General features: G+C 52.8%; 56 protein-coding genes, 2 tRNA genes, 2 pseudogenes and 1 riboswitch (1 of these 61 only partly in view). Of the genes and pseudogenes, 39 read left to right on the forward strand and 21 right to left on the reverse strand.

Going from position 1 to position 56,028, the window contains the following annotated elements; all coding sequences use genetic code 11:
- The first annotated feature begins 115 nt into the window (after window positions 1-115).
- The 6 genes from AB9F27_RS19020 (at window position 116) to AB9F27_RS19045 (ending at window position 3,591) form a co-directional block, all read left to right on the forward strand.
- Window positions 116-241: an ABC-three component system protein gene (locus tag AB9F27_RS19020; RefSeq protein ID WP_369758021.1), complete on the forward strand. Its 126-nt coding sequence runs from the start codon at window positions 116-118 to the stop codon at window positions 239-241.
- The gene (locus AB9F27_RS19025) at window positions 238-462 is read left to right on the forward strand and encodes an ABC-three component system middle component 7 (protein WP_335586115.1); all 225 of its coding nucleotides are present in this window, start codon (window positions 238-240) and stop codon (window positions 460-462) included. Before AB9F27_RS19020 ends, AB9F27_RS19025 begins: the two co-directional genes overlap by 4 nt.
- Window positions 452-943, forward strand: a complete 492-nt coding sequence (locus tag AB9F27_RS19030; protein WP_335586116.1) for a hypothetical protein — start codon at window positions 452-454, stop codon at window positions 941-943. Before AB9F27_RS19025 ends, AB9F27_RS19030 begins: the two co-directional genes overlap by 11 nt.
- 434 nt (window positions 944-1,377) lie before the next feature.
- Entirely contained in the window at window positions 1,378-1,713 is a 336-nt protein-coding gene (locus AB9F27_RS19035; protein ID WP_335586117.1) for a cupin domain-containing protein, read from the forward strand.
- 110 nt (window positions 1,714-1,823) lie between these two features.
- Window positions 1,824-2,816: an aldo/keto reductase gene (locus AB9F27_RS19040; protein ID WP_335586118.1), complete on the forward strand. Its 993-nt coding sequence runs from the start codon at window positions 1,824-1,826 to the stop codon at window positions 2,814-2,816.
- 199 nt (window positions 2,817-3,015) lie between these two features.
- Window positions 3,016-3,591 (forward strand): hypothetical protein, encoded by a 576-nt coding sequence (locus AB9F27_RS19045; RefSeq protein WP_369758016.1) that lies wholly within the window; start codon window positions 3,016-3,018, stop codon window positions 3,589-3,591.
- Between the two features lie 211 nt (window positions 3,592-3,802).
- On the opposite strand, the gene AB9F27_RS19050 is transcribed toward AB9F27_RS19045, so the two are convergent.
- The 4 genes from AB9F27_RS19050 to AB9F27_RS19065 form a co-directional block, all read right to left on the reverse strand.
- Window positions 3,803-4,318: a helix-turn-helix transcriptional regulator gene (locus tag AB9F27_RS19050; RefSeq protein WP_335586120.1), complete on the reverse strand. Its 516-nt coding sequence runs from the start codon at window positions 4,316-4,318 to the stop codon at window positions 3,803-3,805.
- Window positions 4,319-4,351: 33 nt separating this feature from the next.
- Entirely contained in the window at window positions 4,352-4,801 is a 450-nt protein-coding gene (locus AB9F27_RS19055; RefSeq protein WP_369758017.1) for a hypothetical protein, read from the reverse strand.
- Between the two features lie 689 nt (window positions 4,802-5,490).
- Entirely contained in the window at window positions 5,491-5,943 is a 453-nt protein-coding gene (locus tag AB9F27_RS19060; protein ID WP_335586122.1) for a hypothetical protein, read from the reverse strand.
- Between the two features lie 354 nt (window positions 5,944-6,297).
- Window positions 6,298-6,383: transfer RNA gene (locus AB9F27_RS19065), tRNA-Leu, on the reverse strand.
- A gap of 157 nt (window positions 6,384-6,540) precedes the next feature.
- Here AB9F27_RS19065 and AB9F27_RS19070 point away from each other — a divergent pair.
- On the forward strand, window positions 6,541-7,521 hold the full coding sequence (locus AB9F27_RS19070) for a complex I NDUFA9 subunit family protein (RefSeq protein ID WP_335586123.1): 981 nt from the start codon (window positions 6,541-6,543) through the stop codon (window positions 7,519-7,521).
- Here AB9F27_RS19070 and AB9F27_RS19075 read toward each other — a convergent pair.
- A complete protein-coding gene (locus AB9F27_RS19075) occupies window positions 7,518-8,321 on the reverse strand; it encodes an undecaprenyl-diphosphate phosphatase (protein WP_335586124.1) in 804 nt (267 codons plus the stop codon). The two genes, AB9F27_RS19070 and AB9F27_RS19075, sit on opposite strands and share 4 nt — an antisense overlap.
- 219 nt (window positions 8,322-8,540) lie before the next feature.
- Here AB9F27_RS19075 and AB9F27_RS19080 point away from each other — a divergent pair, with 219 nt between their 5' ends.
- The 8 genes from AB9F27_RS19080 to AB9F27_RS19115 all read left to right on the forward strand — a co-directional run bounded on the left by AB9F27_RS19080 (window position 8,541) and on the right by AB9F27_RS19115 (window position 20,239).
- Entirely contained in the window at window positions 8,541-9,974 is a 1,434-nt protein-coding gene (locus AB9F27_RS19080; RefSeq protein WP_335586125.1) for an NAD(P)-dependent oxidoreductase, read from the forward strand.
- A 176-nt stretch (window positions 9,975-10,150) separates the two neighbouring features.
- Entirely contained in the window at window positions 10,151-14,686 is a 4,536-nt protein-coding gene (gene gltB / locus AB9F27_RS19085) for a glutamate synthase large subunit (protein ID WP_369758018.1), read from the forward strand.
- A 175-nt stretch (window positions 14,687-14,861) separates the two neighbouring features.
- A complete protein-coding gene (mtgA, locus tag AB9F27_RS19090; RefSeq protein WP_335586127.1) occupies window positions 14,862-15,557 on the forward strand; it encodes a monofunctional biosynthetic peptidoglycan transglycosylase in 696 nt (231 codons plus the stop codon).
- A 53-nt stretch (window positions 15,558-15,610) separates the two neighbouring features.
- Entirely contained in the window at window positions 15,611-16,276 is a 666-nt protein-coding gene (locus AB9F27_RS19095) for a glutathione S-transferase family protein (protein ID WP_039003248.1), read from the forward strand.
- Window positions 16,273-17,316 (forward strand): tRNA epoxyqueuosine(34) reductase QueG, encoded by a 1,044-nt coding sequence (gene queG, locus AB9F27_RS19100; protein ID WP_335586128.1) that lies wholly within the window; start codon window positions 16,273-16,275, stop codon window positions 17,314-17,316. Before AB9F27_RS19095 ends, queG begins: the two co-directional genes overlap by 4 nt.
- A gap of 18 nt (window positions 17,317-17,334) precedes the next feature.
- Window positions 17,335-18,252 carry an EamA family transporter gene (locus AB9F27_RS19105; protein WP_052274947.1) on the forward strand — a complete coding sequence of 306 codons (918 nt, stop codon included), beginning with the start codon at window positions 17,335-17,337 and terminating at the stop codon, window positions 18,250-18,252.
- 183 nt (window positions 18,253-18,435) lie between these two features.
- A complete protein-coding gene (locus AB9F27_RS19110; protein WP_335586129.1) occupies window positions 18,436-18,843 on the forward strand; it encodes a glyoxalase superfamily protein in 408 nt (135 codons plus the stop codon).
- 22 nt (window positions 18,844-18,865) lie between these two features.
- Window positions 18,866-20,239: an MATE family efflux transporter gene (locus AB9F27_RS19115; RefSeq protein ID WP_335586130.1), complete on the forward strand. Its 1,374-nt coding sequence runs from the start codon at window positions 18,866-18,868 to the stop codon at window positions 20,237-20,239.
- A 53-nt stretch (window positions 20,240-20,292) separates the two neighbouring features.
- Here the strand turns inward: AB9F27_RS19115 and AB9F27_RS19120 are convergent, their stop codons facing one another.
- Window positions 20,293-21,162, reverse strand: coding sequence for a branched-chain amino acid aminotransferase (locus AB9F27_RS19120; RefSeq protein WP_335586131.1), 870 nt, complete (start codon window positions 21,160-21,162; stop codon window positions 20,293-20,295).
- A 176-nt stretch (window positions 21,163-21,338) separates the two neighbouring features.
- On the opposite strand from AB9F27_RS19120, the gene AB9F27_RS19125 reads away from it, so the two are divergent.
- Genes AB9F27_RS19125 through dxs form a run of 6 tightly spaced genes read left to right on the forward strand, consistent with a single transcriptional unit; the run spans window position 21,339 to window position 26,562 of the window.
- The gene (locus AB9F27_RS19125) at window positions 21,339-21,845 is read left to right on the forward strand and encodes a MarR family winged helix-turn-helix transcriptional regulator (protein WP_039003244.1); all 507 of its coding nucleotides are present in this window, start codon (window positions 21,339-21,341) and stop codon (window positions 21,843-21,845) included.
- Window positions 21,842-22,546, forward strand: a complete 705-nt coding sequence (locus AB9F27_RS19130; protein ID WP_335586133.1) for a response regulator — start codon at window positions 21,842-21,844, stop codon at window positions 22,544-22,546. Before AB9F27_RS19125 ends, AB9F27_RS19130 begins: the two co-directional genes overlap by 4 nt.
- 22 nt (window positions 22,547-22,568) lie before the next feature.
- Window positions 22,569-23,504 carry a histone deacetylase family protein gene (locus AB9F27_RS19135; RefSeq protein ID WP_335586134.1) on the forward strand — a complete coding sequence of 312 codons (936 nt, stop codon included), beginning with the start codon at window positions 22,569-22,571 and terminating at the stop codon, window positions 23,502-23,504.
- The gene (locus AB9F27_RS19140; protein ID WP_335586135.1) at window positions 23,501-23,743 is read left to right on the forward strand and encodes an exodeoxyribonuclease VII small subunit; all 243 of its coding nucleotides are present in this window, start codon (window positions 23,501-23,503) and stop codon (window positions 23,741-23,743) included. The genes AB9F27_RS19135 and AB9F27_RS19140 overlap by 4 nt, the downstream gene beginning before the upstream one ends.
- 3 nt (window positions 23,744-23,746) lie before the next feature.
- Window positions 23,747-24,616, forward strand: a complete 870-nt coding sequence (locus AB9F27_RS19145; RefSeq protein WP_335586136.1) for a polyprenyl synthetase family protein — start codon at window positions 23,747-23,749, stop codon at window positions 24,614-24,616.
- Window positions 24,617-24,633: 17 nt separating this feature from the next.
- A complete protein-coding gene (gene dxs / locus AB9F27_RS19150; RefSeq protein WP_335586137.1) occupies window positions 24,634-26,562 on the forward strand; it encodes a 1-deoxy-D-xylulose-5-phosphate synthase in 1,929 nt (642 codons plus the stop codon).
- On the opposite strand, the gene AB9F27_RS19155 is transcribed toward dxs, so the two are convergent.
- On the reverse strand, window positions 26,559-27,392 hold the full coding sequence (locus AB9F27_RS19155) for an SDR family oxidoreductase (protein WP_335586157.1): 834 nt from the start codon (window positions 27,390-27,392) through the stop codon (window positions 26,559-26,561). The genes dxs and AB9F27_RS19155 overlap by 4 nt on opposite strands.
- Before the next feature lie 100 nt (window positions 27,393-27,492).
- Here AB9F27_RS19155 and ade point away from each other — a divergent pair, with 100 nt between their 5' ends.
- The 6 genes from ade to AB9F27_RS19185 all read left to right on the forward strand — a co-directional run bounded on the left by ade (window position 27,493) and on the right by AB9F27_RS19185 (window position 33,392).
- Complete coding sequence (gene ade, locus AB9F27_RS19160; RefSeq protein ID WP_335586138.1) at window positions 27,493-29,301, forward strand: adenine deaminase; 1,809 nt, start codon at window positions 27,493-27,495, stop codon at window positions 29,299-29,301.
- Window positions 29,298-30,782 carry an AMP nucleosidase gene (locus AB9F27_RS19165; RefSeq protein WP_039003237.1) on the forward strand — a complete coding sequence of 495 codons (1,485 nt, stop codon included), beginning with the start codon at window positions 29,298-29,300 and terminating at the stop codon, window positions 30,780-30,782. The genes ade and AB9F27_RS19165 overlap by 4 nt, the downstream gene beginning before the upstream one ends.
- Window positions 30,783-30,917: 135 nt before the next feature.
- Complete coding sequence (locus tag AB9F27_RS19170; RefSeq protein ID WP_039003236.1) at window positions 30,918-31,205, forward strand: HU family DNA-binding protein; 288 nt, start codon at window positions 30,918-30,920, stop codon at window positions 31,203-31,205.
- A 111-nt stretch (window positions 31,206-31,316) separates the two neighbouring features.
- Window positions 31,317-32,189, forward strand: coding sequence for a DMT family transporter (locus AB9F27_RS19175; protein ID WP_335586139.1), 873 nt, complete (start codon window positions 31,317-31,319; stop codon window positions 32,187-32,189).
- A 72-nt stretch (window positions 32,190-32,261) separates the two neighbouring features.
- Window positions 32,262-32,975 (forward strand): cytochrome c biogenesis CcdA family protein, encoded by a 714-nt coding sequence (locus AB9F27_RS19180; protein WP_335586140.1) that lies wholly within the window; start codon window positions 32,262-32,264, stop codon window positions 32,973-32,975.
- Between the two features lie 9 nt (window positions 32,976-32,984).
- Window positions 32,985-33,392, forward strand: a complete 408-nt coding sequence (locus AB9F27_RS19185; RefSeq protein ID WP_335586141.1) for a thioredoxin family protein — start codon at window positions 32,985-32,987, stop codon at window positions 33,390-33,392.
- Here the strand turns inward: AB9F27_RS19185 and aroC are convergent.
- Complete coding sequence (gene aroC, locus AB9F27_RS19190) at window positions 33,389-34,489, reverse strand: chorismate synthase (protein ID WP_335586142.1); 1,101 nt, start codon at window positions 34,487-34,489, stop codon at window positions 33,389-33,391. The genes AB9F27_RS19185 and aroC overlap by 4 nt on opposite strands.
- A 90-nt stretch (window positions 34,490-34,579) precedes the next feature.
- A riboswitch (TPP riboswitch) is annotated at window positions 34,580-34,677 on the forward strand.
- A gap of 34 nt (window positions 34,678-34,711) precedes the next feature.
- On the opposite strand from aroC, the gene thiB reads away from it, so the two are divergent.
- From thiB to AB9F27_RS19205, 3 genes are read left to right on the forward strand one after another with little or no spacing between them, the layout of a single operon-like run.
- Entirely contained in the window at window positions 34,712-35,698 is a 987-nt protein-coding gene (gene thiB, locus AB9F27_RS19195) for a thiamine ABC transporter substrate binding subunit (RefSeq protein WP_335586143.1), read from the forward strand.
- Window positions 35,674-37,251: a thiamine/thiamine pyrophosphate ABC transporter permease ThiP gene (locus AB9F27_RS19200; RefSeq protein WP_335586144.1), complete on the forward strand. Its 1,578-nt coding sequence runs from the start codon at window positions 35,674-35,676 to the stop codon at window positions 37,249-37,251. Before thiB ends, AB9F27_RS19200 begins: the two co-directional genes overlap by 25 nt.
- Window positions 37,238-37,933: an ATP-binding cassette domain-containing protein gene (locus AB9F27_RS19205; RefSeq protein ID WP_335586145.1), complete on the forward strand. Its 696-nt coding sequence runs from the start codon at window positions 37,238-37,240 to the stop codon at window positions 37,931-37,933. Before AB9F27_RS19200 ends, AB9F27_RS19205 begins: the two co-directional genes overlap by 14 nt.
- Before the next feature lie 61 nt (window positions 37,934-37,994).
- Here the strand turns inward: AB9F27_RS19205 and AB9F27_RS19210 are convergent, their stop codons facing one another.
- The 8 genes from AB9F27_RS19210 to dapF form a co-directional block, all read right to left on the reverse strand.
- Entirely contained in the window at window positions 37,995-38,777 is a 783-nt protein-coding gene (locus AB9F27_RS19210) for a cytochrome c1 (RefSeq protein WP_335586146.1), read from the reverse strand.
- A 17-nt stretch (window positions 38,778-38,794) separates the two neighbouring features.
- On the reverse strand, window positions 38,795-40,126 hold the full coding sequence (gene petB, locus AB9F27_RS19215) for a cytochrome b (RefSeq protein ID WP_335586147.1): 1,332 nt from the start codon (window positions 40,124-40,126) through the stop codon (window positions 38,795-38,797).
- A 10-nt stretch (window positions 40,127-40,136) separates the two neighbouring features.
- Window positions 40,137-40,718 (reverse strand): ubiquinol-cytochrome c reductase iron-sulfur subunit, encoded by a 582-nt coding sequence (petA, locus tag AB9F27_RS19220; protein ID WP_335586148.1) that lies wholly within the window; start codon window positions 40,716-40,718, stop codon window positions 40,137-40,139.
- A 170-nt stretch (window positions 40,719-40,888) separates the two neighbouring features.
- A complete protein-coding gene (locus AB9F27_RS19225; protein ID WP_335586149.1) occupies window positions 40,889-41,497 on the reverse strand; it encodes a glutathione S-transferase in 609 nt (202 codons plus the stop codon).
- A gap of 18 nt (window positions 41,498-41,515) precedes the next feature.
- Window positions 41,516-42,136, reverse strand: coding sequence for an FMN-binding negative transcriptional regulator (locus tag AB9F27_RS19230; RefSeq protein ID WP_335586150.1), 621 nt, complete (start codon window positions 42,134-42,136; stop codon window positions 41,516-41,518).
- A 78-nt stretch (window positions 42,137-42,214) separates the two neighbouring features.
- Entirely contained in the window at window positions 42,215-42,841 is a 627-nt protein-coding gene (locus AB9F27_RS19235; RefSeq protein WP_335586151.1) for a glutathione S-transferase, read from the reverse strand.
- Window positions 42,838-44,106 carry a tRNA (N(6)-L-threonylcarbamoyladenosine(37)-C(2))-methylthiotransferase MtaB gene (mtaB, locus tag AB9F27_RS19240; protein WP_335586152.1) on the reverse strand — a complete coding sequence of 423 codons (1,269 nt, stop codon included), beginning with the start codon at window positions 44,104-44,106 and terminating at the stop codon, window positions 42,838-42,840. Before mtaB ends, AB9F27_RS19235 begins: the two co-directional genes overlap by 4 nt.
- Window positions 44,103-44,924: a diaminopimelate epimerase gene (dapF, locus tag AB9F27_RS19245; protein WP_369758019.1), complete on the reverse strand. Its 822-nt coding sequence runs from the start codon at window positions 44,922-44,924 to the stop codon at window positions 44,103-44,105. Before dapF ends, mtaB begins: the two co-directional genes overlap by 4 nt.
- A gap of 126 nt (window positions 44,925-45,050) precedes the next feature.
- Between dapF and AB9F27_RS19250 the strand changes: the two genes are divergently transcribed.
- The 8 genes and pseudogenes from AB9F27_RS19250 to AB9F27_RS19280 all read left to right on the forward strand — a co-directional run bounded on the left by AB9F27_RS19250 (window position 45,051) and on the right by AB9F27_RS19280 (window position 50,868).
- Window positions 45,051-45,126, forward strand: a tRNA-Lys gene (locus AB9F27_RS19250).
- Between the two features lie 452 nt (window positions 45,127-45,578).
- The gene (locus tag AB9F27_RS19255; RefSeq protein WP_335586154.1) at window positions 45,579-45,884 is read left to right on the forward strand and encodes a hypothetical protein; all 306 of its coding nucleotides are present in this window, start codon (window positions 45,579-45,581) and stop codon (window positions 45,882-45,884) included.
- A gap of 8 nt (window positions 45,885-45,892) precedes the next feature.
- Window positions 45,893-46,594: a YafY family protein gene (locus AB9F27_RS19260; protein WP_335586155.1), complete on the forward strand. Its 702-nt coding sequence runs from the start codon at window positions 45,893-45,895 to the stop codon at window positions 46,592-46,594.
- A gap of 208 nt (window positions 46,595-46,802) precedes the next feature.
- The gene (locus AB9F27_RS19265) at window positions 46,803-47,141 is read left to right on the forward strand and encodes a GFA family protein (RefSeq protein WP_335586158.1); all 339 of its coding nucleotides are present in this window, start codon (window positions 46,803-46,805) and stop codon (window positions 47,139-47,141) included.
- A 72-nt stretch (window positions 47,142-47,213) separates the two neighbouring features.
- Window positions 47,214-47,330, forward strand: coding sequence for a DUF6500 family protein (locus AB9F27_RS19270; protein ID WP_335586159.1), 117 nt, complete (start codon window positions 47,214-47,216; stop codon window positions 47,328-47,330).
- A 1,013-nt stretch (window positions 47,331-48,343) separates the two neighbouring features.
- Complete coding sequence (locus AB9F27_RS19275) at window positions 48,344-48,538, forward strand: hypothetical protein (RefSeq protein WP_335586156.1); 195 nt, start codon at window positions 48,344-48,346, stop codon at window positions 48,536-48,538.
- A 190-nt stretch (window positions 48,539-48,728) separates the two neighbouring features.
- Window positions 48,729-49,245: pseudogene (locus AB9F27_RS22240) on the forward strand (hypothetical protein); the annotation flags it as partial.
- A 405-nt stretch (window positions 49,246-49,650) separates the two neighbouring features.
- Window positions 49,651-50,868: an MFS transporter gene (locus AB9F27_RS19280; protein WP_335586850.1), complete on the forward strand. Its 1,218-nt coding sequence runs from the start codon at window positions 49,651-49,653 to the stop codon at window positions 50,866-50,868.
- Window positions 50,869-50,949: 81 nt separating this feature from the next.
- Here AB9F27_RS19280 and AB9F27_RS19285 read toward each other — a convergent pair.
- Window positions 50,950-51,145, reverse strand: a pseudogene (locus tag AB9F27_RS19285) (transposase); the annotation flags it as partial.
- Between the two features lie 600 nt (window positions 51,146-51,745).
- Here AB9F27_RS19285 and AB9F27_RS19290 point away from each other — a divergent pair.
- Window positions 51,746-52,321, forward strand: coding sequence for a hypothetical protein (locus AB9F27_RS19290; protein WP_369758020.1), 576 nt, complete (start codon window positions 51,746-51,748; stop codon window positions 52,319-52,321).
- Window positions 52,322-52,811: 490 nt separating this feature from the next.
- Here the strand turns inward: AB9F27_RS19290 and AB9F27_RS19295 are convergent, their stop codons facing one another.
- The 4 genes from AB9F27_RS19295 to AB9F27_RS19310 all read right to left on the reverse strand — a co-directional run.
- Complete coding sequence (locus AB9F27_RS19295) at window positions 52,812-53,831, reverse strand: IS110 family transposase (RefSeq protein ID WP_335586848.1); 1,020 nt, start codon at window positions 53,829-53,831, stop codon at window positions 52,812-52,814.
- A gap of 807 nt (window positions 53,832-54,638) precedes the next feature.
- Window positions 54,639-55,379 (reverse strand): flagellar type III secretion system pore protein FliP, encoded by a 741-nt coding sequence (gene fliP / locus AB9F27_RS19300; protein ID WP_369756758.1) that lies wholly within the window; start codon window positions 55,377-55,379, stop codon window positions 54,639-54,641.
- A 4-nt stretch (window positions 55,380-55,383) separates the two neighbouring features.
- Window positions 55,384-55,665 (reverse strand): FliM/FliN family flagellar motor switch protein, encoded by a 282-nt coding sequence (locus tag AB9F27_RS19305; protein WP_082802213.1) that lies wholly within the window; start codon window positions 55,663-55,665, stop codon window positions 55,384-55,386.
- On the reverse strand, window positions 55,658-56,028 hold the 3' portion of the coding sequence (locus AB9F27_RS19310; protein WP_335586847.1) for a flagellar biosynthesis protein. It continues 232 nt past the right edge of the window; the window shows 371 of its 603 coding nt (coding positions 233-603); its start codon lies off the right edge, out of view; its stop codon occupies window positions 55,658-55,660. Before AB9F27_RS19310 ends, AB9F27_RS19305 begins: the two co-directional genes overlap by 8 nt.

Below are 56,028 nucleotides of genomic sequence, written 5' to 3' on the forward strand. Positions count from 1 at the left end.
TGGCGTAGGATCGCAAGAATTTGGGGTTCACTATATCTCGTCATCTTCATCAAAAATCTCCTCAGATATCTTGCCGAGAAAATTCTACTTTTGAACACCACTAATTTTAGGGGGGATTACCCAGCAAGTCGCATTTGACAATATTGTCAAATGGCTCAATGCCAAAACAAAGGCTGAGAGCAATGATGCTGCGGAAGTTATTACCTCATTCTTCGTCCAAAATTGCGAGGTTTTTGAATGATCTGCCCTGACAAATTTACATCCATCGACAACTCCATTGTAGGTCAATCTACCAAATTGCTGATGGAGGTTGGAGCCCAAGTAACAGTTGGCCAACTGCGCTCAGAAACAGTCAAGCAGTTTCCTGACGTGGCAGACTTTATCTTAGCCTTGGACACACTCTTTGCACTCGGCAAAATCGACTTCAACGAAAGTACGGGAATAATTACTTATGTTGACTGAGATTCACTGTAAGAAATTTAAAACCAAAACGATCAAGTTCCACATTGGTTTAAATGTAGTGCTCGGCGATCACGCCGCAACCAATTCTATCGGGAAGTCCAATCTTTTGATGGTTATCGACTTCGCTTTTGGCGGGGACAGCTTTCTTCAACACAACAGCGATGTGCCTAAAGCACTAGGCCACCATGACTATCAGTTCCGTTTCAAGTTCGGTGATAAGCATTTTCGCTTTGTCCGAAACACTGACACACCCGATCTAGTTCTCCAAATAGCCGAGGGTTCGGAGGAAGAAACCCCCATTTCAATCGAGGACTACAGAGCCCTCTTAAAGGCTGCCTACTCTTTGGGTGAAGTAGGGTTAACCTTTCGGGCCATTACTTCTCTCTTTTCCCGAATATGGGGCAAAGACAATCTAGATGTGAAGCAATGTCAATCGCAGAGTAAAAAGGGTCCAGATCGCGGCGTAAAACTGGTCCACTGATCTTAAGAGTCGGCCAATAAATTCCTGTTTCAACTGATCCGCATGAATGAGGTCAGGGTGCCAGCGTGGCGCGATGCGCATATCTGCAAGTGACTGTGAATAGAATTGCGGTCCGAACCTCTTCTCAATCCACTTTCGGAACTCAGTTGGATCAACTCCTTCAGCCAGTATTTGCCGCTGGATTAAGGAAGCTTGAGCAAATGAAGCGAGTTCCGGTTTTCGCCTTTCAAGACGAAATGGGCATGGTTCAGAAATTGGGCCAAACTACTCGCTCATCAATGTCGCGAACGGCCCAACGCCGACATTTATGCTTTGCTCTAGGGAGGTCCGCTTTGAGTTCAATGTGACTTCAGATTGCAAAATCGGGGTTGGGCTGGCACAGTGATTTTGACCAACAGCGATCTTAGTCAAGCCGCCAGTTAAAGGATCTCTTCATGCCGTACCCAGAGTTTATTACCGCGTTTCCCAGCATTGATGTGCCTTTCCCCGAGGATGTCGTACAGACAGCCGTTGTGAAATCCGAATCTGGCCTCGTGGCCTTTTTCACTTTCCTCAAGGATATGGAACTTCCCTTACATTCGCATGGGGCGCAATGGGGCACTGTCGTCGAAGGTGAAATCGAATTCACCATCGGTGGAGAGAGCAAGCGTTACGGAGCCGGTGATAGCTATTCTATTCCTGCGGGCGTTGAGCATGGGGCGATGATCAAAGCCGGAACTCGAGTTATCGACGTTTTTGAAGAAGCAGATCGATACGCAATAAAGGACTAACGAACAGCGTTTTTCGGGCAGCAGATATTTGGATTAAACTGTGGTCGCGTTCAAGGATAGAAAGGTCTCCTGTTCGACAGCGAGGCGTAATAAATGTAGGATAAACTTGAATGAAAAGAACAAACTTAGGTGAGAATGGCCCTGAAATTTCACAATTCGGAATAGGGGCCATGTCCTTCGCTGGCATCTATGGTGGCGCGACAATGGAAGAAAGTCACGCCGTTTTAAACACGTGTCGAACTGCTGGGGTGACCCATATAGATACTGCGAATGTCTATGGTAAAGGCCGCTCAGAAGAGATCATAGGGGATTGGTTTGCAAAGAACCCAGCCGCGAGAGAAGACATGGTTCTCGCCACAAAAGCAGGGATTACGGGAGAAGCGACACATCGCTTCAATAACGACTTGGCCTATTTGGAGACTTCTCTGGACGCAAGCCTCCAGCGCCTCGGCGTTGGTCATGTCGATATGTTTTATGTCCATCGTTTCGACCGCACGTATAGTCCCGAGGAGGTCGCTGGGACCCTGAAATGTCTAATCGAGAGCGGCAAGACGAGGGCCGTTGGGCTGTCTGAGATTGCACCAAGCACCCTTCGGCGCGCCTTCACCGAATGCCCTATTTCCGCAGTTCAGTCAGAGTATTCGCTGTCAACCCGCGCACCTGAGTTGGGGCTGTCTCAGGCCTGCGCCGAATTAGGGACGACGCTCGTTGCATTTTCACCTGTTGGTCGCGCGTTCCTCACGGATGCGCCATTTTCCTATGAGCATGCCCAATCCATGGCCTTTACCAAGAACAATCCGCGCTTCATGGAGCCAAATTACAGCGCAAATATCGCAGCAACCGATAAGTTGCGGGCGCTCGCTGATGACATGGGCGAGCCCGCCGCAGCGCTCGCCATCGCTTGGATTATTGCGCAGGGCAAACATGTGTTGCCGATTCCGGGCACCAAAAATACGGCACACCTTGCAGAACTCATTCGCGGTGCCGAGATCGACCTGAGCGCCGAGGACCTCGGGCGCATTGAAGCTGCTCTTCCTGTTGGCTGGGCCCATGGTGATCGATACACATCGGAACAATGGGAGGGGCCAGAAAGATACAGCTGATTGCTCTCGTGCGCTGCTACTCAAGGTCGCATTCTTTGCTTTGTCCACCTGTGCGAAACAGAACGTGGGTCTTTGCATTGATACCGGTCGCGCCTCCATCAAAAACGATTTAAATACGCAGACGGCATGATCAAAATCATATCTACGACAAGGTATCGATGCCATAGCTATCCACGATTAGGAACATGGAAGGGTTGAAATGAAAAAGAGTTTTCGTAGTAAAACGCTGGTCGGACTTGTATTGGCCTTTATCTTAACTGTCGGGTCTATCGTCTTTTTTAACGGGAGTGTTCTCGCACAGATGTCGGGGCACATGCACGGTGCGGACGGCACAGGGCACGACGAGGTAATAATGCCGGGGTTGAGGGGAACAAATGCTTCACCGGAGGAAAGCGCGGAATTGGCGGTCATGTTCCGCAATTTCGAAACTATAAGCCGTGAAGTCACCGTCCTACCAAACGGCATTCGAACGGTTACCCGTTCCTCAGACGAGGATGTCATGGCGGAATTAATTAGCCATGTGACGGGGATGATTAACCGAGTGGAAGAAGGTGACGATCCGGAGATTATCATTCAAAGTCGAACACTCGATATACTATTCGCGCGCGGTGATCGTATCCAAACCGAGATTGAAGTCACCGACACAGGAATTGTAGTGATCCAGACCTCGGACGACACCGAGGTAGTAGAGGCACTGCACGTCCATGCCGCTGAAGTCTCGGATATGGCTGATCGCGGAATGCAGGCCGTCCATGAGATGATGATGCGGAACTAAAGGAACTGAAGCACTACACATTTAAATGTTGTGATGGATAGCTCGCAAAGCTGACCTTAGTTCGGTGCGTAGCGAAAGTTCGATCTCCGCCCTTAGTGACGAATGCTGCGTTTGCATAAAAATTCCGAGACAACTCTTAGTGCAGTTGTCGCGAACGGCCCATTGCCGACCTTAGTGGAAAGCGCTCGACGGTCAGCTTTGATCAGCCAATCTATTCCAAATTCATCTTTATCGGGTCTTCGATGAAAAGTTCATCGATTAGCGCCCCTAATAACTGGGTTCGAGAGTTAACCTTGGCCTTGCGATAAATGGAGTTGTTTTGTGATTTTACAGTGCCTTGAGTGGTATTTCTAAGATCAGCAATTTCGGCAACGGACAAACCTTTTGTTGTAAGTAAGGCTATGTCGCGTTCCGCTTTGCTTAAGCCCCAGCGATCGAATTGCAAGTTCACCATCGCGAAGAATTCTCCTTGCGCTGCGCGAAGGTGGAGCTCGATTTCCGCATTGCGTTTAGCAAGAAGCTTCTGACTACGCCAGATCAGGAACGCGCCAACTAAAAAGCCAATAAAAGTCAATATCTCAATAAGTTCGTGCGCTAGCCAGTTTCGGTAAAAGAGAGAATAACCGGTTATTTCAGCGAAAAGCTCACTTAAAAAGGCTAAGGCCGAGACTACATAGATGAGAATGCCAAACTTTAAGGCGATTTTGGACGGCGCATTCGCTTTCACCTAGAGTCCTCCAGTGCTGCATTGTGATTGTGATCAATCATCGCCGCTGTCGTCGCCGCTGTCGTCGCTGCTGTCGTCGCTGCTGTCATCGCTGCTGTCATCGCCGCTGTCGTCGCTGCTGTCATCGCCGCTGTCGTCGCTGCTGTCGTCGCTGCTGTCATCGCCGCTGTCGTCGCTGCTGTCGTCGCTGCTGTCATCGCTGCTGTCGTCGCTGCTGTCGTCGCTGCTGTCGTCGCTGCTGTCGTCGCTTTTCTCAGAACGGTCACGTTTTATTGTACCGTTTTTACCTAAAATAAGTTCCCGCTCAATTCCTGGCGCAGTGGCTTCGAATCTCAGATCTCCAAAAAATGTCTTGCTAATCTCGACTTTGGTAAAGCCTTCTCTACCCAACATTTTGATGATATCATCTTGACTTTGTTGCGCCATAGCGCTGCTAGCCATCAGAGCAAATGTGATACTCAATGTTGCTTGTCTCAGTTTCATGGATTTTCTCCTAAAGTTAAAAACCTTACCAAGACATAAAGCTATGTGGTGAGTTTGATAATATAACTTTGGTTTGTTTTGACCAGATAGAGCCTAAAGCATACGAGTGCGCCACTTGGTTAAGCTGCCCTTGCAAACCACTCGCACACAAACACCAAAGATGGCAGTCTTGAGATCGAGAGCGCCTTGGTAGCAACTGACGAGGAGATAGGGGAATGCTAGCTATTCGTGCAATTGTTCGAGATTCAAAATCGCATCGTGTCGTCCTGACCTGCTCTCCAAAGCCCCCGCATTTATAAAGAGAGTTTGCAGGTTTGGATTTCATAATCGATGGCTTCGTTTTTGGCCAGCGCGTCATGCGGGGGGCTTTCAGATTGCCCAAGCGTTCGTCGCGCTTGAGCGGGTGTTTGGGTTCCAAGCGATGAAAGTGGTCTGACGTTGTTGTAGTCGTATCCCAAACTATCCCATCATGCGAGTAATTCACACCGCATGATGGAAATGTGTTTCAAGTTTCTGGTTGGTTGAGATTAGTGTTGAGGTTGTTGTTGCCATCTTGAAGCCGCCAAGGTCAATTTAGGCGGATTGCTGACTTATACCACAGGTGCGAAACAACTTACAGATTACGTGCAGTTCTGCGGACTGTCGCAGGGACCCCTTTCATAGTTGCTATGCTATTACACCAGACACAGTCAATATCGCGTGACGGTTCCGAACATGCCCGCTTCTTTGTGGCCTTCGATTTCGCAGCTCATATCTAGGTCAGCGCCGATTTGAATTGGTACAAAAAACCATTCGACGGTTTGATGCGGGCCGACTTCGACTTCTTCAATTTTGCCCTTGATTTCAGCTACCAGTTCGCCGTCCGGAGATTCGATTTCGATTTTGCGAGTGAAAAACTTTTCGCTCACCTCATGCATGGCCAGCTCGTGCTTGTAATCGTCAACGTTGGTTATAACCAACGCATACGCCTTGCCAGTTTCAAACTCCAAATGGTCAGGCTTGAAATACATATTCCCGTCATCGTCCGTGCCCATCTCCATGGCGATTTTTTGCACATCGGCACGCGACAAATCCCCCTCCGCAAAAGCTGAACTTGAGAAAGTCGTAGCCAAGATAATTGCTAGTCCTGATATCGTTTTCATAAGGTTTCCAGTCTTTTCCGAAGGTCTATCCCTCCTCCTGATGCCTAAGCCCCAGGCCTCTGGCACGCCTTGATCTGCACCCGCTTGCAAAAACAAACTGGAGGTGCAGTGTTTTTGCAAGGCAGATTGGATGGAATTTCTGTTGGCATCTCGAAGATGTCAGTTTTTCCCCGCTCAACCGACCTTTGAGCCAACTGCAGCGAAAGTCCGGTTCCCGCCCTTAGTTACATAATGGCCCCATTATCCCTGGCTTCAGTAACGGCTTCATAAAAACACAAAGGTGGATGAGTGGGTGGATAGAGGAAATCTATATCGCAATAAGTATCTAATTTATAATAGAAATATATGATTTTATGGTGCCCAGGAGAGGACTCGAACCTCCACGTCCATACAGACACCAGCACCTGAAGCTGGCGCGTCTACCATTCCGCCACCTGGGCAGGTGTCGTAGCCGTGGGGATTAACGGGGCGAAGGCAGGCTGTCAACGGAAATCGTGGGGATTTACGCTGCATTCATCCTGCGACGCGATACCCGCTTGTTCCGGTGCGTCTGGGAATGTATTGAGGGCAATAGAACTATTTTGTTGGAGGCCAACCATGTCTAAACTTGTCACTATTTACGGCGGATCCGGATTCGTTGGCCGCTACATTGCGCGCCGGATGGCTAAAGCTGGCTGGCGTGTGCGCGTTGCCGTGCGACGTCCCAACGAGGCGTTGTTTGTAAAGTCTTTTGGGGCCGTTGGTCAGGTTGAGCCTGTTTTGTGTAACGTGCGCGACGATGCTTCTGTTGCGGCGGTTATGCTTGGTGCTGATGCTGTTGTGAATTGCGTTGGCATCCTTGCAGAAACAAGCCGCAATAAGTTTGACACGATTCATGCACAATCCGCAGGTCGAGTGGCGCGCATAGCAACCGAGCAAGGGGTTGCATCTCTTGTGCATCTTTCTAGCATCGGTGCTGATTTGGAAGCCGCCTCTCAATACTCGCAGACCAAAGGGCAGGGCGAGGTTGAGGTGCTGGAGCATTTCCCGACAGCCACCATTTTGCGCCCTTCGGTTATTTTCGGTGCCGAGGATGGTTTCCTCAATAAATTCGCCTTCATGTCGCGGCTTGGACCGATCTTGCCACTCGTTGGTGCGACGACAAAGTTTCAGCCTGTTTTCGTGGATGACGTCGCGACCGCCGCGGAAGTGGCTATTCTGCAAGGAAAATCAGGTGTCTACGAACTTGGTGGACCGGATATTATGTCCTTGCGCCTGATCGTCGAGAAGGTTCTCGCGGTTGTGCATCGTCGGCGTTTGATCGTGAACAAGCCTTTCTTTGCGGGCAGTATCATTGCTGGTCTTTTGGATTTCACCCAAGCGGTGTCCCTTGGGCTTGTGCGCAATGGTATCTTGACGCGCGATCAAGTCAAAAGCTTGCGATCAGATAACATCGTTGAAGAGGGTGCGAAGGGTTTTTCCGACCTGAACATCACCCCGACAAATATGGATGCGATTATGCCGAGCTACCTGTGGCGCTTTCGTCCTGATGGTCAGTTCGACGATATCCGCGATTCAGCGAAAAACCTCAAAGCTTAAGTGTAGGCAATCCAGAGGAGGCCAAGGCCCAGCCCTATGCGGTAAATCACGTAGGGTGTGAAACTTGTGCTGCGCAAAAGGCGCATCATTAGGGTCAGTGCCAGAAGGGCTGTTACGAAGGAAAGCACCACGACAATCGCGCCGTCGAGGGCAACGGATGCGTCCGCAGTTTTTATAACTTCGAGGCCAGCGAGAGTGCCCGACGCAATGATCGTTGGGATCGACATGAGCATCGACAGTTTGGCGCCATCTTGGCGGTTATACCCAAGCGCACGCGCGCCTGTTATTGTCGCGCCTGAACGCGATGTTCCGGGGATCAGGGCAACCGCTTGCCAGAGGCCCATGATGATCGCATCGCGCAAATTCCAATCGCCATCTGCCTTAGTGGTCGCCCCGCGTTGATCGGCAACATAAAGGACGATGCCAAAAACGAGCATGGTCCATCCAATGACCGTAAGGCTACGCATCGCGTCATCGAGGCCTGTGAGCTTTAGGATCAGTCCAATGATCACGACAGGAACAGTGGCCACCGCGAGCAGGAAGCAGAGTTTCGCACCGGGTGCGTTGAGACGACCCATTAGCATGGGTATGAATCCGCGAAAGGCCAGCGCTACATCAGTTCGAAAATAGAGGATCACAGCAAAGAGCGTGCCGATATGTGCGGCCACATCTATGGCTTGGCCTTGGTCGGGAAGATTTAGAAGATTCGGTAAAAGAATCAGGTGACCCGAGGACGAAACCGGCAAAAACTCGGTGATACCTTGGATTATCGCCACAAGTACAAGATGATAGAAGCTCATGGTCTGTTTTCCCATTGAATCACGAGGGCAGTCTAAGCGCTGGAAAATAAAAGGAAAGTCGTATTTTAGGTAACTGATATTGACCTAAAATACGAATTGGTAGTGCTGAAAATGTTGCGCGACGACTATAAAACGGAATAAAGGTCAGCACGGCTGCCTTTTCATTTGAATCCCTTTTGCTTAAAAAAGGCGCTCGTGTCATTTCTTGGAGGCCTCGCCATGGCAAAACAGCCAATGCTAAAATTCATATCGCTTGAGCGGTCCATGCCCACGAAACGGGATGCCGACCAGCGCAGTCAAGATTTTCACGAAATCTATGCGGAATTTGCCAAAACAAAAGCTGCAGAGCAAAGTAGCCGGTGTAGCCAATGTGGTGTGCCGTTTTGCCAAAACCACTGTCCGTTGCACAACAATATCCCTGACTGGCTCAAATTGACTGCCGAGGGGCGTTTGCAAGAGGCTTACGAGTTGTCGCAAGCCACCAATACTTTCCCCGAAATCTGTGGTCGCATTTGCCCGCAGGACCGTCTGTGTGAAGGTAACTGTGTGATTGAACAGTCTGGACACGGTACTGTAACTATTGGGGCCGTTGAGAAATATCTAACAGACACCGCTTGGGAAAATGGTTGGGTTCTGCCGATCCAGCCCAAAGCCGAGCGCGAAGAAAGTGTTGGAATTATAGGAGCTGGTCCGGGCGGTTTGGCCGCAGCGGATGTGCTCCGCCGTCAAGGCATCCAAGTCACTATCTATGATCGTTATGACCGCGCCGGAGGCCTAATGACCTACGGCATCCCCGGATTCAAACTCGAAAAAGACGTTGTTGCAAAGCGCATTGCCCAGCTTGAAAACGCGGGCGTTCAATTTGTTTTGAACTGCAACGTGGGTGAAGACATCACGTTCCAAGCGATCCAAGGCCAACATGACTCAGTTTTGATTGCCACGGGCGTCTACAATTCCCGCGACTTCCAAGCCCCCGGTTCTGGAGCGGAAGGCGTTGTGCGCGCAATCGATTATTTGACCGCGTCTAACCGTAAAAGCTTCGGCGATATTGTGCCTGAATACGAAAGCGGCGAGTTGAATGCCTCGGGCAAACGCGTCGTTGTTGTTGGCGGTGGCGACACCGCGATGGACTGTGTGCGCACAGCCATTCGCCAAGGCGCAATGAGCGTGAAATGCCTGTATCGTCGTGACAAAGCCAACATGCCTGGAAGCCAACGCGAAGTTCAAAACGCCGAAGAAGAAGGTGTGGAATTTGTGTGGTTGTCGGCCCCCAAAGCCTTTGTTGGCGATTGCGTAGAAAGCGTTCTCGTTCAGAAAATGCGCCTTGGGAAACCCGATGCATCTGGACGTCAATCGCCTGAGTTGATCGAAGGTGCGGACTATGCCGAGCAAGCCGATCTTGTGGTCGCGGCGCTGGGCTTTACACCGGAAGACCTGCCAACCCTCTGGGGAGAAGAGGCGCTTGAAGTAACTCGGTGGGGCACCATCAAAGCCGATTTCCGCACCCATGAAACCAGCATCCCTGGGGTCTATGCCGTTGGGGATATTGTGCGGGGTGCGAGCCTTGTTGTTTGGGCGATTAAGGATGGTCGCGACGCGGCCGAAAACATCCTTGAAACCTTTAATAGCGCCGCCGTTCTGGCCGCGGAGTAAGGCACTGTTGGGGCTGGTAGACAGAAACTGCCCTGCGCAGCTTCGGCTTTCTGACCTAAGTAATTTATCAATGGAGGCATTGTTGTGACCCGTGAAAATTCGAATTTGACGACGACTAAATGTGCCAATCCTTGCCAAAAGAACGCGCCCAACGGGGCAAATTATGGAGAGAGAACATGACCAAGTTTGACCAAAACTGGAAAGCCGCCGAGGAGGCGAAACGCCAATGGATGGCTGAAAATGGCATGTACTCCGAGGAAGACGAACATTCCTCCTGCGGGGTTGGCCTTGTGGTTTCTATCGATGGTAAACCTTCGCGGTCTGTCGTTGACAATGGCATCAAAGCGTTGCGTGCGATTTGGCACCGTGGCGCTGTGGATGCGGACGGGAAAACTGGCGATGGCGCGGGTATTCACGTGCAAATCCCCACCACATTCTTTGAGGATCAAATCCGCCGCACAGGTCACGAACCCAAAGCTGGTCAACAGATCGCTGTGGGCATGGTGTTCTTGCCGCGCACCAACTTCGGGGCCCAAGAAACTTGCCGCACAATCGTTGAAAGCGAAGTTTTGCGGATGGGGTATTACATTTACGGTTGGCGCCATGTGCCCGTGAATATCTCGTGTTTGGGTGAAAAAGCCAACACAACCCGCCCTGAAATTGAACAGATTTTGATCAGCAACACTAAGGGTGTTGATGAGGAAACCTTTGAGCGCGAGCTTTATGTTATCCGTCGCCGGATTGAGAAAGCAGCCCTCGCGGCGCAGGTTCCTTCGCTCTATATCTGCTCATTGTCCTGTCGGTCGGTGATCTACAAAGGCATGATGTTGGCGGAGCAAGTCAGCGTGTTTTACCCCGATCTTGAAGATACTCGTTTTGAGAGTGCCTTTGCGATTTACCATCAACGCTATTCGACCAATACGTTCCCCCAATGGTGGTTGGCCCAACCGTTCCGCATGCTTGCGCACAATGGTGAAATCAACACGCTGCGGGGCAACGTCAACTGGATGAAGAGCCATGAAATCCGCATGGCTTCGAGTGCCTTTGGCGATATGGCCGAAGATATTAAGCCGATCATTCCCGCTGGATCTTCGGATTCCGCTGCTCTTGATTCCGTTTTTGAAGTCATGGTTCGTGCAGGGCGCAATGCGCCGATGGCGAAAACAATGTTGATTCCAGAAAGCTGGAGTCAGCAAGCGATTGAGTTGCCCGATGCGTGGCGCGATATGTATTCCTATTGCAACTCCGTTATGGAGCCATGGGACGGCCCCGCCGCCCTTGCCATGACAGATGGTCGCTGGGTCTGTGCTGGTTTGGATCGCAACGGTTTGCGGCCCATGCGCTATGTGGTGACAGGAGACGGCCTTTTGATTGCTGGCTCCGAGGCTGGCATGATCCCGATTGACGAGGCAAGTGTTGTCGAGAAAGGCGCTTTGGGGCCGGGTCAAATCATTGCCGTCGATATGCAAGACGGGCTTTTGTACCACGATACAGCCATCAAAGATCAGCTCGCCGCAAGCCAGCCTTTCGGCGAATGGGTGCAAAAAATCACCAACATGGAAGACGAACTTGCGCACAAAACCGAGGTGGCTGTTTTTGCGGGTGCAGACCTGCGCAAGCGTCAAATCGCGGCGGGCTATACCATTGAGGAGTTGGAGCAAATTCTTCAACCTATGGCTGAAGATGCCAAAGAAGCGATTGCCTCAATGGGCGATGACACCCCGAGTGCCGTTCTGTCCGAGAAATACCGTCCGTTAAGCCATTTCTTCCGTCAAAACTTCTCGCAAGTGACAAACCCGCCGATTGATTCCCTGCGCGAGTACCGTGTCATGAGTCTGAAAACGCGCTTTGGGAATCTCAAGAATGTGTTGGACGAAGACTCCAGTCAAACCGAGATTTTGGTGCTCGACAGCCCGTTTTTGGGCAATGCGCAATTCGATGGATTGATTGAACATCTGGGCAAAGACGTCGTGGTGATCGATTGTACTTTCCCTGTGAATGCTGGGGCAAACGCGTTGAGTGCAGGCCTGACTCGGATTCGCGCCGAAGCCGAAGACGCTGTGCGGTCAGGTGGCGCGCATATCGTTCTTTCGGATATGACCCAAAGCGAAGCCCGCGTGGCAATGCCGATGATCCTCGCAACATCTGCGGTCCATTCTGGTCTGACTCGTAAGGGCCTTCGGACATTCTGTTCGATCTCGGTGCGGTCGGCAGAGTGTATCGACCCACATTATTTTGCCGTACTTATCGGCTGCGGTGCCACGGTTGTGAACGCGTATTTGGCGGAAGATTCCCTTGCTGATCGTATTGAGCGCGGTCTGATTGATTGCACGCTTTCCGAGGCGGTTGCACGCTATCGCGGTGCCATTGATGCGGGACTTCTCAAGATTATGGCCAAGATGGGGATCTCGGTGATTTCCTCCTATCGCGGCGGATTGAACTTTGAAGCTGTGGGCCTTTCGCGCGCTATGGTTGCCGAGTTTTTCCCCGGTCTGACAAGCCGGATCTCTGGAATTGGTGTGTCGGGCATTCAGCATAAATCTGAAAAGGTCCATGCTTTAGGCTGGCTTGGTGGCAGCGACATTTTACCAATAGGTGGTTTTTACAAAGCCCGTGCAAGCGGTGAAACCCACGCATGGGAAGCGCAAAGCATGCATATGCTTCAGGCCGCTTGTGCGCGGGCGTCCTATGAAATTTGGCAGCAATATTCGGCCAAAATGCGGTCTAACCCACCAATCCACTTGCGCGATCTACTGGCAATTCAGCCGATGGGCGCAGCGATTCCGATTGAGGAAGTCGAAAGCATTACGGCTATTCGTAAGCGCTTTGTCACACCGGGCATGTCCCTTGGTGCGTTGAGCCCTGAGGCCCACAAAACCCTCAATGTCGCGATGAACCGTATCGGAGCTAAATCGGATTCGGGCGAGGGTGGCGAAGATCCAGCGCACTTTGTACCTGAGGCAAATGGCGACAATCCGTCTGCGAAGATCAAACAGGTGGCTTCGGGTCGTTTTGGCGTAACCGCAGAATATTTGAACCAATGCGAAGAGCTTGAAATCAAAGTTGCGCAGGGTGCAAAACCGGGCGAGGGCGGCCAATTGCCGGGCATGAAAGTGACCGACCTTATTGCGCGCTTGCGTCACTCGACAAAAGGCGTGACCCTGATTTCGCCGCCGCCACACCACGATATCTATTCCATCGAGGATTTGGCACAACTGATCTACGACCTCAAGCAAATCAACCCACGCTGCAAAGTAACTGTGAAACTGGTTGCGGCATCGGGTGTTGGGACAATTGCGGCAGGTGTTGCGAAAGCCAAAGCCGACATTATCCTGATTTCGGGTCACAATGGCGGCACGGGCGCTTCGCCTGCGACTTCGATCAAATATGCAGGTTTGCCATGGGAAATGGGCCTTACTGAGGCGCACCAAGTTCTTGCGATGAACAACCTGCGCGAGCGGGTAACTTTGCGCACCGATGGCGGACTTCGCACCGGGCGTGACGTGGTTATGGCCGCGATGATGGGTGCTGAAGAATACGGCATCGGCACCGCGGCCTTGATTGCGATGGGTTGTATTATGGTGCGCCAGTGCCAGTCGAATACTTGTCCTGTTGGTGTCTGTACCCAAGACGAAGACCTGCGTAAGAAATTCGATGGAACGGCAGATAAGGTCGTGAACCTCATCACATTCTACGCCCAAGAAGTGCGCGAAATCCTCGCGAGCATCGGGGCGCGCAGTATGGATGAAGTGATTGGTCGCGCGGATTTGCTCTCGCAGGTTTCTCGTGGGTCGGCGCATCTTGATGATCTCGATCTTAACCCCCTGTTGATCACGGTCGATGGGGCGTCGCAGATTGTCTATGATCGCAACAAACCGCGCAACTTCGTACCTGATACGTTGGACGCTGAAATCGTAAAAGATGCCGCGCGCTTCTTGAACGATGGCGAAAAAATGCAGCTTCAATATGCGGTTCAAAACACTGACCGTACCATTGGGACACGCACGTCGAGCCACATTGTCCAAAACTTTGGTATGCGCAATTCGCTGCAAGAGGATCACCTGACGATCAAACTTAACGGCTCCGCTGGGCAATCCCTAGGCGCCTTTGCGGCACCTGGCCTCAAAATCGAGGTGTCCGGCGATGCGAACGATTATGTTGGCAAAGGCCTGTCGGGCGGGATCATCATCGTACGTCCGCCAATGAACAGCCCGCTTGAAGCGTCGAAAAACACCATCATCGGCAATACTGTCCTTTATGGCGCCACCGCTGGGTATCTTTTCGCGGCTGGTCGCGCTGGCGAGCGTTTTGCGGTGCGTAACTCAGGCGCCAAGGTCGTTGTCGAAGGCTGTGGGGCGTCCGGTTGCGAATATATGACCGGAGGCGCAGCGGTCATTCTAGGCAAGATCGGCGCGAACTTTGGCGCGGGGATGTCTGGCGGAATGGCCTATGTTTACGATCCCAACGGCATTGCGGATTCGCTGATGAATATGGAGACGCTCGTGACTTGTCCTGTGACCGTTGAGTATTGGCAGGATCAACTCAAAGAGTTGATCGAACGTCATGTTAAGGAAACAGGCAGCCAAAAAGGTGCGGATATTTTGCAGCATTGGGAGCTTGAGAAAACGAGATTCCTGCAGATTTGTCCCAAAGAAATGTTGGTCCATATACCGCATCCTTTGAGTGATGAATCGAGCGCGGCAATCGCCTAAACGCGACACTAGAATAAAAAAAGCCGGGCCATCATGCTCGGCTTTTTTGTGGGTATGACTTGACCATTTTGATTGTGCATGCTCAGTGTCTTTTGTGGTCAGAAAAGCAAAAAAGAAACCAGTCAAACGGGCAGCATCCAAGCCCGAGACCCGTGAGAAGCAGGTGGAAAAAGCCATGCGCGATTCGGGGTCACGGTTTCAACCCGCTCAATTTGTCCGCCGTTGGATACGCCGCGCTGTATTTGCGGTTCTAGGTTTCTTGGCCTTTGGGGTGATTGTCTATTCCGTCATTAGCCCGCCGACGACACCGTATATTTTGTCCGAAGCGCGACGGCTTGGTGGCATTGATCGAGCATGGATTGCTATCGAAAATGTCTCCCCGCATATGGCGCGCAGCGTTGTTGCTGCAGAAGACGCAAACTTCTGCAATCATTGGGGGTTTGATATGACGGCGATCCGCGCAGCACTGGATTCAGGCAGCACGCGCGGCGCGTCGACAATTTCGCAGCAAGTGGTGAAAAACGTCTATCTTTGGCATGGCAGAAGCTGGGTTCGCAAGGTTCTCGAAGCGGGTTTGACCCCCGCTGTTGAGGCCGTATGGACCAAAAAACGAATCGTCGAAGTTTACTTGAATATAGCCGAGTTTGACGAAGGTGTTTTTGGCGTGGACGCCGCCGCCCATCACTACTTCGGGAAAACGCCTTCGGAGTTGACGGCAACTCAGGCGAGCCTCCTTGCGGCTGTCCTTCCCAACCCTAAAGGGCGTTCGGCAAGCAAGCCGACAACTTGGCTGAGCAAACATGCGCGCAGTATCGCCGACGGAGCCGCGACAATCAAAGCAGACGGTCGTTCTGCGTGTTTCGAAGGTTGAATTTTGGACAGATTCACGGCAGTTAAGGGGGAAACCATCTTGAGTGACCTATTATGATCCGACTATTCCATTCCCCGCTCTCGCCTTTTTGCCGCAAGGTACGCCTAAGCTTGGCCGAAAAAAAACTTGAAGTAGAGTTGGTCGAGGAACGGTACTGGGAAAAGGACGGCGAGTTCTTGCGTCGCAACCCCGCAGCCAAGGTGCCGGTTCTAAAAATGGACGGGATGATGATGGCCGAGAGTTCGGCGATTTGCGAGTATATTGAAGAGACCCACCCAACGCCGAGCCTTTTACCAAAAGGTGCCGTGGAGCGGTTTGAAGTGCGCCGGATGGTGAGTTGGTTTGATGATAAATTCCATCATGAAGTCACCTCAAAGTTGCTGTACGAGCGGGTCAATAAAAAGGTCATGGCGCAAGGATATCCGGACAGTGCAAACGTAAAGGCAGGCGCGCGCAATATTAAGTATCACCTCGACTACATGGGGTGGATATTGGACCAAAGGCGCTGGCTTGCAGGGGATGCCATGTCCCTCGCAGACTTCGCGGCGGCGGCACATTTGTCTGCATTAGACTATATTTCGGACGTCGACTGGAATCGGAATGACAACGTAAAAACGTGGTATGCAAAAATTAAGTCGCGCCCCGCATTTCGCAGTATTCTCGCCGACCAAGTGCCAGGTTTCCCGCCACCCGCACATTACACGGACCTTGATTTTTGAGCGCCCTGCTCAAAGAAAAACTCACCGCGCAAACCAAGATCGAAGGGTTCGCCCAAATGGGCGTTTGCCGCCCGGATTCGATCCCTGAAATCGCCGCGCGATTGGAAGCATTCGTCAGCAAGGAACGCCATGGGCAAATGAGCTGGATGGCGGAGCGCATGCATTGGCGGGGCGCCCCCGATGCCCTCTGGCCTGAGGCGAAAAGCGTCATTATGTTGGCGGAACCCTATACCCAAACGCATGATCCGCGCGACGTTTTGAGCAAGCGTGATTGCGGTGCAATTAGTGTCTATGCACAAAATCGCGACTACCATGATATTGTTAAAAAGCGGCTCAAACGTGTGGGAAGGTGGCTTTTGGAGCAGGATCCCGACGCCCAAATCAAGGTGTTTGTCGATACGGCCCCTGTTATGGAAAAGCCGCTCGCTGCCTCTGCGGGGCTGGGTTGGCAAGGGAAACACACCAATCTTCTGTCCCGTGATCTCGGGAGTTGGTTTTTTCTAGGCGCTATCTTTACAACGATTGAGCTACCTGTGGATTCCCCCGCGCGTGAAAACTGTGGCTCTTGCACGTCTTGTCTTGATGCTTGCCCGACCAAGGCCTTTCCCGCGCCTTTCCAACTGGATGCGCGGCGCTGCATTTCCTATCTGACCATTGAACATCACGGACCCGTGGACGAAGAACTTCGCGCCCTCATGGGCAACCATATCTATGGCTGTGATGATTGCCTTGCGGCGTGCCCTTGGAATAAATTTGCAGTCGAGGCGCGGGAGCTTCGTTACGCTGCCAAGGACGATCTGATTGCCCCTCCATTGGACGTACTCGTGACGCTCACCGACACGCAATTTCGGGAAAAATTTTCCGGCTCACCTATTAAGCGGATAGGGCGTAATAGGTTCATTCGCAATGTTCTCTATGCCATCGGGAATAGCGGAGAAACACACTTTAGGCCCTCAATAGAGCCACTTTTATCGGACGATGACGCGGTAGTTCGGGATGCTGCAATCTGGGCCAAAGCGCGGCTTTCCATGGTCAGCTAATTCCCCTATCAATTAATCATGGAACACTTCTCAGGGATATTTTTTAAAATTGCGTCGGTCACAATGTTCGTGGCTATGGCTTCGTGTTTAAAGGCGACCAATGGGACGGTCCCCTCAGGGGAACTCGTGTTCTTTCGCTCCTTTTTTGCTCTACCCGTTATTCTTGTATGGTTAATCTGGCAAAAGAAATTATCGACCGGTCTGACCGTCAAAAGCCCGATGGGTCATGTTTGGCGCGGTCTTGTTGGCACGACAGCGATGGGGTTGAGTTTCGCGGGGCTTACCCTGCTTCCTCTCCCTGAATTTACTGCGATCGGGTATACGGCCCCCCTTTTGGTGGTCATTTTTGCGGCAATGTTTCTGGGCGAACAGGTCGGTATTTTTCGCTTGTCCGCTGTTTTCGTTGGAATGGTTGGAGTTATGATTGTTCTTTCGCCACGGTTTTCGACCTTGGGGAATGGCCTTGCAGAGAAGGAGGCGCTCGGTGCGCTTCTGGTGCTCATGGGGGCGTGTTTTGCTGCTCTAGCACAGGTGTTTATTCGGAAATTGGTTCGGACCGAGCGCACGAGTGCAGTGGTCTTTTGGTTCTCGATTACCGCCACAATTCTGTCGCTCTTTACGATTCCGTTTGGGTGGGTTTGGCCCAGTGCATGGAGCCTCGTCTTCCTTGTCCTCGCGGGAATTCTTGGCGGGTTCGGTCAGATATTCCTCACCTCCAGTTACCGCTTGTCTGATGCATCTCTTGTGGCTCCCTTTGAGTATTCATCGATGATAATGGCGCTGCTTGTCGGGTATTTTTTGTTTGACGAAGTGCCAACGACCATCATGCTCTCTGGTGCTGGCTTGGTTATGGCGGCGGGGGTCGCGATTATCCTTCGAGAGCGGCATCTTGGTTTGAAACGTGCCCAGCAGCGCAAAGTTACGGGCCCGCTTTAATCCTCAGGACAATTGACAGAGTATCCGGCATGACTTACTCGGCACCCAAGGGTGAGGCCCCTGCCGCTCGCTGATTCGTCATTGGTGAAGTCCTCTTTAATCCCGCCGTTTCTTTCATCAGATGGGAATGTGGCAATGCGAGCGCCCCGATTTTCCCGTGATCTGAATGAAAAGGACCGCGAAATGTCCCCCGAACTTCCCTATCTAGCTGACTTGAAAAAGCAGGCCAAAGCAATGCGTACGACGCGGGAAATATCTCATAGCCGTGCTCTCGAAGAAATTGCCAAACGATATGGATATCGCGATTGGAATACACTGGTCGCGTCCGCCGGCCTCCAGCCCCCCGTTCAGGTTGGGCAGCGCGTATCAGGGCTTTATCTTCAAGTGCCTTTCTCGGGGAAAGTACTGTCGCTAAAATCAGAAAATGCGGGTCTATTCCGCGTGAATATTGAGTTTGATGCCCTGATTGACGTGGTTACTTTTGACAGTTTCTCCAATTGGAAGAACCGCGCGAATAAAATTATTAACACGAATGGTGTTTCTGTCGATAGAACTACGAATGGCCATCCGCACATGGTCGTGTCCCTGTAACTGGGTCGAAACAGGAGTATTTATGACGTCCACCATTCATGTAAAGAACCCGTTTTTGACTGACCCATTGGGAGTTGTTTTTGCCCGAACTGCATTTCCAATTATCCTCGTGATGGTCATCAACGGATCCTTTGCCACGATTGATGCGTATTTTCTCGGGCGATATGTTGGGGCCGAAGCTCTAACGGCTGTCACGTTGATGTTTCCGATTTTCATGTTTGTTGTTGCTCTTTCAACTCTTGTGGCAGCAGGTTTTTCCAGCGTTTTAGCGCGCCAATTGGGCGCCGGTGACACGTTCGAAGCTGGTCGCAGTTACGTGCAGGCCTCGCTCCTCACAACGTTGTTTTGCGTGTTATTAGTCTCTATTTTTCAAGCATTCGGTCGGGATTTGGTCGCTTGGGCTGCGAATGGTTCTGCGGAGCTAGCACGCCATGGGTACACGTATATTTCCCTCTCGATCTATTGGTCACCCTTGGTGTTTTTCCTGTCAATCAATACGGATTCCTTACGGGCAGAGGGGCGTATGGCGGCGATGGCGTTGATTTCTGTCCTGTCCGCACTGCTCAATATTCTGTTCGATTACATCTTTGTTGCAGAGCTTGAGATGGGCGTCGCGGGGTCTGCATGGGGATCAATTGTGGCTCAAATGCTGGCGATTGCCGCGATTTTCGCCTATCGAGCGAAGGTCGGCTGGAGTTTTGAAGTTTCGCGCCAAAGCTTTACTCCCTCCCCCCAATTATGGCGCACGTTTCTGGCTTTGGGTGCGCCAGCAAGCCTCGGTTATATCGGCTTTGCGCTTAGTGCTGGAATCACGATTCTCCTGCTGCAAATTTGGTCCGTCGATTACCAAGCCATCGCGGGTGCGTATGGTATTTCGACACGGGTCATGACGTTTGTGTTTATGCCAATCTTGGGATTGTCGTTTGCGACCCAGACGATTGTAGGAAATAATTTCGGGGCCGGGAAGCCGGAACGTGCGCGGGCCGCTCTGCGTGTGTCGATGATCTGTGCGGGGGTCTATTGCGCAGGGTTTCAGGCGTGTTTGTATCTGTTTCGCTCGGAAATCGGTGGAATATTCGTGACTGATGCCGCAACAGTTCACGAGTTTGCACGCATTCTGCCGTTCGCAACGCTCACGCTTTTTCTTTTCGGGCCACAGATGATGGTGGGAATGTATTTTCAAGCCATCGGGGACGCTCGGCGGGCCGCACTGCTCAACCTTTCGCGCACGTATATTTTCGGGATTCCGCTATTGGTTCTCATGCCGAGCTTGGTTGGGGAAATTGGGATTTGGATATCTGGCGCTGTTGCCGAGGTTTTTGTCCTTCTGTTGACGCTCGTGGTTTTAAAGCGAACAGGGGTGTTAAAAGGCTCTAATACGGCGAAATTCGCATAAAAAATGGCGCCCGATCACTCGGACGCCGAATTCTTATTGTCACACAGTTTAGCTTAAACGCGGACGAGTTTTTCGTAGCTTTCCGAAATATCACGTGCAAGTGCACCGACTTCGAAATTGTAGGCGCCAATTTGCCCCACGGGCGTTACTTCCGCCGCAGTACCAGTGAGCCAGCATTGCTCAAAGCCTTCGAGCTCTTCCACATTGATGTGCCGCTCATGAACCTTGATGCCTTTTTCGCCCAGCATTGTGATGACTGTTTGGCGAGTCAATCCATTGAGGAAGCAGTCGGGCAAAGGGGTATGAACTTCGCCGTCTTTGACAAAGAAAAGATTGGCGCCGGTCGCTTCGGCAACATAGCCGCGGTAATCGAACATCATCGCATCGGAGCAGCCTTTGGCTTCGGCGGCGTGTTTTGACATTGTGCAGATCATATAAAGGCCGGCTGCTTTTGCGAAGCAAGGGATCGTTTCCGGGCTTGGACGCTTCCATTTGGAGATGTCCAGTTTCGCACCTTTATATTTTGCGTCACCGTAGTAGTTGCCCCATTCCCACGTCGCGATTGCAAGGCGGACAGGATTGCGCGCGGAGGCGACACCCATATCCGGACCTGCGCCGCGCCATGCGATCGCGCGCACATATGCGTCAGTGAGGCCGTTGGCTTTCATCGTTTCGTATTTTGCGGTTTCGATTTCTTCAACGGTAAAGGGAATTTCGAAATCGATATATTCAGCGGATTTGCGCAGGCGAACCGAGTGATCCATGCTGCGGAAAATCTTGCCGTTATAGGCACGCTCGCCCTCGAATACGGAGGACGCGTAATGCAAACCATGGGTCAAAAGGTGGACTTTTGCGTCGCGCCATTCGACAAGTTTTCCGTCCATCCAGATCTTTCCGTCGCGGTCATCATATCCAGTGGTCATTTGGTCTCTCCTCGAATTTTGCCGTGCTGCGCGGCTGATTTTTCATAAGTTGCGCAAGTAATGACCGTTTCGGACATATTATTGCGTAAAAACTGATCTTTGCTACTATTTGATTCTTGGAAAGTCAACAAGGCTGACATAAAATCGAACTGAATAGCATTCGCAAGGAGATCGATATGGCCGATGGTTCGACAGCTCAAGGCGGAGAAAGCCTTTTGTTTCTGACAGATGAGCATTTGCGCAAAGGGATTGAAGCGATGTTCTTTGCCTATCGTGGATTTACGGCTGATCCGGATCGGATTTTGGCGAACTATGCGTACGGTCGCGCGCACCATCGTGCGGTTCATTTCATTCATCGAAGTCCGGGGACCACAGTAAATAATCTGTTACTGGTTCTTGGGGTCACGAAACAGTCTCTAAATCGTGTCTTGCGGACTTTGATCGAAGACGGTTTGGTTGAAAGCCGCATAGGAAAGAAAGATAAGCGGGAACGGCATTTGTTTCTGACCGAAAGCGGTGAGGTTCTCGAAGCCGATCTTTCCGATGCACAACGTGCCCGTATGCGGACGGCGTTTCGCGCAGCGGGGCCCGAGGCCGTATCGGGGTTTCGGCAAGTTTTGGAAGCAATGATGGACCCAGACCAGCGGCGCCAGTATAAGAATTTCAAGGAGAGCGGTTCATGAGCGATGCAAACGAAGCCCACCTATTAATTGTCGATGACGATGAGCGCATCCGAGGTCTGCTTCAAAAGTTTCTCATTCGGAACGGTTTTTGGGTGACAGCTGCGAGGGACGCCGTGCATGCGCGTCGCATCTTATCCGGGCTTGAGTTTGATTTAATCGTGTTGGATGTCATGATGCCGGGCGAGGACGGGATCAGCCTGACGCGCAGTTTGCGCGAAACGATTACCACGCCGATCTTGCTCCTGACCGCTAAAGGCGAGACAGAAGACCGGATTGCAGGGCTTGAGGCCGGAGCGGATGATTATCTTGCCAAACCGTTTGAGCCCAAAGAGCTACTCTTGCGGATTAATGCGATTTTGAGGCGGATCCCTGCGGCGATTGATGCGCAAAATGGGCCGAAGGTAATTACCTTGGGTGCGCTGCGATACGACGTGAGTCGTGCGGAATTGGCGCGAGGCGATGCCCCAATCCGGCTAACGGCAACCGAGAGTGCATTGATGAAAATTTTCACCGCCAACATGGGCGAGGCGCTTTCGCGAGGGCAGCTTGTTGAGGACCTTGGACGCGACAAGGGGCAGGCGCAAGAACGCGCCGTAGATGTGCAAATAACCCGTCTGCGTCGCAAAATTGAGGCCGATCCCAAGCAGCCGCGCTATCTTCAAACCGTTCGTGGCGCCGGCTATATGCTGGGAAGCGATTGACCTTCTAAAACGGGAGTTCGTTTTGACGACTGCTCTTCTCACCCATGCCGATTGCCTTCTGCACGAAACGCCTCAGGGTCACCCCGAACAAATCGCACGTTTGGAGCGGGTTCTTGAGGCGCTTTCGGATGCAAAATTCGAGCCTATTCTGCGTAAAAAGGCCCCTTTGGTTGCGGATGATGATTTGCTCAGGGTGCATCCGAAATCGCATATCATGGATATTCGGGATTCAGCGCCCGATGCTGGTATCGCCCAAATTGAGGGTGATACATATATGTCGGCAGGCTCGGTTGCCGCCGCGTATCGCGCCGCAGGCGCCTGTGTGCGGGCCGTTGATTTGGTTCTGTCGGGCGAGGTTCAAAATGCTTTCGCCGCCGTGCGTCCGCCCGGTCATCACGCGGAACGCGAAACGCCAATGGGGTTTTGCCTATTTGGTTCAGTTGCTGTTGCAGCCAAATATGCGGTGGACGTTCATGGGCTCAAGCGTGTCGCGATTATCGATTTTGATGTGCACCACGGAAATGGCACCCAAGACCTCATAGAGGGGGATTCGCGCATTGCCTTTGCCTCGTCCCATCAGATGCCATTATTCCCCGGAACAGGGTCGGCCGATGAAACGGGTTCCGCGAACAATGTGATGAACGTCCCCCTTGCGGAAGGGTCTGGCGGGGTCGAAATGCGCAAGGTCTATTCCGAGGAAATCCTCCCGTATGTGGCTCTATTTCGCCCTGAATTGATCCTTGTCTCCGCAGGTTTCGACGCGCATCGCGCCGATCCGTTGGCAGGTCTCAATTGGGAAACCGATGATTTTAGATGGCTCACGGAAAAGATTTGCGATTTGGCGGACCAAACCTGTGCGGGACGGGTGGTCTCGTCTCTCGAAGGCGGGTATGATTTGGAAGCGTTGGCCGAAGCGACGGCCACGCATGTGGAAATTTTGATGGAGCGCGGCGCATGAGCGACACCCCAGTGAGCGAAATGAGTTTTGAACAGGCGATGGCCGAGCTTGAAGCAGTGGTTGGACAATTGGACAACGGCCAAGTGGCGTTGGACGAGTCGATCAAGCTGTATGAGCGCGGTGCCAAACTCAAAGAACACTGTGACGCTAAGCTTAAAGAAGCTGAAGAAAAAGTCGCCGCCATTAAGTTGGGCGAGGGCGGTGTCCCGATTGGTACGACGCCGGTTGAAGGTCTCTAACAAATGTTTGAAAACGCTTTGGCGCAGGCCGCAGACGAGGTTTCGGCCTGTCTTACCCAAACGCTTGCGCGATACCCCAACGTCCCGTTGACCGACGCAATGCGTTACGCGGTGACGGGTGGAAAGCGGCTTCGGGCGTTTTTGGTGATCGAAGGTGCACGGTTATACGGTGTCTATCCACGGCAATCTATTTGGGCCGCCGCGGCAGTGGAGTCACTGCACGCATACTCGCTGGTGCACGATGATTTGCCTTGCATGGACAACGATGATTTGCGCCGTGGCCTGCCCACCGTCCACGTGAAATGGGACGAGGCGACCGCCGTTTTGGTCGGCGATGCCTTACAGACCCTCGCGTTTGATTTGCTTGCTCGCAAGGAATGCGCGCCCAAGGCTTCGACGCGGATTGAGCTGATCCAAACAATGGCGCGGGCCTCTGGTGGGCAAGGGATGGTGCTGGGGCAAATGCAAGACATAGCATCAGAAACGGCTCTAACGCCGCTGAACTTGGACCAAATTACCGAGCTTCAGGCAAATAAAACCGGCGCGCTTATTCAGTGGTCCGCTATGGCGGGGCCGATCCTCGCGGGGCAGGATGTGGGGCCTCTGCGTCACTATGCCAATGCGCTCGGCCTTGCGTTTCAAATCGCAGATGACATCATGGATGTTGAAGGCGACGCGCAAAAAGCTGGGAAACGCCTGAACAAAGACACCGAGGCCGGAAAGGCAACGTTTGTCTCGCTTTTGGGGATGGATGAGGCGAAAAAACGCGCATCTGACCTGATTGACGAGGCCGAATCCGCCCTTGCACCCTTCGGCGACAATGCACAGAACTTGCGCGAAGCCGCGCGTTTCGTTATTGCACGCGAAAGTTAAGCCCGTAGGAGGGCCGCATGAGCCAAAGACCAGTCACGCCTATTCTTGATCGCATTTCGGCCCCCGCCGACATGAAAGCCCTCAGTGACCCTGAGCTGACTCAACTTGCGAACGAGTTGCGCGCAGAGACGATCTCAGCTGTTTCCGTCACAGGAGGCCATCTTGGGGCGGGTCTGGGCGTTGTTGAACTAACAACCGCGATCCATGCCGTTTTCGATACGCCTAAGGACCGTTTGATCTGGGACGTGGGTCACCAGTGTTACCCTCATAAAATTCTCACGGGTCGCCGTGATCGCATTCGGACTTTGCGCCAAAAAGGCGGTCTGTCGGGCTTCACTAAGCGCAGCGAAAGCCCGTACGATCCCTTCGGTGCGGCGCATTCAAGCACGTCGATTTCGGCAGCGTTGGGATTTGCTGTGGCGCGCGATTTGGGCGGCGCCCCTGAGCACGGCATCGGCGACGCAATCGCGGTAATTGGCGATGGGTCCATGAGCGCGGGCATGGCCTATGAGGCCATGAACAATGCGGGTCACTTGAAAAAACGCATGTTCGTCATTTTGAACGATAATGAAATGTCGATTGCGCCCCCCGTTGGTGCGATGTCGAGCTACTTAAGCTCCCTTTACGCGGGCGCACCGTTTCAAGAATTGAAAGCGGCTGCGCGTGGGGCGGTGAGCCTGTTGCCGCATCCCTTCCAAGAAGGGGCCAAACGCGCCAAGGAAATGGTCAAACACATGACCGTAGGCGGCACGCTTTTTGAGGAACTTGGCTTTTCCTATGTCGGTCCAATTGATGGCCATGACATGGACGCGCTATTGGCGGTTTTACGGACAGTGAAATCCCGTGCGACGGGGCCGATGCTCATTCACGTGCTGACGAAAAAAGGCAAAGGGTACGCCCCTGCCGAAAGCGCCCGCGACAAGGGGCATGCGACTGCGAAATTCGACGTTTTGACGGGCGAGCAGAAAAAAGCGCCGTCAAATGCCCCAAGTTATACCAATGTTTTTGCGAAGGCATTGCTCGCCGAGGCTGCAAAAGACGACAAAATCGCAGCAGTGACGGCCGCGATGCCGGACGGTACAGGCCTAAACCTCTTCGCCGAACGCTATCCTAGCCGTTGTTTTGATGTCGGAATTGCCGAGCAACATGGCGTTACCTTTGCCGCCGCCCTTGCTGCCGGTGGGATAAAACCCTTCTGTGCGATTTATTCCACCTTCCTGCAACGCGGCTATGATCAGGTGGTTCATGACGTGGCAATCCAGCGCCTTCCGGTCCGGTTCGCGATTGATCGCGCGGGCCTAGTTGGGGCTGATGGCGCGACCCACGCTGGTAGCTTTGACATTGCCTTTTTGGCCAACCTTCCCGATTTTGTCGTGATGGCGGCCGCCGATGAGGCCGAACTTGTGCATATGGTTGCAACTGCCGCCAGCATCAATGACCGCCCCAGTGCCTTCCGCTTTCCACGCGGCGAAGGCGTGGGCGTTGACCTTCCCGAACGGGGTATTCCGCTTGAAATCGGTAAGGGGCGCATGATCCAAGAAGGCGCACGGGTTGCGATCCTTTCGTTTGGGACACGTCTGTCAGAAGTCGAAAAAGCCGCAGAGAAACTTGCCGCGCGGGGTATCACCCCAACGATTGCTGATGCGCGCTTTGCGAAACCGTTGGATCGCGAATTGATCCTTCGCCTCGCACGCGACCACGAAGCGCTAATCACAATCGAAGAGGGGGCAATCGGTGGTTTTGGAAGCCATGTGGCTCAATTGCTGGCCGAAGAGGGCGTTTTTGACACGGGACTTAAGTTCCGGTCAATGGTGCTGCCGGACACGTTTATCGACCATGCAAATCCAGTTGATATGTATGCGGATGCGGCGATGAACAGCGAGCATATTGAAGCAAAAGTTCTGGATGTGCTGGGCGTGGCACAGATTTCAAGTCAACGTGCTTAATCTTCCTCTAATAAGGCGCTTAGGCCCGATTGATAGTCGGGAAACAACAGATTTACGCCTAATTCGTCTCTGATTTTGTCGTTTCGAACCCGTTTTGACTCTGCATAAAAGCTTCGCGCCATCGGTGACATTTCTGCGGTATCAAAATCAATTGCGGGTGGGATTGGCGCGCCAAGAAGTTCGGCGGCAAAGCCGATCACGTCCTCGGGCGGCGCAGGGAAATCATCACAGACGTTATAAATTGCCCCCGGATTGGGGTGCGCCACGCTTGCCGCCAAAACTTGCGCAATGTCCGCGACATGGGTCCGCGAAAAGACCTGATTTTTCTTGATAATTCTGCGTGCCGTTCCATTGCGGACTTTCGCAAAGGGTCCGCGTCCGGGGCCGTAAATCCCTGCAAGGCGAAATATATGAAGTGGCAGTCCCGTTGATTTTGCCAGTTTTTGCCACTGAGATTCTGCCAAGACGCGCATTTCGCCGCGTTTAGTTGAGGGGGTGAGGGGGGTAGCCTCGTCAACCCAACCGCCGTCATGGTTGCCATAAACGCCCGTTGTCGAAAGATACCCAACCCATTCAAGGTGCGGTGCAGCGCGGGCGATTTCATCGCCAAGTGCATTGAGGACAACGTCACCATTCTCATCCGGCGCAATCGACACTAACACGTGCGTTGCAGTTTCTAATGCGAGGGAAATCGACGTTCCCGGCCATGCTATGGTCTGGTTGCCACCCGCACGACTTGTGCCTGTGATTTGCCATAGATCAGGGTCTAATAGGGCACCAAATGCCTGTGCGCTGTAGCCGTGGCCGAAGGATAAGAGGTGTTTTTTCATCGGGATAGGATGCGAAATCTCGCTTCGGGCCGCAAGCGAGAAACGCCATTGTCGCATTTTCTTCACTTGCACATACCCGAAATCTAGGAACAAATGACCTATGGAAAATAGCCCCCTTAAAACTTGGCCCGAAAGTGCAGCCCGACTGGTTGCTGTCGCGGCCGGAAGAGAAGCCGCAGACCTCGTCATTCGCAATGGCAAATGGGTCAATGTTCACACGCGCGAAGTGCTTGAAGGTTATGATTTAGCCATCGCGGACGGGCGCTTTGCCTATTGTGGGCCTGACGCGCAACATTGCATTGGTCCAGACACGGAGATCATTGACGCCGACGGCGCGTTTATGATCCCCGGTCTGTGCGACGCGCATATGCACATCGAGAGCGGCATGTTGACGCCCGCAGAATTTACCCGTGCCGTTGTGCCCCATGGCACGACGTCGATGTTCACGGATCCCCATGAAATCGCCAATGTCCTTGGGCTTGAGGGCGTGCGTTTGATGCATGACGAGGCTCTATTGCAGCCCATAAATGTGTTTACCCAGATGCCAAGCTGTGCGCCTTCGGCACCGGGGTTGGAGACGACGGGTTTTGAAATTACGCCAGAGGATGTGGTTGAGGCGATGAACTGGCCCGGAATTATCGGCCTTGGCGAGATGATGAACTTCCCCGGTGTGGTCAATGGTGATCCCAAAATGTTGGCCGAAATCGCTGCCACCCAGAATGCGAATAAAACGGTTGGTGGCCATTATGCCAGCCCCGATTTAGGCCCTGCCTTTCATGCCTATGCGGCGGGTGGTCCAGCGGATGATCACGAGGGAACCTGTGAGGCCGACGCGATTGCGCGGGTGCGGCAAGGGATGCGCCACATGATGCGGCTTGGCTCTGCTTGGTATGACGTTGAAAGCCAAATTACTGCCGTGACCGAAAAGGGTCTTGATCCGCGCAGCTTTATTCTATGCACCGATGATTGCCATTCAGGGACGTTGGTAAATGAGGGCCACATGAATCGTGTGGTGCGCCACGCGATTGCCTGCGGATGTGACCCTGTAATTGCGCTGCAAATGGCGACGATTAACACGGCAACGCATTTCGGTTTGGAGCGTGAACTAGGCTCTATTGCACCCGGACGGCGGGCCGATGTGATCCTCACGAGCGATTTGACAACTCTGCCGATTGACCGCGTGATTGCGCGTGGCGTGACCGTGGCACAGGCTGGAGAGATCAAGGTCGATTGCCCCCATCTTGAGTGGCCCGCCCATGCGCGGCAAACTATGAACCTTGGTCGTGACCGTGTCGCCGAAGATTTTGAAATCAAGGCTCCCGAAGGGGCAAATGCAGTGACTGTTAAAGTCATCGGCGTGGTTGAAAATCAAGCACCGACAAAGGCTCTAACAAGGGATCTTTTGGTGGTTGATGGCTTGATCGAAGGGGATCAAGCACAAGACGTTTGCCAGATTGCTTTGGTCGAACGTCATTTGGGCACCGGCGGCGTGACCAATGCCTTTGTTTCGGGTTTCCAATATCAAGGCCGCATGGCTATTGCTTCGACTGTTGCGCATGATAGCCACCATATGATTGTCGTTGGAACGGACCGCGCAAATATGGCCGCAGCTGCAAACCGATTGGGCGAAGTTGGTGGCGGCGTGACTGTTTTTCAGGACGGTAAGGAGCTGGCTTTGGTCGAACTTCCGATTGCTGGGCTTATGTCGGATTTACCTGCCAAAGTCGTGGCGGCGAAGGCTGACAAATTGGTCGAAGCGATGTTGGACTGTGGTTGCACCCTGAACAATGCGTATATGCAGCATTCCTTGCTGGCGTTGGTTGTGATCCCCGAGTTACGGATCAGCGACCTTGGCCTTGTGGATGTAACAAAATTCGAACTGACCGATTTGATTGAGGATAAAGAATGAGAACCGAAGACTTAAATTTACCAGTCCACACACCACCGACAGCTCGGCCCGAAAACTTTGACTCGGCGGAGGCAGCGGTCGCACGTCTTACAGAACTCTACCAAGAAGCCTCCAGCTTTTTGTGCGAAAAATTTAGCTCTAAAGTTTTGGGCCCGCGCCCCGATGCAAAATACCGCGCCTTTTACCCGGAGATTAGAATCACAACGACCAGTTTTGCGCTTTCCGACAGCCGTTTGTCCTTTGGCTATGTCGCCGAACCTGGAACCTATGCCGCGACAATCACGCGACCGGATTTGTTCAAAGGCTATCTGACTGAGCAAATCGGACTGCTCCTCCGCAACCACAACGTGCCTGTATCTGTGGGTATCTCGACGACTCCGATGCCGGTGCATTTTGCCGTCGCCAATGATGAGGATGTGACAGTACCCCAAGATGGTGCGATGAGATTCCCCCTGCGCGATGTGTTTGACGTTCCCAATTTGGCTACAACAAACGACGATATCGTCAACGGGTTCAACACGGTTTCGAGTGATGGCACGGGCCCCTTGGCCCCCTTTACCGCGCAACGTGTCGATTATTCATTGGCGCGCCTTCAACACTATACCGCAACTCGGGCCGAGCATTTCCAGAACTTCGTCTTGTTTACCAACTATCAGTTCTATGTTGAGGAATTTGAGGCCTATGCCCGCAAGGTCTTGGCCGACAAGTCCTCTGGGTACACTTCCTTTGTGTCCACGGGCAATGTTGTGATTACTGATCCGCACACGCCGATCATCCCGCCCGAAAAGTCCCCACAGATGCCGACCTACCACCTGAAACGCAAAGATGGTTCGGGCATTACTTTGGTCAATATCGGCGTCGGGCCGAGTAATGCTAAAACTGCCACCGATCATATCGCGGTGCTGCGTCCTCATGCGTGGCTCATGGTGGGACATTGCGCGGGGCTTCGGAATTCGCAGAGCCTTGGCGACTTCGTTCTCGCGCACGGATATCTACGCGAAGATCACGTTTTGGACGATGATCTTCCACCTTGGGTGCCGATTCCCGCCCTCGCCGAAATTCAAATCGCCCTTGAGGATGCGGTCGAATCTGTGACCCAACTAAAGGGGTATGATTTGAAGCGGATTATGCGGACAGGAACGGTCGCCACGATCGACAACCGGAATTGGGAATTGCGCGACCAATCCGGTCCTGTTCAACGGCTCTCACAGTCTCGCGCTGTGGCGCTGGATATGGAAAGTGCGACCATTGCGGCCAACGGTTTTCGCTTCCGTGTCCCCTATGGAACGCTGCTCTGTGTCTCGGATAAACCCCTCCACGGTGAACTCAAACTCCCCGGTATGGCGAGCGATTTTTACAAGACTCAGGTGGCCAGACATCTCCAAATCGGGATACAGGCCATGGAGAGTCTGCGCTCGCAACCTTTGGAGAAAATCCATTCTCGCAAGCTCAGAAGCTTCGATGAAACGGCATTTTTGTAAATTACCGTCGTTTTTTTGAAAAAAACTTAGAAAAAAGTGTCTTTTTTCGACACTAATCGTTGTGTAGTTCAACAATATTCAGTTAAATGCCGACGATGAGGCCCAATATCAAGGGCAGAACAAGGAGACCATAAAATGGCAAAACCAATGACCAAGACCCAACTTGTAGCTGCACTCGCAGAGGAAATGGGCTCAGACAAAAAATCCGCAGGCGGCGCACTTGATGCCGTAATCGCGATTATTACACGCGAAGTTTCTGCTGGTGGTTCCGTGACACTTCCAGGCGTTGGCAAAATCTATTGCCGCGAGCGTCCTGAGCGTACAGTTCGCAACCCAGCAACTGGCGAGCAAATTCAAAAAGAAGCTGATAAAGTTGTCAAAATGACAATTGCAAAAGCGCTTAAAGATAGCGTGAACGGCTAAGCTGTTTTAAACGGATGTGCTGCCCTTGTGGCGGCGCAGAAATTGTTTAGGGTCGCCTTTTTGGCGGCCCTTTTCTATTGGCTTCACGAAATTTCCAAAAAGGGGACGCAGATGGACTTTCGGTCTTTGTTGATGGGGCTTGTTTTTGCCTTCGCATGGAGTTCCGCCTTTACATCGGCGCGGATCATTGTTGCCGACGCGCCGCCCTTGGCCTCCCTCTCGTTTCGGTTTTTCATCTCGGGAATCTTGGGTGTTTTGATCGCCCGCGCGATGGGGCAAACGTGGCACCTCACCCGCACACAATGGAAATCGACATTTGTTTTCGGTCTCTGCCAAAATGCGCTCTACCTCGGGCTGTTCTTTATGGCGATGCAGCGCATTGAGGCCTCGTTTGCGTCGATCATTGCCTCGACAATGCCGCTTCTTGTGGCCTTCGCAGGTTGGGTATTTCTGTCTGAACGCCTCCCCAAACAGGCGGTGGTGGGTCTCGCCGCGGGCTTTGTCGGCACATTCCTGATTCTCGGAACGCGTTTAAGTGGTGGCGTTGATCTGATCGGAGTCGCCTATTGTATCGTTGGTGTGCTCGGCCTTACGATCGCCACGCTCTCGATGCGCGGCGCGTCATCGGGCGGCAATGTGATGATGATCGTGGGCTTGCAAATGTTTGTCGGAGCGATTGTTTTGGCGATTGCCTCCGTTGTGATTGGCGAAGACATGTCGGTGAATTTCTCGCCTAAACTGATTGCCGCGTTTTCCTATACTGTTCTTGTGCCGGGCCTGATGGCCACGGTCATTTGGTTCAAACTGGTGGATCGCATTGGCATGACCCGCGCGGCTACATTCCACTTTCTCAATCCGTTCCTAGGGGCGGCGGTGGCGGCCGTTATGCTGGGCGAAACTTTGGGCATGTGGGACATCATCGGCGTGGTGATAATTTCTCTTGGCATTCTTGCGGTTCAACTCGCGCGCCAAAAACCAATCTAACGAAGCTTCACAAACGCGCGACCCTTACCGCGCGCGCCTGACAGGGCGTTTGAAACCTGCTAGCTCCGAAATATGGAATTAGTTTTTGGATATCTGGCGGGACTTCTAACGTTGATCAACCCCTGCGTTTTGCCGGTATTGCCGATTGTCTTGGCGACGGCCCTTCAGGCGAGTCCACGCGGCCCGCTGGCCCTTGCTGCGGGCATGTCGCTGACCTTTGTTATCCTTGGCGTGGCGCTTTCCACCATCGGTCTTGCGGTGGGGATATTGCCAGAGGATGTCGCCCGTATCGGCGCGGTGTTGATGGTGGTCTTTGGCATAGTTCTACTGGTGCCCAAGCTCGGCGATAAATTCAGCCGCGCGACATCCGGCCTTTCACAGAAAGCAGATCAAAACATTGACGGCTTAAATCGCGAGTCGCTTTGGGGACAGTTCTGGGGCGGGGCACTGTTGGGCGCGGTCTGGAGTCCCTGTGTTGGACCCACCTTGGGCGGCGCGATTGCGCTTGCCACCCAAGGAGAGAGCCTCGTTTGGGCCACGCTGATTATGGTGAGTTTTGCCCTCGGAGTCTCGACAGTGATCCTGTTATTGGCCTATGGCGCGCGCGCGACTTTGCTCAAGCGGCAGGCTCTAATGCGCCGAATTGCGGCAAAGTCGCGCGTCATTATGGGGATCACGTTTATCCTCGTGGGCACTGCAATCTACTTTCAACTTCACATCATTCTCGAGCGCTGGGCGTTGCAAAACCTTCCCGCGTGGCTCGTTGATTTTTCCGTTTCAATCTAGGAGGTCCCAATGGACAGACGACATTTTCTTGCCTTCACTGCCGCCTTGGCAACGCTTCCCCTAAGCGCCCAAGCGAATTCTGGTTCGGTGGCTTATACGCCCGGATTGGTCGACAAAGCCCTCGCCGAAGGGAAAACTGTTTTCATCGATTTCGCCACGGATTGGTGCACCACCTGCGCGGCGCAGAACCGCGTAATTCAAAAGTTACGAGCGGAAAATCCGGCCTATGATGCGGGTCTATTGTTCGTGTATTTTGATTGGGATCAATATTCAAAAGACGAATTAGCTCGTCGCCTGAAAATTCCACGCCGGTCTGTTTTGGTTGTGCTAAAAGGCGACGCAGAAATTGGCCGCGTCACCCTTGGCACCAGCGAGGAAGAAATCAAAGCTCTGTTGGATGCGGGAATCGCAACCTAGCCGATCTTCCCTTGGTTCGTGCCGACTTGCCCACGGTGAAGCAAAAAATGGTCCAAAATCACGCAGGCCATCATTGCTTCGCCCACGGGAACGGCGCGAATGCCGACACAGGGGTCGTGGCGGCCTTTGGTGATAATTTCGGTATCTTCGCCTGCTTTAGACACTGTTTTGCGGGTCGTGAGGATCGAGGATGTTGGTTTGACCGCAAAGCGCACCACGAGGTCTTGGCCTGTGCTAATCCCGCCCAGAATGCCGCCCGCGTGGTTTGAAGTATATTCCGGTCCGTTCGAACCCATACGAATTTCGTCGGCGTTTTCTTCGCCCGTCAGTACTGCAGCATGCATGCCCTCGCCAATTTCAACGCCTTTTACCGCGTTAATACTCATCATCGCTGCGGCCAAATCAGTGTCTAACTTGGCATAAACCGGCGCGCCGAGGCCTGCGGGCGCGCCCTGCGCCACAACCTCAACAATCGCTCCGACGGAACTTCCAGATTTGCGTAACCCGTCCAAGTAGGCGGCCCAGTCCTTGGCCGATATCGCGTCGGGTGTCCAAAAGGGGTTTTGATCGATTTGATCCCAGTCAAAATTTTCGCGGTCAATGGAATGCGGTCCCATTTGCACCATGAAACCCTTGATCTTGAGGTCGGGTAAAAGCGTAGCAAGAACCGCGCGCGCAATCCCGCCTGCGGCTACACGTGCCGCCGTTTCGCGAGCCGAGCTGCGCCCGCCGCCACGATGATCGCGAATGCCGTATTTTTGATAATAGGTAATGTCCGCATGACCGGGGCGGAATTTCTCGACAATATCGCCGTAATCTTTGCTGCGTTGATCGGTGTTTTCGATCATCAATTGAATGGGCGTGCCAGTGGTTTTCCCCTCAAAAACACCCGAGAGAATCCGAACTTCATCTGCTTCGCGCCGCTGGGTCGTGTATTTATTCTGACCGGGTTTGCGCAGGTCGAGCCATTTTTGCAGCATCGCCTCGTTGATTTCTACATTGGGCGGGCAGCCGTCAACCGTCGCCCCAAGGGCGGGTCCGTGGCTTTCACCCCAAGTTGTGACGCGAAAGAGGTGTCCAAAACTGTTCATCGACATATGCGGCTCCTTTGCTCTGATCTGTACATGTCCCCTGCGTTTGGCTCAAGTGGATATGCCTTGCACCCCTGCAATCAGATCAATAGATGTGGTCCTACCTCGGGGGGCCTTAGCGGCTGAGATACGAAAGTGGACCCGTTGAACCTGAACCGATTAAGATCGGCGGAGGGAAGGTCTGGGATTCTCCCCCTTCATCCGCCCGTCGCATGATGGAGAATACGAATGAAATATTCCATGATTGCAGCGGGTATCATTTTGGCCAGCGCGGCCACGGCGGATACCCAAGAGCTGACAGTTTATACCTACGATAGTTTTGTGTCTGATTGGGGGCCGGGTCCGGCGATCGAGACGGCGTTTGAAGCGCAATGTGAGTGCGATTTGAAGCTCGTGGGCGCGGGCGATGGCGCGGCCCTTTTGGCACGCGTTCGTCTTGAAGGCGTGCGCACAAAAGCTGACATTGTCCTTGGATTAGACACGAATTTGACGGCGGCTGCGGCGGAAACGGGTCTCTTTGCGTTGCACGGGCAAGAGGGCGTCGCGTTTGACTTACCAATCGAGTGGGAAGACACAATGTTCATCCCCTATGATTGGGGCTATTTCGCGTTTATCTATGACAATACAAAGATCTCCACCCCTCCTGCAAACTTTAAAGAGCTGGCAGCAAGCGATCTGAAAATCGTTATCCAAGACCCGCGCAGTTCCACACCGGGCCTTGGTCTTTTGATGTGGGTGAAAGCGGCCTATGGCGACGAAGCCCCCGCCATTTGGGAAGCGCTTTCGGACAATATCATCACCGTGACCAAAGGCTGGTCCGAGGCCTATGGCATGTTCCTTGAGGGCGAAGCCGATATGGTTTTGTCCTATACAACCAGCCCCGCCTATCATTTGATCGCGGAAGAGGACGCCAGCAAAAGTGCCGCGCCTTTTGGAGAGGGGCACTATTTGCAAGTGGAGGTCGCGGCCAAGGTTGCGCATACTGATCACTCCGATTTGGCCGATGAATTTTTGGCGTTTATGGTGAGCGATGCGTTTCAGTCAATCATTCCGACAACCAATTGGATGTACCCCGCGGTGACGCCGGATGACGGTTTGCCTGAGGGGTTTGAAACTTTGACCATCCCAACAGAGGCGCTGCTTTTTGCAGCGGGGGATGCGCAGGCTGAACGGGACGGAGCGCTTGAGGAATGGCGTCTCTCTCTGTCAAAATAAAGCGCCAACGCGGCATAGGGTTCTGGGTGGGGGCGGCGGTGGCTGCTCTCATTCTACTCTTGTGCTTTGGCACCGTTGGCATTGTCGCGTGGCGCGCAGAAGCCGGCAGCACGATTAACGAGGCAGACATTTCCGCTCTGACATTTACGGTCAAACAGGCGCTTCTCTCCGCGTTTTTTAGCGTGATTTTGGCAATCCCCGTAGCGCGGGCGTTGGCGCGGCGGTCGTTCTTTGGGCGGCGGGTGTTGATCACCTTACTTGGCGCGCCTTTCGTGCTTCCAGTTATTGTTGCTGTTCTTGGGTTGCTGGCAGTTTTTGGGCGCTCGGGAATTGTGAGTTGGCTTCTGGGGCAATTCGGAATCGCACCGATTCATATTTTCGGTTTGCACGGCGTGGTTCTTGCGCATGTGTTCTTTAATCTGCCGCTTGCTGTGCGTCTGATCCTGCAAGGGTGGTTGGCGATCCCGTCGGAACAATTTCGCCTCGCGGCGTCCCTTGGATGTAATGCGCGAGATCGTAGACGACTCCTTGAATATCCAATGCTCGCAGAGGTTGTTCCTGGGGCCTTCGCGATTATCTTTCTCATCTGCACAACGAGTTTCGCGGTCGCGCTTGCTATCGGGGGCGGGCCAAAATCAACGACGCTTGAACTCGCGATTTATCATGCTTTCCGCTTTGATTTCGACCTGAGCAAAGCCGCGCTTCTGGCGCTTTTGCAAGTTGCTCTGTCGGGCTGCGCGGCTCTCTTGGCTTGGCGTTTGGCGCGGGCTGCATCTGTGGGCGGGGGATTTGATCGCGTGGTGAATCACTATGCGACAGGGGGGGCGCATGTGGGGGATAGTGTCTGGCTTTTGTTGACATCTCTCTTTTTGGGGCTGCCGCTGGCGATGATTGTGATTGACGGGGTTCCGAGGTTTTTTTCGCTGCCGCTTTCGGTATGGCAAGCTGCGGGGCGTTCTCTTTTGGTGTCGATGGCGACCACGGGTCTGACCGTTTTGTTTGGGCTTTCTTTGGCGTTTTGGGTGACGCGTTTGCGGGGGAATGCGCGTGGCTTGGGGGAGGCTATTGGCTATCTGACGGTTGCGGTTTCGCCACTGGTTATGGGGGCGGGATTGTTCATTGTGATCTTTGAATTTGCGAGTCCGCAGGAGTGGGCGTTGCCGATTACGGCACTGGTGAATTCGATCGTTGCGTTGCCGTTTGCGATGCGGGTTTTCTTGCCTGCGGTCGAGGCCTGTGACGCGCGATTTGGGGCTTTGGCACAGAGTCTTGACCTCAAGGGATTTGCACGTTTTCGTTTGCTGGAAGCGCCGCGTTTGGCGCGTCCGATTGGCTTTGTCGCAGGGCTGGCCGCAGCGCTTTCGATGGGGGATTTGGGCGTTGTCGCGCTGTTTGCCGACCCTGCGCGTGCTACATTGCCGTTGGCACTTTATGATTTGATGGGGGCCTACCGAATGGCCGATGCGGCGGGGGCTGCGCTGTTGTTGATGCTACTTTCACTGGGTGTTTTTTATCTGTTTGACCGAGGAGGGCGCACCGATGCTCCGCTTTGACAATGTGACCCTAATGCAGGGAAATTTCGTCCTAAAGGCCGATTTTGAGATCGAAAATGGCGATCATGTTGCGGTGATCGGGCCTTCTGGTGCGGGGAAGTCGACGCTAATTTCTGCGGTCGCTGGTTTCCTTGCGCCAACGACGGGAAAGATCTTTTGGCAGGGGCAGGATTTGGCCTCATTAGGGCCGGGTGCGCGGCCCATGAGTATCTTGTTTCAGGATAACAACCTGTTTCCGCATCTCACCGTTGCCCAGAACGTGGGGCTTGGGCTTCGGCCCGATTTGCGGCTGTCCAAGGAAGAGGGTGCGCGAGTTGTAGAGGCGTTGGAACAAGTAGGGTTGGAGGCGAAAGCCGAGAGCAAACCGGCGGAACTTTCGGGGGGGCAAATGGCGCGTGTGGCGATCGCGCGGATGGTGCTGCGGGCCCGTCCCTTGATGCTTTTGGATGAGCCGTTTTCGGCGCTTGGACCCGCGCTTAAACGCGAGATGTTGCAGCTTGTGAGTGACGTTGCCAACGACACGGGCGCGACGCTTTTGATGATCACCCACGACCCCGAAGATGCCCGTCGGATCGCGCAGAAAACCGTGCTGGTGGCGGGGGGCAATGCGTTGCCACCGATGGACACGCAGGACGCGTTGGATGATCCGCCCGCGGAGCTTGCTGCCTATCTTGGGGTCTAGATTTTAAAAAAAGCGCCCTTCGAAAAGGACGCTTTTTAAACTTTTTAAACTTTGAAACAGCCTAGTGTTTGCGTTTGAAGGGTGCCCAAATCTTTTTGTTCACCAGATACAGAAGCACGGACAGAAGCAAAAGCATCAGCACGGCGACGAAGCCAGCCTGCTTGCGGGCCATCATTTTTGGCTCTGCTGTCCACATCAAGAAGGCCGCAACATCTTCGGCTTCGTGGTGGATTTCGTTGCTGTGACCGTCGTCGAAATCAACATCTTCTCCGGCAAGGGGCGGCGCCATAGCGATCCAGCCACCAGGGAAGGCGGTGTTTTCGTAGAACGTCGATCCGGCTTCTTCTTTTTCTTCACCTGTGTAGCTGGTGAGGAGAGCGGCGATGTATTCTGGTCCGCCAATGCCTTGAATAAGCTGGTTGATCCCTGTGCCATATGGACCGTGGAACGCGGCGCGTTTTTTGGCCATGAGCGAGAGATCAGGGGCGTTTTCAAGACCCGAAGCGGGGAAGTGATCGGAGGGTTTGGCTTCGCGGAAGTCATCCAACTCAGGGTCGAACACTTCGAACTGAGAGGAATAAGCCCGAACTTGATCTTCGGGAAGTTCAGGTCCGCCTGCGTCCCCTAGGGTGCGCAAAGGGACATATTGCAAGCCGTGGCAGGCCGAACAAACTTCAGTGTAAACCTTGAGGCCCCGTTGAAGTTGGTTTTGGTCATATTTGCCAAAGGGCCCTTCGAAGGAGAAATCCGCATCATGGATGCTGGCTTCGTCGCCCGACGCGAAAGCCGAGCCTGCTGTCAAAATGACAGCAGTCAGGGCGGAAAGGGTGAGTTTCTTGATCATTGTTCTCTGATCCTTTCTCACTTCGCCGCGGATGCGTCGGACGCATCTTTGGGATAGTGGGCGTTGAAATCGTCTTCGATGGTGTCGGGCAATGGGAGCGGTTTCTCGATCACGCCAAGGAGCGGCAGGATGATGAGGAAATACGCGAACCAATATGTGGCACCGATGAGCGAGATCCAATCGTGCGGGAACTCGGTATCGCGGGCACCAACCCACATCAGGACCATGAAGTCGAGCGCGAGGAGGGCGAACCACCACTTGAACATCGGGCGATATTTGCCGGAGCGCACGCTGGATGTATCGAGCCAAGGGGCCAGAGCCATCACAAAAATCGCGCCGAACATTGCGATAACACCAAAGAACTTCGCGTCAACAATGCCGCCTGTGAGGGCAGAGGTCAGTTGAACAGCCCAAACATCCGCCGTGAAGGCCCGCAGGATCGCGTAGAAGGGCAGGTAGTACCATTCAGGAACGATGTGCGCAGGTGTCACAAGGGGGTTTGCAGGGATGTAGTTGTCTGGGTGGCCGAGGTAGTTTGGCATGAAGCCAACAACCGCAAAGAACACAGTTAGGACAACGGCGAGAGCAAAGAAGTCTTTGATCACGAAGTAGGGCCAGAAGGGAAGCGTATCTGCTTCAGCTTCTTTTTTGGAACCGCGTCGAACTTCAACACCTGTCGGGTTGTTGTTGCCAGTCGTGTGGAACGCCCAGATGTGAACAATGACAAGGCCAGCAATCACGAAGGGGAGCAAGAAGTGCAGCGAGAAGAAGCGGTTCAGCGTTGCATTGTCAACCGCAGGCCCGCCAAGGAGCCATGTTTGCAAGGCTTCGCCCACGAAGGGGATCGCACCAAACAGGCCGGTGATAACAGTCGCACCCCAGAAGGACATTTGGCCCCAAGGAAGAACGTAGCCAAGGAAACCCGTCGCCATCATCATCAGATAGATGAGCATGCCGATGATCCATGTGATCTCGCGTGGGGATTTGTATGAACCGTAGTAAAGGCCACGGAAGATATGCAAATACACAGCGATAAAGAAGAGCGACGCGCCGTTTGCGTGGATGTAACGCAGCATATGGCCGCCGTTCACGTTGCGCATGATGTGCTCAACGCTTGAGAAAGCGAGGTCAACGTGGGGCGTGTAGTGCATTGCCAAAATGATGCCGGTGATGATTTGCAGCACCAGACAGAAGGCCAAAACGATGCCCCAGATCCACATCCAGTTCAGGTTTTTGGGTGTGGGGATCATGATGGTGCCGTAAAGCAAGCCAACGATTGGCAGACGTTCGTCTAGCCATTTTTCAAAGCCCGTCTTGGGCTCGTAATGATCGTGCGGAATTCCTGACATTACGTTTTCCCTATCCGAGTTGAATTGTTGTTTCGTCCGCGAAGACAGCGATTGGAACCGGAAGGTTCTCGGGGGCTGGACCTTTGCGGATGCGACCGGCTGTATCGTAGTGGCTGCCGTGACATGGGCAGAACCAGCCGTCAAAATCACCTGCGCCGTCGCCCAAAGGCACACAGCCAAGGTGCGTACAAACGCCCATCATCACGAGCCATGCGCCGGCTTCGTCCAAGGTGCGGTTCGCGTCATCTGCGTTATTCAGATCCGAGAGGGGGCCGACATCAAGGATGTTGGCGTTGCGTGCGTGGTTATCCACAAGATCGGCCGTATCGCCTGCACGCCCTTCTTCGATTTCAGTCTCGGTACGGTGCCGGATGAAAACGGGCTTGCCGCGCCATTTTACTGTCAGCTGCGTACCAACTTCGACCTCTGAAATATCAACACGAATTGAGGCTAGGGCTTGGACATCTGCGCTGGGATTCATCTGATTGACTAGCGGCCAGACGGCGGCACCAGTCGCAACTGCTGCTGTACCTGCTGTCGCATAGTACAGGAAATCCCGGCGTGTGCCTTCGTGATCTTCTGCGTGGGACACGAGTATCTCTCCATTTTTTAGCTTAGGTAGCTAGAAACGTTCGTCGCCCGCATATGCGCGGGAGGCTTAAAACGGTGTTTAGCGGCCCAATTCGTTCCCGTCTAGCGGTCAATCTGGCGCAGATTGAGAGATAAATGTGGATTGTGGGGTTTTCGCCGCGAAAATCGTACCTATTTAGGGGGAATCGTTGCCGTCATTGAGTCGCGGGCGGCGAATCCTGCATACCAATCGTCCAAAAGGGGGGCCGATTGACGCCATCCTCGGTCGTCGTGGCGAAAATCGACATAGCCAAGCGCACAGGCGACGGCGATCTGCCCCATTGAGATTGGACCTTCGAGGTTTGCAATCCACCGCGCCTCAAGGGCGGCAATGGCGTTCGCGATTTTGTGCCACTGGGCCTCGATATAGTCGTGGAATTGTTTGTCGACGGGGCGGAGGCGCGTTTCATAGACCATCAAAATGGCTGCGTCCAAAATTCCGTCTGCGGTGGCCTCAAGGGTCAAAATATCCCAACGCGAATTGTCGTTGCCATAAAGGCCGCTCTTGGCGCGGGCATCCAGATACTGACAAATCACACGGCTATCGTACAGGGTTGCGCCGTCTGGCCGTGCAAGGGCGGGGACTTTGCTGAGCGGATTTTGCGCGGCGAATCCTTTGGCCGGGGCGAGGGGCGTTCCATGCGTCGGGACCAGTTGCACGTCATTAAGTCGCCCAGTTTCATGCAGCAGGACCATAACTTTGCGAACGTAGGGCGAGGTCGGACTATAAAAAAGTTCCATGTAAAATTCCTTTGAATATTAGTCGTTGGAGCCGAGCATCAGCGCCGCAAGGGTATTGGTTTCATGCCCCAAGTTATGGGCCTTGGTCATTTTTGCCGCCGCGTGTCGCGCACCAGTGGGTTTATTTTGCCCGAGTTTCCATGTCCCGTCGATGTTTTCGATGGTCATTCGGCAGGGGACAATCATTCGCATCATCTTTTCAAGGGGGTCGGGCGACATTTTATCTGCCTTCCACGGCGTTTTGGGGAGCAGGCGGGCTTCGTTTGCAGCGGAGAGGCGATCAAGGTGGGCGCGTAGCTCTGTCGCTTCTAACTTTTCGAGTGTGCCACGCAGGTGGACGGATATATAGTTCCACGTGGGAACTTGTTCGTCGATCTCGTACCAATCGGGGGAGATGTAACTGTCTGGTCCCGCGACGGAAACCACAGCCTGTGCGGGATTAGAAAGCGCGCGGGCGATGGGATTGGAGCGCACCAGATGCATCTCGACGGTTTTACCATCGTCGGAAATTAAAAACGGGATATGCGCCAATAAGGGGCCGTCTTCGCCATTGATCGCAAGGGTGCCAAACCCGCGCTCACGGGCGAACCCGAGGTTTTGCTCAAGGCTGGCGTCGTGGAAAATGGGATTCGGGTGCATTCTGCGTCCTTTGTCGATTTTGGGCCAGTGTCACCTCAAAATACAGTCGGTCGCAAGTTGGATTTACGCAGAGCCGGTTTATGGGAAGTCGATACCCGCCGTATCTGGCATCCAAACGGGGTGTTTCACCATAATATGGGCAAAGCGGGGCGAGGCCAGAAATGTTTCTAGCCAGCGGATCAAATCGGGCCAAGGCTGTGCGTCAAACCACGCGCGATCCACATTGGCGAATTGGCGCACGAAGGTGACAATGCCCATGTCGGCGAGTGTCGGGTGGTCGCCCAGAAGATATGGGGACTGGGTCAATCGCGTGTTTAGGTCCTGCAGGAACAGCGCGGCCTTTGTGCGCTCTTCGGTGGAATCAACGCCCTCATAGCGGGTGGCGTATTTGTAGCGATCCAGCGCGGTTTTGAAAGGTCCGTCCGAGCGCTCAATTAGGGCGAGGGCCTCCGCTTTGCCGTCGAGCCAGCCCTCGGGATCGTTTTGCGACAAGGCCCAGAGCATAATGTCGAGGCTCTCGTCGACCACGCCGTTTGGCAGAATCAAAACCGGTACCGTCCCTTTGGGAGAGGCCTCAAGCATGGCTTCTGGCTTGTCTCGCAACAGGATTTCGCGGAGCTCGCAGGGGATTTGCGCGGAGGCAAGGGCGAGGCGGGCGCGCATGGCATAGGGGCAGCGGCGAAAGGAATAGAGGAGGGGTTTCATGCGGTGAGTTGGGTGCCCGATACGCCAAGGATCGTCGCCTGAACGATTTGGCCCTCGATTTGCGGGGCGTCAAAATGCACTTCGGTGAATTGTTCGGTGCGACCCATATGGGGGTTTTCGAGCAGAATAGAGTGGGTCTTGCCGATTTGCGCCGCGAGGTGCAGGGCGACCCGTTCGTCGCCAGCTTTGCGAAGACGGGCGGCGCGGGATTTGATTGCATTGCCATCGACGGCAGGCATCAGCGCGGCTGGGGTGCCAACGCGTGCGGAGTAGGGGAAGACGTGGAGCCACGTTAGATCGCAGTCCGTCACCATTTTAAGGGAGTTAGCAAACATCTCCTCGGTCTCGGTGGGGAAGCCCGCGATGATATCGGCGCCGAAGGTCATTTCCGGCCGCAGACGTTTGGCTTCTTCGCAAAAGGCAATCGCATCGTCGCGCAGATGGCGGCGCTTCATGCGTTTGAGAATCATGTCGTCGCCCGCCTGCAAGCTGAGGTGCAGATGCGGCATCAGGCGCGGTTCTGTCGCTATGGCCTGCATGAGGTTGTCATCCACTTCGATGGAATCAATCGAGCTGATCCGAAGGCGCGGCAGGTCGGGGATCAATGTCAGAATCCGCATCACCAAATCACCAAGTTTCGGCGTGGCGGGAAGATCGGCGCCCCAACTGGTAAGGTCAACGCCCGTAAGCACCACCTCGTTGTAGCCCTTTTGCACGAGGCGTTTGATTTGGTCGATCACAACACCTGCAGGCACCGAGCGCGAATTTCCGCGACCATAGGGGATGATGCAGAAGGTGCAGCGATGATCACAGCCGTTTTGGACCTGAACATAGGCGCGGCTGCGGGTGCCGAATCCGTCGATCAAATGGCCCGCGGTTTCGGTGACGGCCATGATGTCGTTGACCTGTACGGATTCGGTTTGGCCGATAAAATCGGGGGCCATCGACGCCCATGTCTCGGCCTGCATTTTTTCGGTATTGCCGATCACGATGTCGACTTCGGGCATGGCGGTAAAGGTGGCGGGTTCGGTTTGCGCTGCACAACCCGTGACGATCAATTTCGCGTCTGGGTTTTCGCGGCGTAGCTTGCGGATTTCTTGGCGTGCCTTGCGCACTGCTTCCGCCGTAACTGCACAGGTGTTAATGATGACCGCGTTTTGCACGCCTGCGGCCTCAGAGAGTTCCTTCATCGCCTCGGTTTCATAGGCGTTGAGGCGACAGCCAAGGGTGGTGAATTTTGGCGTGATGAAATTTGGGATACTCATTTGACAGTTTCCAAAAACGAGCGGTTTAGGCTGGCGTCAAAGACATGCATGGTCGCGCCCGTCATCCAGACACCATCGTCGCGCCAGTCAATTTGGAGTTCGCCACCGTCGAGCACAACATCCACGCGTCGCCCCGTAAGTCCACGCCGGGCGGCGGCGACCGCACTCGCGCAGCTGCTTGAGCCAGACGCCATCGTGATGCCCACGCCACGTTCCCAGACCCGCATACGAATGCGATCAGGTGCAAGAAGCGAGATGAACTGCACGTTGGTACGCTCGGGGAAAAGGGGGTGCTGCTCAAACTTCGCGCCGAGAGTTTCCAGATCAATGGCGTCCGCGTCCTCAACGATAAAGGTGCAATGTGGATTGCCCATGCCCGTGGCGGTGGGATTGCCGTCAATGGGGAGGCTTAATGTATCAATATTTTCCGCGATCGGCACGTCGTTCCAGTTTAGGAGTGGCGCGCCCATGTTGATCCGCGTGAGGCCATTGCCCGCGTCTTCGCCCAAAAGCACACCGCGCTCGGTGCGCAGAGTCACGTGTGATGTGCCAGATTCGGCCATCAAATGTCGGGCAATACAGCGTGTGGCATTCCCGCAGGCCCCTGCAGTGGACCCATCAGCGTTATAAAACACCAACTCAACGTCCGAATCTTTGCTGTCGAGGATTTCAGCCAATTGATCGAATCCCACACCAAGGTGCCGATGCCCCAATGCACGCGCCAAAGCAGGCGTCACAACGGGTGCGCGCCCACGAGAATCGATCACCACGAAATCATTGCCCAGCCCGTGCATTTTCATGAAAGGAAGGGAATCCATTGGAAAAGCCTGTGTCATAAGGGCGATATAGACCCCCTGAAAAAGATTTACCAGCAATCCGACGGAAAAGTGTGAAAAGAGGCTTGACCCCAGCGCTCCACAAACTTAGAGAAGCCCGACAAGTGTGGGCCGGTAGCTCAGTTGGTAGAGCAACTGACTTTTAATCAGTAGGTCTCGGGTTCGGATCCCGACCGGCTCACCAAATATTTCAATGGGTTAGCAGTTTTCTGCTAATCCATTTTTTGTTTGTGGCAACCACCTAGCAATCGCCCTGCATAGAAAAGCGTAGATTTTAGTGGTACTCCGAGTGCGAGTCGTGTGGGCTAATTTCTAATTTAAACAGATACTTGCAGTGAGATGATTGTAGAGCCCCAAGAGTATTTTCGGTGCGTGGCAAGATTATTTATAGCAAGTGATTTTCTGCCCAAACCTGACCTTGGTGTATTGCGCAACTAACGGCAGGTCTGGGCCCATTGCGGAAGTGCAAAAATCTTGCTGCGAGCGCTTGCAGAACGACAAATGCCGCAGGAGTATAAATTTCAGCGGACGTTGCCTCGACGGCTAATGTGTTCGCGCACATGCTCTTCAACTGACACGAATTGGTAGTTGAGGTATACTAGGTCGGTGTGGTCAACCAAATCTAGGAGATAAGAGATGACCCAACACACAATTGAAACAGTCACCTTCAAGCTGAATGATGGCGTAACCCGTGAAGCATTTGCCAAAGCGGCAAAAGCCATAACCGACTTTGCCCGCAAACAGGAGGGCTTTGTTTCGCGCCGATTGTCCTGCAGCGATGATGGGCTTTGGATCGAACATGTGGAATGGGAAACGCTTGAAGCGGCCCAAGCTGCAGGGGCTCAAATTGGGAACGAGCCAAGCCTAGAGGCCTGTATGAAAGCGATCGACGGGCCAAGCGTTGTCTTGCATCATACCACCTTGGAAATCAGCGTGAATTAGGGGCGAATATGCGTCGGAGCGACCGTCTTTCGGAGATAATCGAGATTGTTCAAGATGGTCGCTTGCACTTGGCCCGCGATATTGCCGAGCGTTTGGAAGTCTCGGTGCGCACCATCTATCGGGATTTTGATACGCTTGTTGCGTCAGGCATCCCGATAGATGGTGAGCGCGGCGTTGGATATATGTTGCGCGAACCTGTGTTTCTTCCACCGATGAACCTTTCGTTGGCAGAATTGGAAGCTCTACACTTGGGTATGGCCATTGTAGCAGAAGCTGCTGACACAGAATTGCAATCGGCAGCGGCATCTCTAACCAAGAAAATTGACAAAGTAGCTACGGCTAACGGCACAGTCCCTAAACGTTGGGGATTTGGCGTCTATCCGTTTGTGCAAGCCAAGATTGGCTTTGAACATATGCCACGAATTCGCGCGGCTATCCGCAACAAAGAAAAGCTGAAAATAGCCTATCTGTCCTTAGAAAATCATGCCTCTACCCGTGTGGTTTGGCCGTTGCAAAACGCCTATTGGGGGCGGGTTTGGACCATGACTTGTTGGTGCGAAAAGCGAGGTGATTTTAGATCGTTTAGGATTGACTGCTTAACCAGTTGTAACCTGACCGGTGCCTATTTTGACGACGAACGGGAGCAGCTATTGGAAGAATACCTTGAAAGAGTAAACGCTGAAATGGAGCAGAATGTCGAAAGACATTAACGGGAGGCCAGAAAATTGTGGACCCGTTGCTGCACTGCGGAGACGCCGCGACTGGTCTTACTCGGCACTTCCAAGGCTTGCCGCACCTCAAGCGTTCCTATATTGTTCCTAGTGAGGATTTACGTTTTTAAACTTGGAGAATTGTACGATGATCGAAGGAAGTTGTTGCTGTAGAGCAGTTAGATTTGAACTGTTGAATGCCCCGTCAATGGTTGGCACCTGTCACTGCTCAAGATGTCGCAAGGTCGGTGCAAGCACTATAGCATTCGTTAAAAAAGAGGACCTAAAATGGGTCGAAGGTCGGGAACACGTTCAACTTTTTGAACCGGCGGCCCCTTATATTTACGGCCGCTGTTTCTGTAGAATCTGCGGAAGCTCACTTGGCGAGATTTTGTCCGAAGAAGATAGCTTCCCCATCGCGGCCAATGCCCTTGATGGAGACCTCAGACTGAAGAACCAATCCCATGAATTTGTTGGCGAAAAGCCATCATGGTATGAAATCTGCGATGATGCGGCACAGAATGATGGACATCCGGAAACCTCATGATTTTCATGTGAAGGTCAAAGTTCCCTGAGGCCGAGTCTGAGACAAAAGATCATTGCGATTTGCGGTGAAAAAATCGCCAAGACGGGCGAGATGGTGGGCCTGTCATTCTATGCATTCTTCGCCAATAAGAATGATACCACTGCGCAGTCCTCCGTTGCGGACATTGATCCTTTGGCGCGGCATTTATGAGGTACTAATGTTTGCTATACGGGACGAAGGAGACATTGAAATTTTGAGCCAAGGGCTGAGACTATACGAATGAAGGTTGAGGCCCCAAATACAACCAAATTGAGGGGCAAGAATGAACCACACTATCATTCAAATTGGACTGAGTTTGGGTTTTATTTCGACTTGGGTCGGTTTTGTCTGCCTATTTCTATCTGTGATCCTGCCCAATTTGTCTTTGCTAAAAATCATTCTGTACCCTACTCACAAAGGATGGCCCGCATAAACGATGATATCCTTCGGGCAGTCAAGTCACGCATCTGGCGCGCAGGGCAACTAATGATAGCGATTGGCTCAACGGTGCTCATTTTTGCAAGCATCTTTTGGCTTGCCTTGCGTATTATTGAAACTCAAGGAATGTCTGTCCAGCGCATTTTTTTCTTAGTCGTAGTGAACACTTTGGGCTCTTAGCCGGCTTTCGCTGCGTTTAGACCAGCGGCGGGTTTGGAACCATGGCTTGATCGATTCTTTTGCGACGTTTTCCCAGAATCAGAATAACCACAACAAGGTGAGTACAGGTCATCTAAATTGGAAGACTGTCAAAATTCTGCCACTTCCTGTCTTTACGCTATTTGTGTCGTGAGTTCATTCAAAGGAGCACCCGAGTTTGGAAGACGTGTTAGAAATCATTGTCGTCTTTATCAGCCGTGCTATCTATGGAAGTGAGGACAGGCCACGGCATCCAATATGGCGCAATGCCGTCAGAGCTGTTGCTTTCGTTGGCGGGGGATCAGCAGCTATTTTTTTGCTACCCTTTTCGTTGGAATCGAAATTCCCTTGGTGGTGAAGTTGTTTTGGACGATTGGATTTTTTTGCCTGTTAATCGTTTTTCTTGCAGAATACGCACTCGGGTCAATCCGAGTATTTTGGGCTACTTTAGGCCTCATTGGCCTCCTAATTGTTTTGCTAGTCTTAAAGCTAAACTTCTATTGAGGAGAGGATTGGGGTCGTTTTAGACGGGCTGCGCGGCGAAGGCCGTGGACGGCATATCACAGGGCATCTACTACAAATGGGCGAAGGGCTTCATGGAAGCCGGCAAGCGGCGCTTGCCGGGTGACACGATCCGAGCGGTCACAACCAACGAGGTCAAAGACCTACAACGTGAAGCCCGAGATCAAAAAGAGGTTATGGCTGAGCAAACACTCGAACTCCGTTTAATCAAAAAAGCATGATCAACGGTGGGGGCGACCACGATGAGGTATGCCGCGACAGAGAAATTGGAGAGTATCCAGCTTGGTGAAGGATCGCACCTGTCTGCGCGACAAACGTTGGCCAAGCTTGGCATCCGCCGCACCATATTTTACCGCCCCCTCTCATTGACTGCATTGCAATCAACTGTCGGTCAACGGGACAAACGGACTCAAGGTTCTGGGTTGGGGCTGGCTCTATCTCAGCACTATCTTCGACGATTACAGCCGCTAGATCATCTCGTGGAAGCCCTGCACCAACATGCGGACTGAGGATGAGACTGAGGCGTTGGTTCCGTCAGGTTGTGGCCGAGTGGTGGCAAGAGACAAAGGCATGAAGCACTCACGCAGTGCACCCTATCCCCCACAGACCCAAGGCAAGATCCCCTGTCATCGCTGCAAGCCGCGACTTTTGGGCAGTGGAGCGTTGGCACCAAACCCCGAAGAACCGGATATTTCCGGAAAACTACTTCCTTCCTAGTGATCTTGAGGCGCAAAACGAAGCCTTTGTCGCGCGCCACACCCCCTTTTGACCGGCGGGTAATTCATGCATCCCTGAGAGGGGTGAGAGCCTCAGCAACGTCACGCAAGCAGATGTCTACTTTGGACGCGGCAAAGCCATTCTACAACAAAGAGACAGGTTTAAACGCAAGACACTGGAGACGCGTCGCATAATACAACTAACCAGATGAGCCAAAATCGCGCTTAAATTACGCGGCCCTTGAGGCCAAAAACTCTGCCTGCGCACACAGTAGGCCTCGGATCCCGACCGGCTCACCATTTCATTCAATTAAGCCAGTGTTTAGTGCTCCTTCTCAATTCGGTTTGAGTGAGTTTGCCTTTCAGGGGGAAGCAATACGGAAGCCGTAGGATTGAAAAGCCGTCACATCTAGTGACTTGTCCTTGGCAGCTATCGGCCTAAAATGGACATTGATGCTCAATGTAGCTAACGGCAGGTTTGAACCCGTTTTACCGAATGCAGCGCGCAGAACGCATGTCGTTTGTCATGGTCATGCGCTATAGGTTGTTTGAAATCTGCCGAGGGTATCCCATAAGATCGGGAGAACTTAGCCATCATTTATCAGGAAAAACAATTGATGAGCCGAGTTGAACGCCTTTCTCTCTATATTGCGCTGACTGCCCTGACTGCTTTCGCTATTGATGGCGTGCTGCCAGTAATGCCGATAATAGAAAGTGCTTTTGACGCTGAATCTTCGTTCTCAGGCGCGCAAATTATTACAGCCTTCGTGTTGGGCATGGCTGCCGGAGAATTGTTGATTGGCCCCATCAGCGACGCCTTCGGACGCCGCCCCGCTGTGATTTCTGGGCTGGTGGTGTTTGTCATTGGCACAGTGGTCGCCGCCACAGCAGAAAGCTTTTCGGCTGTGATTTTTGGAAGGTTCCTTCAGGGCATAGGCGTCGCTGGACCGAAAATTGGAACACGTGCAATGATCCGCGACCGGTATGAAGGCGCGGACATGGCTAGGATAATGTCGGTGATTTTCACCTTGCTTATCCTTGTGCCGATGATTGCGCCCACATTGGGTGCTTTGATCGCAGCCGCCGCTGGTTGGCGAGGCGTGTTCTGGTCGTATCTGATGTTGGCGGCGGGGATGGGCGCATGGCTGTGGCTGCGACATCCCGAGACGCTGCATTTTGAGAAACGCGTGCCCTTAAGTCCGCGCAGGTTGTGGCGAAATATCCGGAAAATGCTGTTTCGCATCGACGTTATGCCCATTGTCATCGCAACCGGTTTCGTCTTTGGCGCACAACTTACCTATTTTGCGGTGGCTGCGAACCTCTTTGGCGCGGTTTATGGTGTCTCGGCAACGATGCCCGTGTTCTTTGCACTTCTGGCAACAGGTACTGCGTTGGCTCTTGTGTTTAACGTTTGGCTGGTCGGGCGCACAGGGATGGAGGTTCCGATATTTGCGGGGCTAATGGTGCTGGGATTGTCGGGGACAGGGCTTTTGATCGCTGCCGTAATTTGCGGTGGTCACCCTCCGCTGGTCTTTCTGCTTGGTCTAACTTGGTTTGGTTTCTTTGCCCTCGGCCTTTTGTTCGGCAACCTCAATGCGTTTGCTATGCGCCCGCTCGGAGACTTGGCGGGTCTCGGGTCGTCCATCATTGCTTCAGGTTCCAGTCTAGTGGCATTTGCCTTTGCGACTGCTGTAGAAACGGTCGTTGTCGCTCCGGTTTGGGCCCTCGCGTGGGCGTTCACCCTTGCCGCCCCCCTCTCCGCGTTCTTCATCTTACTCGCAATTCCGGCTGGGTCTCGAAAGCAGTTTTTTCAAACTATGCGCAACCAGAAGTGACCCAGCGGACAATGCCAGATCAATTCGGAAGCAAAGCCCTAATTGATCAAATGGCAGTCGCTGCTTGCAGCGATGAGAGGGGCGGTTCTTGGAGAACGTGGAATGATCGGGAATAGGATCCGTCAGACCCAGCTTGCAGAACCAATAACATGCGCATCATTCGTTATGGCTCAATAGAAGGACGACCCGTCGTATTGTAAAACTCAGACAAATGTTGGCGAACACTGGACAAACCAATTGCCCGAGATACGTGGTCAGATGGAACAGGATCCTCAATCCCTCATATCCACAAGGAAGCTGATTCAGCCAGGCGTTCTCAAATCAAGAAGGGTTTTCCAACAGAATAAGACGTGAGCATACCTTGACGGTCGTCGCAGCGATTTGGTTTTATTCTGGCGCTCGGACTCGTGGCCGGACTTCTCAATTACTTGGTGGGTGACCTCCTTTGAGTTGAAGATCAGCAGGTAAAAAAATCGCTGCCTACGTCAGTGTCATCTTTTCGGAGGAAGCTACACTGGTTATTTTGCACCCAAATTGTTTACAGTCATCTTTCCACATAACTATTTGAAACTAATTTCTTTATCATCCGTTTGATACTTATGTTGTAGCATTGGGAACTATGGTTTCTTTATTTTTTCTGCAAGATCAGAAAATCGCGATTATGACACAGATTAGGTCCCCAAGGTTGTTGTCACTGATTGTAATTCTGCGGAATGCGGCTTCTTTTCTTAAAGTGAGCCTTGTTGTTGTCCTAGCTTTTGTAAACCCACCGGCAACCGCTAACCCCCTAGACAGCTCATTAACACCGATGCCGGAGGAGCGCTTTCCCTGTGCAGCCTTCACGGATGACGCGACCTAGGTTGACTTTTCTATTAGGATGCAGCTTGAGGACCGCCGTGTTCCGATGCGGGTGCCTAAACAGTACTTTGAAGATTTTTGGGATCGTAAAAGCGGCTATGAAACCACGTCGCAGCTGTTCCGCGTTGAAATTGGAAGCTTTGCATTGGTGAGTCGTCCAGAAACGTCAAAACGCAATCGCGTCGGTGTGCATAACTGGTTTACCTTCAATACTACCGACGTTGTCCCTCTCGATGAAGTGGCGGCGATTCATCTGAAACTGTCTATCTTGATAAAAGATCGAAAACGCATCTCTGGTGTTTTTACTCGATTGCCCGGGCCTCATGGATTGTATGAGTTGGGATTTTCAGGGGTACAGCTTCAATTCCGACGTCCGGAAAATGTGTATATAGTGGAAACGCCGAGCAAAGGTTTGACATCCGTCTTGGAATGCGACGCTCCTGAATCCGTTTTGAACCCAGGCTGCCAGCTCAATTTTCGTGCGTCGGGCATGGATGTGACCTTAAATTTCCAACGTTCAGACCTTCCGAACTGGCGCAAATTTCAAGCCGATACCACTCGTTTTTTAAACTGTGCAACATCCTCAGGAGCTTGATTTCTCATGACGACTTTCGACCTCGCAACAATAAATGCACCTATCATTTATAGAAGGTGCGTTGTCAGAACGTCCAGTTAGCCCGTGGGCTGGATGCTACGGGCTCACAAAAATGACGCACTATTGGGGAAACCAAGGCCGAGCGATCAAGGGCTAAGAGATCACACTCAAGCCGCGACTCAAATTTCTCTTTCGGGTTTAGCAGAGACCTGATCCAGTTATTGCAGCGAAGTGCATTTTATCCTGTGTGGATGGCTCCAGCTTTGCAAGCCCTTTTCGGTGATTGATACATTGTCAGATGCAGTCTTGTGTCCGGCCTGTTAGCGCGGCACATTTGACCGCTGGCCCTGATGGTTTCCACGAACCAAGCCCCATTCCGCAGTGCGAACATCAAGCGTTCAGGACAAAACACGGGGTATCTTGGTTTTAGGGCTGACAATTTTTCCATCACTTCATTGGTCTTGCAATCTCTTGTTCTTGATCTCTAGGGTTAGATAACTCTTACTTTGTAAGGTTCGTTGCGGGTTAAAACAGCCCAGATTATTCGCGCTGTTTTGTTGGCCATAGCAACCGCTGCCAACTCGGTTGGTTTTCGTGCCAGTATATCTGCAAACCACGGATCAAAGGCTTCTGGTGTCTTGGCAATCTGCCGTACTCGGGACACCATGCCTAAATAAAGTAAGCGTCGAATGTACTGGTCTCCCATCTTTGAGATGCGTCCCAGGCGTTCTTTTCCACCGCTTGATTTGTTGATTGGCGTCAGCCCTAACCATGCAGCAAACTCTCGACCATTGTTGAACTGTTTGCCGCTTCCAATCGTTGCTACAATCGCCGAAGCAGTAATCGGGCCGACACCCGGAATGGTTTGAAGCCGTGCAACGCGTTTCTCACGCTTGGCAATCTGGATTATCTCGCGGGAACAGCGTAGAATTTTTCCATGTAAAAACAGCATCTGGTCACCAAGCTCGACGATCACATTGCCAGCAACTTCAGGAAGGTCTGGCTGTTCTCCGTCAAGATAATTCTTCGCAAATTGAATAGCATGACCAACGCCCTGGGGAAGGACAACGCCAAACTCGGCCAATTGCGCCCGCAGCATGTTGATCGTTTGTGTTCGCTGCCGGACAATAAGATCACGGGTCCGATGAACCGCAAGTATTGCCTGTTGTTCAGGTGTCTTCACTTCGACAAACCGCATTGTAGGGCGAGTGACTGCTTCGCAGATGGCTGCTGCATCAACAGCAACTGATTTACCGCGTTTGACATAAGGCTTCACGTGAACTGGCGGGATCAGCTTGACGTTATGACCCAGTTTGGTCAATTCGCGCGCCCAGTGATGACTCGTCCCACAAGCTTCGATACCAATGAGGCAGGGATCTAAGCGTGCAAAGAACGGCAACATTTGCGATCTTCTTAAAGCACGGTTGAACGCTACATCTCCATTGTCGGCGATACCGTGGACTTGGAAAACGTTCTTAGCCAAATCAAGGCCAATCGTTGTAACTTGCATGGGGTGGCTCCTTTCAAACAGTTTATGACATCTGCAGTATGGCGCATTACGACGCCGATGGTGCAGGAGCCATCCACCCCATCCGCAATGCAGCCATCGGCGTGTATCGCGGAGAATGGTCGGTTCTCTGTTTCCTCAACGCCCGCAAGTTCGCTCACGTGGGCATGACAGATCGCACGAACGATAGTTCTTTACCTAAATTCCAACCGCAACCATACGCGACCTAAACGTTCGGCTCCGCAAGCTGCATATCGGACCGTTCCGGTAATGATTTGCACGAAACGAGCGCCTAGTGCTCGAGGCTGTAATCATCAACGGCCGCTAGAATTCGAAAGTCGCGTTCGTCAGTCAGAGCATCAGGCACGAAATCAAAACAAAAGCGTTGGTTTGGTCTTTCCGGCAGTACCTTTGGCTGGCACGTGCCCAAGGGTCGCCGTCCAGCGCCCGCGCCTCATCGGATCCGATGTTTCCCTTAGTCTTTGCAAAACGTTACCGAGATCTTCCGTGCCCCCGACATCTGTCAGCGGACTTAGAGAAAATATATTGCTCTTTGATCATCGATACGATCCGTTCGTCTTTAAATCGTGCCTTTATAGCTGAGTTTTTTTCTTCGAAATTAGGACAGGCGCAAACTCAAAGATTCTCCTTGAGTCTGCGCCTGTTTCTCGAGAAAAACCTCGGTGAGTTAAGGTGCAAAGCCCGTTTTTGAGATGAAATCGATTTCGACGCAGATGTCTCTGAACCCAATAGTAGGATCAGTCGTGCGATACTAAGGTATTATCTGGCGCGTAAATTACCTCAAATTTCTCAAAAATATCCCCTCACAAGAGATGTCGAAATTAAGGTCCATCCATCTGCAACCACGAAGAATGCCAGCTTGAATGGGAGGGACACAACGGCTGGAGGAACCATCATCATACCCATCGACATAAGCACGGCAGCTACCACAAGATCGATAATTAGGAATGGTAGGAAAACCAAAAATCCGATCTCGAACGCACGTTCAATTTCCGACAGCAAGAAAGAAGGCACTAGCAGCGACAATGGGTGGTCCTGCGTGCTTTCGCCAAGAACCGCGTCAGGCCGTAAAGCTGCGAGAGAATTAAACGTTTCGTCATCAATTCGGCCCGCCATGAATTCTCTAAAAGGCGCCATAGCTTCCTTGAAAGCTTCTTCCATTGGTATTTGGTTTTCAATTAATGGCGAAATTCCCTTGATCCAGGCTTCTGTAAAAACGGGCTCCATGACGAAGTATGTCAAAAAGAGCGCTAAACTCACGATCAACATGTTAGGAGGAGATTGTTGTAGGCCAATTGCTTGTCGAAGTATTGACAGAACAGTCACAATAAATGGGAAACAGGTTACCATAATTGCTAGACCCGGAACGATACTTAAGATCGTTATTAAAGCGATCAGTTGAACGCTTCGAGCTGCAATCGAGCCATCGTCCCCCAGTGAGAGGGATAACTCTTGGGCGAAGGCGGGCTGATTTAAAACAACCAAGAATACGGTTGCGGCCCCCATCGCCCAAACTGTTTTAAAATTCATGATCCTAGAGGCTTTCCTGAATATTGATAACTTCCGTCAGGCGAACAGCAAGCTGTCCGGCCTTGTCGCCCTCTAGTTCTTGAAGCTCACCTTTTGCTATGAGTCGATTGCCGACAAACAACTCGACGGGCTGGTCTATTGTTCTGTCGAGTTCAAGGATGGAATCTTGATCCAGAAGTAGTAAGTCTTTCACCAATGGGCGGGCTTTTCCGACCGAAACAGTGATTTCAATAGGTACCTTTGTGAAAGGGTTACCTTTCTTGCCGTCGACCGAAGAGCTATCCATAATTTGTTTCCTTATCTTCCGTTTCAAAAAAACCGTCCAAGGCGCTTGAAAACCCGTCGAGCAACCCGTCCAAATCCACTTGGGTCTCCGCTTCCCCAATGCGGATATAGACCTGCCCATCACCCAAGGATTCTTCCTCAATTATTTTGAGGGGAAGACTATCTTGTCCTGCCGCTAGTTTTTCCAACGCATGCCTGTTCATAGGTCCAACGACGAGTTCTACCGGGATCGAGCTTTGCGTTCCGGCCATCTCAATAATTTGGTCGGCGACGAGTGGTCCAATTGCGCTTTTCGCCATTTTTGGAAGGACCTTGGCGACCATTTCTCTCAGGAGTGGCTCTAGCGACTTTAGGATCGTGGCCC

The sequence above is a fragment of the Falsihalocynthiibacter sp. CO-5D18 genome (assembly GCF_041205445.1).
GTDB lineage: Bacteria > Pseudomonadota > Alphaproteobacteria > Rhodobacterales > Rhodobacteraceae > Falsihalocynthiibacter > Falsihalocynthiibacter arcticus.

What these genes read in the sequence shown, in the direction of transcription:
- AB9F27_RS19265 (WP_335586158.1), top strand. Translation starts at nt 46,803, where the DNA reads ATGGTTGGCACCTGTCACTGCTCAAGATGTCGCAAGGTCGGTGCAAGC.
- AB9F27_RS19295 (WP_335586848.1), bottom strand. Translation starts at nt 53,831, where the DNA reads ATGCAAGTTACAACGATTGGCCTTGATTTGGCTAAGAACGTTTTCCAA.
- AB9F27_RS19075 (WP_335586124.1), bottom strand. Translation starts at nt 8,321, where the DNA reads ATGAGCTTCTATCATCTTGTACTTGTGGCGATAATCCAAGGTATCACC.
- AB9F27_RS19255 (WP_335586154.1), top strand. Translation starts at nt 45,579, where the DNA reads ATGACCCAACACACAATTGAAACAGTCACCTTCAAGCTGAATGATGGC.
- AB9F27_RS19095 (WP_039003248.1), top strand. Translation starts at nt 15,611, where the DNA reads ATGATCCGACTATTCCATTCCCCGCTCTCGCCTTTTTGCCGCAAGGTA.
- AB9F27_RS19080 (WP_335586125.1), top strand. Translation starts at nt 8,541, where the DNA reads ATGGCAAAACAGCCAATGCTAAAATTCATATCGCTTGAGCGGTCCATG.
- gltB (WP_369758018.1), top strand. Translation starts at nt 10,151, where the DNA reads ATGACCAAGTTTGACCAAAACTGGAAAGCCGCCGAGGAGGCGAAACGC.
- fliP (WP_369756758.1), bottom strand. Translation starts at nt 55,379, where the DNA reads ATGAATTTTAAAACAGTTTGGGCGATGGGGGCCGCAACCGTATTCTTG.
- mtaB (WP_335586152.1), bottom strand. Translation starts at nt 44,106, where the DNA reads ATGAGTATCCCAAATTTCATCACGCCAAAATTCACCACCCTTGGCTGT.
- AB9F27_RS19180 (WP_335586140.1), top strand. Translation starts at nt 32,262, where the DNA reads ATGGAATTAGTTTTTGGATATCTGGCGGGACTTCTAACGTTGATCAAC.
- petB (WP_335586147.1), bottom strand. Translation starts at nt 40,126, where the DNA reads ATGTCAGGAATTCCGCACGATCATTACGAGCCCAAGACGGGCTTTGAA.
- AB9F27_RS19305 (WP_082802213.1), bottom strand. Translation starts at nt 55,665, where the DNA reads ATGGATAGCTCTTCGGTCGACGGCAAGAAAGGTAACCCTTTCACAAAG.
- AB9F27_RS19185 (WP_335586141.1), top strand. Translation starts at nt 32,985, where the DNA reads ATGGACAGACGACATTTTCTTGCCTTCACTGCCGCCTTGGCAACGCTT.
- AB9F27_RS19105 (WP_052274947.1), top strand. Translation starts at nt 17,335, where the DNA reads ATGGAACACTTCTCAGGGATATTTTTTAAAATTGCGTCGGTCACAATG.
- AB9F27_RS19130 (WP_335586133.1), top strand. Translation starts at nt 21,842, where the DNA reads ATGAGCGATGCAAACGAAGCCCACCTATTAATTGTCGATGACGATGAG.
- AB9F27_RS19030 (WP_335586116.1), top strand. Translation starts at nt 452, where the DNA reads ATGTTGACTGAGATTCACTGTAAGAAATTTAAAACCAAAACGATCAAG.
- AB9F27_RS19175 (WP_335586139.1), top strand. Translation starts at nt 31,317, where the DNA reads ATGGACTTTCGGTCTTTGTTGATGGGGCTTGTTTTTGCCTTCGCATGG.
- AB9F27_RS19280 (WP_335586850.1), top strand. Translation starts at nt 49,651, where the DNA reads ATGAGCCGAGTTGAACGCCTTTCTCTCTATATTGCGCTGACTGCCCTG.
- AB9F27_RS19165 (WP_039003237.1), top strand. Translation starts at nt 29,298, where the DNA reads ATGAGAACCGAAGACTTAAATTTACCAGTCCACACACCACCGACAGCT.
- aroC (WP_335586142.1), bottom strand. Translation starts at nt 34,489, where the DNA reads ATGTCGATGAACAGTTTTGGACACCTCTTTCGCGTCACAACTTGGGGT.
- AB9F27_RS19120 (WP_335586131.1), bottom strand. Translation starts at nt 21,162, where the DNA reads ATGACCACTGGATATGATGACCGCGACGGAAAGATCTGGATGGACGGA.
- AB9F27_RS19210 (WP_335586146.1), bottom strand. Translation starts at nt 38,777, where the DNA reads ATGATCAAGAAACTCACCCTTTCCGCCCTGACTGCTGTCATTTTGACA.
- AB9F27_RS19025 (WP_335586115.1), top strand. Translation starts at nt 238, where the DNA reads ATGATCTGCCCTGACAAATTTACATCCATCGACAACTCCATTGTAGGT.
- dxs (WP_335586137.1), top strand. Translation starts at nt 24,634, where the DNA reads ATGAGCCAAAGACCAGTCACGCCTATTCTTGATCGCATTTCGGCCCCC.
- ade (WP_335586138.1), top strand. Translation starts at nt 27,493, where the DNA reads ATGGAAAATAGCCCCCTTAAAACTTGGCCCGAAAGTGCAGCCCGACTG.
- AB9F27_RS19230 (WP_335586150.1), bottom strand. Translation starts at nt 42,136, where the DNA reads ATGCACCCGAATCCCATTTTCCACGACGCCAGCCTTGAGCAAAACCTC.
- dapF (WP_369758019.1), bottom strand. Translation starts at nt 44,924, where the DNA reads ATGGATTCCCTTCCTTTCATGAAAATGCACGGGCTGGGCAATGATTTC.
- AB9F27_RS19260 (WP_335586155.1), top strand. Translation starts at nt 45,893, where the DNA reads ATGCGTCGGAGCGACCGTCTTTCGGAGATAATCGAGATTGTTCAAGAT.
- AB9F27_RS19290 (WP_369758020.1), top strand. Translation starts at nt 51,746, where the DNA reads ATGCAGCTTGAGGACCGCCGTGTTCCGATGCGGGTGCCTAAACAGTAC.
- AB9F27_RS19225 (WP_335586149.1), bottom strand. Translation starts at nt 41,497, where the DNA reads ATGGAACTTTTTTATAGTCCGACCTCGCCCTACGTTCGCAAAGTTATG.
- AB9F27_RS19060 (WP_335586122.1), bottom strand. Translation starts at nt 5,943, where the DNA reads ATGAAAACGATATCAGGACTAGCAATTATCTTGGCTACGACTTTCTCA.
- AB9F27_RS19125 (WP_039003244.1), top strand. Translation starts at nt 21,339, where the DNA reads ATGGCCGATGGTTCGACAGCTCAAGGCGGAGAAAGCCTTTTGTTTCTG.
- AB9F27_RS19155 (WP_335586157.1), bottom strand. Translation starts at nt 27,392, where the DNA reads ATGAAAAAACACCTCTTATCCTTCGGCCACGGCTACAGCGCACAGGCA.
- AB9F27_RS19145 (WP_335586136.1), top strand. Translation starts at nt 23,747, where the DNA reads ATGTTTGAAAACGCTTTGGCGCAGGCCGCAGACGAGGTTTCGGCCTGT.
- AB9F27_RS19045 (WP_369758016.1), top strand. Translation starts at nt 3,016, where the DNA reads ATGAAAAAGAGTTTTCGTAGTAAAACGCTGGTCGGACTTGTATTGGCC.
- AB9F27_RS19140 (WP_335586135.1), top strand. Translation starts at nt 23,501, where the DNA reads ATGAGCGACACCCCAGTGAGCGAAATGAGTTTTGAACAGGCGATGGCC.
- AB9F27_RS19115 (WP_335586130.1), top strand. Translation starts at nt 18,866, where the DNA reads ATGACGTCCACCATTCATGTAAAGAACCCGTTTTTGACTGACCCATTG.
- AB9F27_RS19055 (WP_369758017.1), bottom strand. Translation starts at nt 4,801, where the DNA reads ATGAAACTGAGACAAGCAACATTGAGTATCACATTTGCTCTGATGGCT.
- AB9F27_RS19170 (WP_039003236.1), top strand. Translation starts at nt 30,918, where the DNA reads ATGGCAAAACCAATGACCAAGACCCAACTTGTAGCTGCACTCGCAGAG.
- AB9F27_RS19070 (WP_335586123.1), top strand. Translation starts at nt 6,541, where the DNA reads ATGTCTAAACTTGTCACTATTTACGGCGGATCCGGATTCGTTGGCCGC.
- AB9F27_RS19200 (WP_335586144.1), top strand. Translation starts at nt 35,674, where the DNA reads ATGGCGTCTCTCTCTGTCAAAATAAAGCGCCAACGCGGCATAGGGTTC.
- AB9F27_RS19235 (WP_335586151.1), bottom strand. Translation starts at nt 42,841, where the DNA reads ATGAAACCCCTCCTCTATTCCTTTCGCCGCTGCCCCTATGCCATGCGC.
- AB9F27_RS19110 (WP_335586129.1), top strand. Translation starts at nt 18,436, where the DNA reads ATGTCCCCCGAACTTCCCTATCTAGCTGACTTGAAAAAGCAGGCCAAA.
- AB9F27_RS19040 (WP_335586118.1), top strand. Translation starts at nt 1,824, where the DNA reads ATGAAAAGAACAAACTTAGGTGAGAATGGCCCTGAAATTTCACAATTC.
- mtgA (WP_335586127.1), top strand. Translation starts at nt 14,862, where the DNA reads ATGCGCGATTCGGGGTCACGGTTTCAACCCGCTCAATTTGTCCGCCGT.
- thiB (WP_335586143.1), top strand. Translation starts at nt 34,712, where the DNA reads ATGAAATATTCCATGATTGCAGCGGGTATCATTTTGGCCAGCGCGGCC.
- AB9F27_RS19035 (WP_335586117.1), top strand. Translation starts at nt 1,378, where the DNA reads ATGCCGTACCCAGAGTTTATTACCGCGTTTCCCAGCATTGATGTGCCT.
- AB9F27_RS19205 (WP_335586145.1), top strand. Translation starts at nt 37,238, where the DNA reads ATGCTCCGCTTTGACAATGTGACCCTAATGCAGGGAAATTTCGTCCTA.